This is a genomic window from Hymenobacter sediminis, assembly GCF_003231285.1.
Classification (GTDB): Bacteria; Bacteroidota; Bacteroidia; order Cytophagales; family Hymenobacteraceae; genus Hymenobacter; species Hymenobacter sediminis.
Map to the genome: position 1 here is coordinate 1 of NZ_QKNS01000004.1, position 57,031 is coordinate 57,031.

At 56.2% G+C, this 57,031-nt stretch carries 53 protein-coding genes and 2 tRNA genes; 38 read left to right on the forward strand and 17 right to left on the reverse strand.

Going from position 1 to position 57,031, the window contains the following annotated elements; translation table 11 throughout:
- The 14 genes from DNI29_RS24475 to DNI29_RS11610 all read left to right on the forward strand — a co-directional run.
- On the forward strand, positions 1–2,947 hold a 2,947-nt coding region (locus DNI29_RS24475), incomplete at its 5' end, for a coiled-coil domain-containing protein (protein ID WP_162303589.1).
- Entirely contained in the window at positions 2,944–3,192 is a 249-nt protein-coding gene (locus DNI29_RS11550) for a hypothetical protein (RefSeq protein WP_110978277.1), read from the forward strand. The genes DNI29_RS24475 and DNI29_RS11550, both read left to right, overlap by 4 nt.
- Positions 3,193–3,277: 85 nt before the next feature.
- Positions 3,278–4,486 carry a ClpP family protease gene (locus DNI29_RS11555; protein WP_110978278.1) on the forward strand — a complete coding sequence of 403 codons (1,209 nt, stop codon included), beginning with the start codon at positions 3,278–3,280 and terminating at the stop codon, positions 4,484–4,486.
- A 41-nt stretch (positions 4,487–4,527) separates the two neighbouring features.
- On the forward strand, positions 4,528–5,634 hold the full coding sequence (locus DNI29_RS11560) for a hypothetical protein (protein WP_110978279.1): 1,107 nt from the start codon (positions 4,528–4,530) through the stop codon (positions 5,632–5,634).
- Between the two features lie 139 nt (positions 5,635–5,773).
- Entirely contained in the window at positions 5,774–6,277 is a 504-nt protein-coding gene (locus tag DNI29_RS11565) for a hypothetical protein (protein WP_110978280.1), read from the forward strand.
- A 221-nt stretch (positions 6,278–6,498) separates the two neighbouring features.
- A complete protein-coding gene (locus DNI29_RS11570; protein WP_123823219.1) occupies positions 6,499–6,957 on the forward strand; it encodes a hypothetical protein in 459 nt (152 codons plus the stop codon).
- 81 nt (positions 6,958–7,038) lie between these two features.
- A complete protein-coding gene (locus DNI29_RS11575) occupies positions 7,039–8,307 on the forward strand; it encodes a hypothetical protein (RefSeq protein WP_110978282.1) in 1,269 nt (422 codons plus the stop codon).
- Entirely contained in the window at positions 8,288–8,809 is a 522-nt protein-coding gene (locus DNI29_RS11580) for a DUF6712 family protein (protein WP_110978283.1), read from the forward strand. Before DNI29_RS11575 ends, DNI29_RS11580 begins: the two co-directional genes overlap by 20 nt.
- A 60-nt stretch (positions 8,810–8,869) precedes the next feature.
- Positions 8,870–9,478 carry a hypothetical protein gene (locus DNI29_RS11585; RefSeq protein WP_123823220.1) on the forward strand — a complete coding sequence of 203 codons (609 nt, stop codon included), beginning with the start codon at positions 8,870–8,872 and terminating at the stop codon, positions 9,476–9,478.
- On the forward strand, positions 9,475–9,885 hold the full coding sequence (locus tag DNI29_RS11590) for an N-acetylmuramoyl-L-alanine amidase (RefSeq protein ID WP_110978285.1): 411 nt from the start codon (positions 9,475–9,477) through the stop codon (positions 9,883–9,885). Before DNI29_RS11585 ends, DNI29_RS11590 begins: the two co-directional genes overlap by 4 nt.
- A gap of 34 nt (positions 9,886–9,919) precedes the next feature.
- Positions 9,920–10,276 carry a hypothetical protein gene (locus DNI29_RS11595; protein ID WP_110978286.1) on the forward strand — a complete coding sequence of 119 codons (357 nt, stop codon included), beginning with the start codon at positions 9,920–9,922 and terminating at the stop codon, positions 10,274–10,276.
- A 2-nt stretch (positions 10,277–10,278) separates the two neighbouring features.
- Entirely contained in the window at positions 10,279–10,737 is a 459-nt protein-coding gene (locus tag DNI29_RS11600) for a hypothetical protein (protein ID WP_110978287.1), read from the forward strand.
- Entirely contained in the window at positions 10,737–11,369 is a 633-nt protein-coding gene (locus DNI29_RS11605; RefSeq protein WP_110978288.1) for a hypothetical protein, read from the forward strand. Before DNI29_RS11600 ends, DNI29_RS11605 begins: the two co-directional genes overlap by 1 nt.
- A 2-nt stretch (positions 11,370–11,371) precedes the next feature.
- On the forward strand, positions 11,372–11,728 hold the full coding sequence (locus tag DNI29_RS11610; protein WP_110978289.1) for a hypothetical protein: 357 nt from the start codon (positions 11,372–11,374) through the stop codon (positions 11,726–11,728).
- 653 nt (positions 11,729–12,381) lie between these two features.
- Here the strand turns inward: DNI29_RS11610 and DNI29_RS11620 are convergent.
- The 6 genes from DNI29_RS11620 to mltG form a co-directional block, all read right to left on the reverse strand.
- Positions 12,382–13,656, reverse strand: a complete 1,275-nt coding sequence (locus DNI29_RS11620) for a site-specific integrase (RefSeq protein WP_162303590.1) — start codon at positions 13,654–13,656, stop codon at positions 12,382–12,384.
- Positions 13,657–13,899: 243 nt separating this feature from the next.
- Positions 13,900–13,984, reverse strand: a tRNA-Ser gene (locus tag DNI29_RS11625).
- 77 nt (positions 13,985–14,061) lie between these two features.
- Positions 14,062–14,148 (reverse strand) — tRNA-Ser (locus tag DNI29_RS11630).
- 118 nt (positions 14,149–14,266) lie between these two features.
- Positions 14,267–15,235 (reverse strand): YihY/virulence factor BrkB family protein, encoded by a 969-nt coding sequence (locus DNI29_RS11635; protein WP_110978292.1) that lies wholly within the window; start codon positions 15,233–15,235, stop codon positions 14,267–14,269.
- Positions 15,236–15,312: 77 nt separating this feature from the next.
- Positions 15,313–15,798, reverse strand: coding sequence for an acyl-CoA thioesterase (locus tag DNI29_RS11640; RefSeq protein WP_110978293.1), 486 nt, complete (start codon positions 15,796–15,798; stop codon positions 15,313–15,315).
- Between the two features lie 81 nt (positions 15,799–15,879).
- Complete coding sequence (gene mltG / locus DNI29_RS11645; protein ID WP_110978710.1) at positions 15,880–16,959, reverse strand: endolytic transglycosylase MltG; 1,080 nt, start codon at positions 16,957–16,959, stop codon at positions 15,880–15,882.
- 556 nt (positions 16,960–17,515) lie between these two features.
- Here mltG and DNI29_RS11650 point away from each other — a divergent pair.
- A complete protein-coding gene (locus DNI29_RS11650) occupies positions 17,516–18,145 on the forward strand; it encodes an L-threonylcarbamoyladenylate synthase (RefSeq protein ID WP_110978294.1) in 630 nt (209 codons plus the stop codon).
- Positions 18,146–18,240: 95 nt separating this feature from the next.
- Here DNI29_RS11650 and DNI29_RS11655 read toward each other — a convergent pair whose 3' ends face one another.
- Positions 18,241–19,149: a lysophospholipid acyltransferase family protein gene (locus DNI29_RS11655; protein ID WP_238388072.1), complete on the reverse strand. Its 909-nt coding sequence runs from the start codon at positions 19,147–19,149 to the stop codon at positions 18,241–18,243.
- Positions 19,149–20,030: a hypothetical protein gene (locus DNI29_RS11660; RefSeq protein ID WP_123823221.1), complete on the reverse strand. Its 882-nt coding sequence runs from the start codon at positions 20,028–20,030 to the stop codon at positions 19,149–19,151. Before DNI29_RS11660 ends, DNI29_RS11655 begins: the two co-directional genes overlap by 1 nt.
- Positions 20,031–20,269: 239 nt before the next feature.
- Here DNI29_RS11660 and DNI29_RS11665 point away from each other — a divergent pair, with 239 nt between their 5' ends.
- From DNI29_RS11665 to DNI29_RS11695, 7 genes are all read left to right on the forward strand, one after another.
- Complete coding sequence (locus DNI29_RS11665; RefSeq protein ID WP_110978297.1) at positions 20,270–20,905, forward strand: WbqC family protein; 636 nt, start codon at positions 20,270–20,272, stop codon at positions 20,903–20,905.
- A 120-nt stretch (positions 20,906–21,025) separates the two neighbouring features.
- Positions 21,026–23,647: an ATP-dependent Clp protease ATP-binding subunit gene (locus tag DNI29_RS11670; RefSeq protein WP_110978298.1), complete on the forward strand. Its 2,622-nt coding sequence runs from the start codon at positions 21,026–21,028 to the stop codon at positions 23,645–23,647.
- 80 nt (positions 23,648–23,727) lie between these two features.
- Positions 23,728–24,123 (forward strand): hypothetical protein, encoded by a 396-nt coding sequence (locus DNI29_RS11675; protein WP_123823222.1) that lies wholly within the window; start codon positions 23,728–23,730, stop codon positions 24,121–24,123.
- Positions 24,124–24,240: 117 nt separating this feature from the next.
- Positions 24,241–25,809 carry an acyl-CoA carboxylase subunit beta gene (locus DNI29_RS11680; RefSeq protein ID WP_110978300.1) on the forward strand — a complete coding sequence of 523 codons (1,569 nt, stop codon included), beginning with the start codon at positions 24,241–24,243 and terminating at the stop codon, positions 25,807–25,809.
- Positions 25,810–25,826: 17 nt separating this feature from the next.
- Positions 25,827–26,141, forward strand: a complete 315-nt coding sequence (locus DNI29_RS11685; RefSeq protein WP_110978301.1) for a hypothetical protein — start codon at positions 25,827–25,829, stop codon at positions 26,139–26,141.
- 36 nt (positions 26,142–26,177) lie between these two features.
- Complete coding sequence (locus DNI29_RS11690) at positions 26,178–27,248, forward strand: M42 family metallopeptidase (protein WP_110978302.1); 1,071 nt, start codon at positions 26,178–26,180, stop codon at positions 27,246–27,248.
- Positions 27,249–27,382: 134 nt separating this feature from the next.
- On the forward strand, positions 27,383–28,165 hold the full coding sequence (locus DNI29_RS11695; RefSeq protein ID WP_110978711.1) for an ABC transporter substrate-binding protein: 783 nt from the start codon (positions 27,383–27,385) through the stop codon (positions 28,163–28,165).
- A 215-nt stretch (positions 28,166–28,380) separates the two neighbouring features.
- Here the strand turns inward: DNI29_RS11695 and DNI29_RS11700 are convergent, their stop codons facing one another.
- Together DNI29_RS11700 and aroB are read right to left on the reverse strand one after the other, a co-directional pair.
- A complete protein-coding gene (locus tag DNI29_RS11700) occupies positions 28,381–29,682 on the reverse strand; it encodes a 3-phosphoshikimate 1-carboxyvinyltransferase (RefSeq protein WP_317048756.1) in 1,302 nt (433 codons plus the stop codon).
- 90 nt (positions 29,683–29,772) lie between these two features.
- Positions 29,773–30,813, reverse strand: a complete 1,041-nt coding sequence (gene aroB, locus DNI29_RS11705) for a 3-dehydroquinate synthase (RefSeq protein WP_262510220.1) — start codon at positions 30,811–30,813, stop codon at positions 29,773–29,775.
- Between the two features lie 124 nt (positions 30,814–30,937).
- On the opposite strand from aroB, the gene DNI29_RS11710 reads away from it, so the two are divergent.
- The 7 genes from DNI29_RS11710 to lysS all read left to right on the forward strand — a co-directional run bounded on the left by DNI29_RS11710 (position 30,938) and on the right by lysS (position 39,850).
- Positions 30,938–31,393, forward strand: a complete 456-nt coding sequence (locus DNI29_RS11710; RefSeq protein WP_110978305.1) for a hypothetical protein — start codon at positions 30,938–30,940, stop codon at positions 31,391–31,393.
- Between the two features lie 194 nt (positions 31,394–31,587).
- Complete coding sequence (locus tag DNI29_RS11715) at positions 31,588–32,775, forward strand: proline dehydrogenase family protein (protein ID WP_110978306.1); 1,188 nt, start codon at positions 31,588–31,590, stop codon at positions 32,773–32,775.
- 126 nt (positions 32,776–32,901) lie between these two features.
- Positions 32,902–33,270 carry a hypothetical protein gene (locus DNI29_RS11720; RefSeq protein ID WP_110978307.1) on the forward strand — a complete coding sequence of 123 codons (369 nt, stop codon included), beginning with the start codon at positions 32,902–32,904 and terminating at the stop codon, positions 33,268–33,270.
- Between the two features lie 192 nt (positions 33,271–33,462).
- Positions 33,463–34,341, forward strand: coding sequence for a hypothetical protein (locus DNI29_RS25440; protein WP_438834628.1), 879 nt, complete (start codon positions 33,463–33,465; stop codon positions 34,339–34,341).
- A 317-nt stretch (positions 34,342–34,658) separates the two neighbouring features.
- Positions 34,659–36,806 carry a carboxy terminal-processing peptidase gene (locus DNI29_RS11730; protein ID WP_110978308.1) on the forward strand — a complete coding sequence of 716 codons (2,148 nt, stop codon included), beginning with the start codon at positions 34,659–34,661 and terminating at the stop codon, positions 36,804–36,806.
- A 228-nt stretch (positions 36,807–37,034) separates the two neighbouring features.
- Positions 37,035–38,072 (forward strand): hypothetical protein, encoded by a 1,038-nt coding sequence (locus DNI29_RS11735; protein WP_238388075.1) that lies wholly within the window; start codon positions 37,035–37,037, stop codon positions 38,070–38,072.
- A 215-nt stretch (positions 38,073–38,287) separates the two neighbouring features.
- Positions 38,288–39,850, forward strand: coding sequence for a lysine--tRNA ligase (lysS, locus tag DNI29_RS11740; protein ID WP_110978309.1), 1,563 nt, complete (start codon positions 38,288–38,290; stop codon positions 39,848–39,850).
- Positions 39,851–40,417: 567 nt separating this feature from the next.
- Here lysS and DNI29_RS11745 read toward each other — a convergent pair.
- Both DNI29_RS11745 and DNI29_RS25250 read right to left on the reverse strand, forming a co-directional pair.
- Positions 40,418–40,804 carry a YtxH domain-containing protein gene (locus tag DNI29_RS11745; RefSeq protein ID WP_162303591.1) on the reverse strand — a complete coding sequence of 129 codons (387 nt, stop codon included), beginning with the start codon at positions 40,802–40,804 and terminating at the stop codon, positions 40,418–40,420.
- 169 nt (positions 40,805–40,973) lie between these two features.
- On the reverse strand, positions 40,974–41,408 hold the full coding sequence (locus tag DNI29_RS25250; protein ID WP_110978311.1) for a CsbD family protein: 435 nt from the start codon (positions 41,406–41,408) through the stop codon (positions 40,974–40,976).
- A gap of 243 nt (positions 41,409–41,651) precedes the next feature.
- Between DNI29_RS25250 and DNI29_RS11755 the strand changes: the two genes are divergently transcribed.
- Both DNI29_RS11755 and DNI29_RS11760 read left to right on the forward strand, forming a co-directional pair.
- The gene (locus tag DNI29_RS11755) at positions 41,652–41,897 is read left to right on the forward strand and encodes a Kazal-type serine protease inhibitor family protein (RefSeq protein WP_110978312.1); all 246 of its coding nucleotides are present in this window, start codon (positions 41,652–41,654) and stop codon (positions 41,895–41,897) included.
- Between the two features lie 68 nt (positions 41,898–41,965).
- Positions 41,966–42,337, forward strand: coding sequence for a cupin domain-containing protein (locus tag DNI29_RS11760; RefSeq protein WP_110978313.1), 372 nt, complete (start codon positions 41,966–41,968; stop codon positions 42,335–42,337).
- A 61-nt stretch (positions 42,338–42,398) separates the two neighbouring features.
- Here the strand turns inward: DNI29_RS11760 and DNI29_RS11765 are convergent, their stop codons facing one another.
- The 3 genes from DNI29_RS11765 to DNI29_RS11775 all read right to left on the reverse strand — a co-directional run bounded on the left by DNI29_RS11765 (position 42,399) and on the right by DNI29_RS11775 (position 45,046).
- Entirely contained in the window at positions 42,399–43,151 is a 753-nt protein-coding gene (locus DNI29_RS11765) for a LytR/AlgR family response regulator transcription factor (protein ID WP_110978314.1), read from the reverse strand.
- Positions 43,132–44,190: a sensor histidine kinase gene (locus DNI29_RS11770; RefSeq protein WP_110978315.1), complete on the reverse strand. Its 1,059-nt coding sequence runs from the start codon at positions 44,188–44,190 to the stop codon at positions 43,132–43,134. Before DNI29_RS11770 ends, DNI29_RS11765 begins: the two co-directional genes overlap by 20 nt.
- Before the next feature lie 82 nt (positions 44,191–44,272).
- Complete coding sequence (locus DNI29_RS11775) at positions 44,273–45,046, reverse strand: hypothetical protein (protein WP_110978316.1); 774 nt, start codon at positions 45,044–45,046, stop codon at positions 44,273–44,275.
- Positions 45,047–45,238: 192 nt separating this feature from the next.
- Between DNI29_RS11775 and DNI29_RS11780 the strand changes: the two genes are divergently transcribed.
- Entirely contained in the window at positions 45,239–46,099 is an 861-nt protein-coding gene (locus DNI29_RS11780) for a dienelactone hydrolase family protein (RefSeq protein ID WP_110978317.1), read from the forward strand.
- 458 nt (positions 46,100–46,557) lie between these two features.
- A complete protein-coding gene (locus DNI29_RS11785) occupies positions 46,558–48,015 on the forward strand; it encodes a carbohydrate-binding protein (RefSeq protein ID WP_110978318.1) in 1,458 nt (485 codons plus the stop codon).
- 219 nt (positions 48,016–48,234) lie between these two features.
- On the opposite strand, the gene DNI29_RS11790 is transcribed toward DNI29_RS11785, so the two are convergent.
- Positions 48,235–49,812: a M28 family metallopeptidase gene (locus tag DNI29_RS11790; protein ID WP_110978319.1), complete on the reverse strand. Its 1,578-nt coding sequence runs from the start codon at positions 49,810–49,812 to the stop codon at positions 48,235–48,237.
- Between the two features lie 117 nt (positions 49,813–49,929).
- On the reverse strand, positions 49,930–52,176 hold the full coding sequence (locus tag DNI29_RS11795; protein ID WP_110978320.1) for a xanthine dehydrogenase family protein molybdopterin-binding subunit: 2,247 nt from the start codon (positions 52,174–52,176) through the stop codon (positions 49,930–49,932).
- A gap of 221 nt (positions 52,177–52,397) precedes the next feature.
- On the opposite strand from DNI29_RS11795, the gene DNI29_RS11800 reads away from it, so the two are divergent.
- The 5 genes from DNI29_RS11800 to DNI29_RS11820 all read left to right on the forward strand — a co-directional run bounded on the left by DNI29_RS11800 (position 52,398) and on the right by DNI29_RS11820 (position 57,019).
- The gene (locus DNI29_RS11800; protein ID WP_110978321.1) at positions 52,398–53,195 is read left to right on the forward strand and encodes an alpha/beta fold hydrolase; all 798 of its coding nucleotides are present in this window, start codon (positions 52,398–52,400) and stop codon (positions 53,193–53,195) included.
- A 167-nt stretch (positions 53,196–53,362) separates the two neighbouring features.
- The gene (locus DNI29_RS11805) at positions 53,363–54,340 is read left to right on the forward strand and encodes a proline iminopeptidase-family hydrolase (RefSeq protein ID WP_110978322.1); all 978 of its coding nucleotides are present in this window, start codon (positions 53,363–53,365) and stop codon (positions 54,338–54,340) included.
- A gap of 28 nt (positions 54,341–54,368) precedes the next feature.
- Positions 54,369–54,605, forward strand: coding sequence for a putative quinol monooxygenase (locus tag DNI29_RS11810; protein ID WP_202910438.1), 237 nt, complete (start codon positions 54,369–54,371; stop codon positions 54,603–54,605).
- A gap of 114 nt (positions 54,606–54,719) precedes the next feature.
- Entirely contained in the window at positions 54,720–55,136 is a 417-nt protein-coding gene (locus tag DNI29_RS11815) for a hypothetical protein (RefSeq protein ID WP_162303592.1), read from the forward strand.
- A gap of 71 nt (positions 55,137–55,207) precedes the next feature.
- On the forward strand, positions 55,208–57,019 hold the full coding sequence (locus DNI29_RS11820; protein ID WP_110978324.1) for an ABC transporter ATP-binding protein: 1,812 nt from the start codon (positions 55,208–55,210) through the stop codon (positions 57,017–57,019).
- Positions 57,020–57,031 lie beyond the last annotated feature (12 nt).

Genomic DNA, 57,031 nt, shown 5'->3' on the forward strand with positions numbered 1-57,031 from the left:
CGAGTACGGCGTTGCCGCGCAGGCCTTGAGCGAGAAGCTACGCGCCCAGACCAAAGAGCAGGCCCAGGCCAGCAAGACGCTGGAAAACCTGACCAAGGTGCAGAACGGGGCCACCGATAGCAACGACCAACTCCGTGCGGAGCTGGCCCTCGCTACGGCTGCCTACAATGCCCTCAGCAAGGAAGAGCGCGAAAACTCGGAGGCCGGCAAAGCCCTGCAGGCCCGCACGAAAGCACTGAGCCTGGAAATCGGCGCCAATGAGCAAGCCGTTAATGACCACCGCCGTTCAATGGGCAACTACAAAGGCGGCTTTCAGGAGCTGATTAAGGAGATGGTCAAGCTCCAGGCCCAGGAAAAGAATCTGGCCCAAGGCTCTGATGCCCTAGCTCAGAATCAACAGCGCCAAATCGGCTTCCAGATTGCCGCTCAGCGGGCAGCCGCGCAGGCCGGCCAGACGTTTGAGGAAGCCACCCAGGCTATTGAGAACTACGCCCGCAGCATTGCCCCAGCGGTAGAGCAGCTCACGGAGTTGGAAGCCCAGCAGGCCCGGCTAGTGGAGTCCGGCGATGAAACGTCGGAAACCTACCAGCGCATCGGCTTTCAGATTGCTGCCGCTAATAAGAGCCTGCAGGATGCCAAGCTGGCAACCGAGTCGGTAAACGAGAGCTTGAAGGATGCGGAGCCTGCAGCGCAATCCTTCACCAGCGCCTTACTGGAAGCGGCCGGCGAAAGTGATACACTCGGCGGTGCCGTGCAGCGGGCTACGGGTTTTCAGGAAAAATTCGTGCAGGTGCAGAACCTCGCCCGCCTGGCCATGGGGGCGAGTACGGGCGCGGCCAAGGTGTTGAAGGTAGCGCTTGCCGCTACGGGTATTGGCGTACTGCTGATTGCCATCGGCGCGCTGGTTACCTACTTCACCCAGACCGCCGAGGGCGGGCGCTTAGTCGAGCAGGTGTTTGCCCAGCTGGGGGCTACCGTGGATGTGATAACGGACCGCTTCGGCCGGCTTGGCAAAGCCATCGTGCAAGTCTTCGACGGAGATTTTTCGGGCGCTGCGGAAACAGCCAAGGCTAGTTTTCGGGGCGTTGGCGACGAAATCCAGCGGGAAACCAAGCTCGCCTTGGAGCTGAGCAAGGCCCGCCAGCAGTTGGAGCGCGACGAAATCAACAACATCGACACCAATAAGCGCCTACTCAACCAGGTGGAACGTCTGAAGAATATTCGGGACGATGAGACCAACTCGATTGCCAAGCGCATGCAGGCCAATGAGGACGCTTATAAAGTCGAACTGGAGCGGGAAAAGACCCTGGCGGACCTGGCCAAGCGTCGGGTAGATATTCTGCGGCAGGACATTGAGCGGCGGGGCGGCGAAGCCAAGGCCAGTAATGACCAGCTCAAAGAATTCAAGGAGGCCCAGAATGAGTATTTCGATATTCTGGAAGATGCCGCCGGCAAGCAAAATGAGCTCATCACCAACCGCGTGAGCTTGCAGCGCGAAGCCGAGGAGCAGCTACGCAAAATCCGTCAGGACTTCCTGAACCTGGAAATAGCCGAGATTGAGGCGCAGTTGCAGCGGGTTGTTGTAGGCAGCAATGCCGAACTGCAGCTCGAAAAAGACAAGCTGGAAAAACAACGCGCCCTGGCCTTATCAGAAGCTGACCTTACGGCCAATGCCAAGAAGGCTATCGAGGTTAAGTATCGTAGTGATATTGAGCAGCTCAATCGCGACCACCTGCAGAAGCTTCGGGAGCAGGCAGCCGAGGCCCAGCAGATCAGCATTGCCACCCAGCTGGCCCAGGCCCGAGAAGGCAGCCAGGAAGAGTTTTTGCTGAAGGCTCAGGCTATTCAGGCAGAGTTAGCCGCCCGCCTAGCCGCCATTGATACCCGGCAGAGTGCGGAAGATCAGGCCGCTCAGGCGGATAAAGCCCGCGCCGAGGCTATGAAGGCGCAGGCTGATTTAGAGTTAGCGCAGGCGCTGGCCAGCCTGGAAACCTACATGGCCCAGCAGCGCACCTTGACCAACCAGCAGTACGCCGATGGGCAGATCACCAAGGCTCAGCACGAAGCGGCATTGGCAGCTATCGAAAAGGCGGGGCAAGAGGCGCGCATCGTAACGCTGCAGGACTACGGAAAGAGCACTACAGCCGAAGAGGAAGCGCTGAGCCAGCAGAATATAGCTCGCACGGAACAGGAACTGGAGCGCAAGCGGGCTATTGCCGATCAGGAGCGGGAAATCCGGCTAGCCGTAGCCAGCACGGCCCAGGACGCGGCCGATCTGGTAATCGAGGCCCTGGGCGAAGAGACCACGGCCGGGCAGATTGCGCTGGCCATCAAAAAAACCGCGGCTGTCGCTGAAATTGCTATTAACCTGTCCAAGGAAATCTCTGCTATCAACTCCAATGCTGCGGCTAACCCCTTAAACATTCCAACTGGGGGCCTGGCCGGGGTGTCTCAGTCGGCTATTCTGACCGGTATTGCTATTGCAAAGGCGGCTTTTGCTACGGCTCGGGTGCTGGCTTTCGCTGATGGTGGCTTGGTGCTGGGTCCTGGTGGGCCAAAAGATGATCTGATTCCCGCTTACCTCTCCAACGGGGAAGCCGTGATGACCGCCAAGGCCGTGAGCATGTTCGGCCCGATGCTGAGCTGGATGAATGAGGCTGGCGGCGGCAAGTCCTTCGGCTATAAAGACCCGATGCCCGCTGCCACTATGGCCCGCTATGCCGAAGGCGGGGTAGTGCGCTACGATGCCAGCTACATGGCTGCTATGTCGGGCCGTGCTGGGGGTAGCCAGATTGATTATCAGGAGCTAGCCCGCACAGTAGCGCAGGAATTAGGCCCAGTGTTCTACGCAGCTAATAAGGCGTTGCCTGCCCCAGTGACCGTGCTCAGTGAACTGAAAGAGAAACAGGATAAAGTAGCGAGAAACCAAGCCCGCGCCGACCTATGAAAGTGATTGAGATAATGAACAAGCTGGATGAGGGCGGTCAATTGACTGCCCTCTATCAGGCCGGCATCATCAACCTGAAAGCCTTCAGCCAGCGGGATATCTACTTGCGGTGGCAAACGCTTCGGGCCTCGCTTCGCTACACTTCCGACAATGCGGGTGCTGTGCGGCGAGTAGCTGAAGAATTAGAGGTGAGCACGGATACGGTGTACCGGGCTATTGCGGGCATGGAAAAGCAGACTGCGTAGCAAAACACCACACAGTTAAGGCCTTGACGCAGGATGATGCGTCAAAAGTCCAAGCCTCGCGGAATCATCCTAGCACCTTCGTATCATGTCTGAAGCGAAGGTTCTTATTAGCGGCCCCATTGTCGGGGATTCCAGTGAAGCGGGCAACGCATGGCCCTACACCACGCTGGAAGATGTTATTTCTCAGCTGGAATGGCAGAAGCCCTACGACTCTGTTCGGGTTATCATCAACTCCGAGGGCGGGCGCCTGGATAAAGGCTTTGGCATCTACGACAAGCTCCGCAGCCTAGGGCCCGACATTACGGTAACTACGGAGGCCATTGGCCAATGCTCCAGCATTGCCACTATTGTTTTGCTGGCTGGCTCCGTGCGTCTGATTCACGAGCATACCGAGTGCCTGATTCACTTGCCCCGTGGTGGCTGTGAAGGCGCTACCCCAGCCCAGGCCCAGCAGTGGGCAGATGCGATGCTGGCAGCTCAGCAGAAGATGATTGATGTGAGCGTAGAGCGCACCGGTCAACCAGCCGATGTGATTGCCGCCCGCATGGCGGAGGAAAAGCTCGTTTCGCCTTCGGATATGGTAGCGCTGGGCTTTGCTACGCTACTGCTCAAGCCAGTTACCGCCCTGGCTACGCTGCCGATTACGGCGGCTGTTCCTGCTTCTTCTACTCACGACGATACGCCCAAGTGGGCGCAAAACCTCATGTCCAAATTCTCGACCCTTCTGGCTACGATGGGCCTGGCTGTTGCTGGGGCTGCTGCCAAACCTACTACAGCGCAAGCCACCACGGCTACCGATACCAGCGGCGCAATTACGGCCCTGGCTGTCGAGTCCGACAAAGGCCAGCTCACCATTGATACCGGCGACCGGGACACCTACCAGGTAGGCGACAAGGTAACGGGGGCGGATTCGCCTAACGACCCGATTGCCGATGGTGACTACGTGCTGACGGATGGCAACACCATTTCGGTAGCGGAGGAGCTCATTACGGCCATTGCGCCTACCGTTGATGCCGCAGCAGCGGCTACTGCCTCGGCCGATCAGGATGATGCTATGACGCAAGTGCTGAGCGCTATCACCAATCTGGCCAATGAAGTGAAGGGCATCAAGCAAACGCAGGCGACTACGGCCCGCCGCATCAACACCATTGCTGCTGCTACGGGCAGCGCTGCCGTGGTGGAGCATGATGATGTGCCGACTACTAGCAGCACGGGTAAGGTGCTGCCCACCAACCACGGCGCGGCTGCGGCACAAGCACGCGAAGCCCGCCAAAAAAAGAACGGTCGCCTGTAATCCAGGCCAGTTGAATTTCTACTCTTTTATTTTCTAAAACGATGGCTGATACCGTCCTGGATTACGCTTGGCTGACTGGCGCAGCTCCCCTCTACGGCCCGGAAGAATTCCGCGCTTTTATTCTCAAATACATTCAGGAAGACCCTGAACTCAGCGCCATCATGGTGATTGAGGATGGCATCAAAGCCGACATGGACGTAGTGTTCGTGGGCGACTTTGAGAAGGTTACCCACCTCGACCCCGGTTGTGGTGCCCAACCTTCCCGCGTACGCATTCCCTTCGAAAAGCTGAAGTGGCAGCCGAAAGCCATGCTGGCTTGGATTGCTGAATGTGCGCGTGACCTGGATGGCACATTCATGGCGTGGGGTATGGATGTGGGCTATAAGCGGGATGACCTGCAAAACGCCCTCATCAAGATCAAATCCGGCCGTTTGGTGCCCGGTGATGCGGATACCGAGCGCACGGTCAACTACTGGAATGAGTTTGTGCAAGACAAATTCATTTCGGCTATCAAGCGAGACATCTACCGCTTCGTGCTGCTGGGTGATACCACCATTTCGGCTGCCAAACTCACCCACGGCGCGGATGATGTGAAGAACTACAACGCCATTGATGGGGTGTTCAAGCAGCTGTTCAACGCTGGCGAAGAGAACCGTGCTTATACAATTGCCGCCAACCAGTCGGCTGATCAGGAACTGCCCGCCGGCGAATCTTACAAAATCTTCAAGGCCCTGCACAACGCAGCCGAAGGAGAGCTAGAGGACGCTACGGACCTGATTTACTTGTGCACCAGCTCGGTGGCCAAAAACTGGCAGGACTACCGCGAGTCGAATGACAAGGTGCAGGTAAGCTGGGAGCTGCAGGAAGGCCGCTTGGTAGCGCCCACCTTCCGCGATGTGCCTATTATCAAGGTAAAAGACCTGGATAAAATCCTGAAGCGTGACTTCAAGATTGCCGGTAAAATCGACCTGCCACACCGCGTTGTCCTGACTACCCGCCGCAACCTGCGGGCTGGCTTTGACAGCTACAATGCCGCTACCCAAGTGGATGCGTGGTATGACCGCAAGGACCGCGAAACCAACATGCGCGCTGAGTTCATGATGGACGCGAAGGTGATGAGTTCCGACCTCATCCTGGGTGCCTACTAAGCTATCCTAGACGAAAACGCCCTAGCCACTTAGGCTGGGGCCATTCTTCACCTCATTTCATAGGAGAAACATAGATATGGCAACCTGCCGTCAACTAAAAGGTGGTGCCGCTGCTCCCTGCGAGACAGGGACTTCGGGCATGAAAACCAAAACGGTCCTGATCCGCAAGGAAGATATTGCCGGGGTAGCGCGTCATGCCACCATCAAAAAGGCCATTACGCTTTCGCTGGTAGCCGGCAAGAAAGGCTTCCTGTTTCAGGGGCTGGGCAGCAGCAATGCGGCCCGTGCTGAGCTGGTACCGGGCAAGTACAAGCCCAGCTACAAACACGACTTCGACCTGGTAGCCTTCGACCCAGGGCCCGAGCAGGCCGAAACGATGGAAGATTTGGCCGCTGATCCGGAAGGCGTAGTATCCATCACCCAAGACAACAACGGCTACTACAAAGTACTGGGCCTGAACGCGGGCCTTCGTCCTTCGGCCCTGAAAACGGACAGCGAGGATGCTGACCTCGGCGGTGGCATTCCTGCTACGCTGACCTCCGAAAAGGAACTGGGCCTAGCAGATTACTTCATGGTGATGACAGATGGTGTTTATGATGCCGCTGCTACCAAAACAGCTTTCGAGGCGCTGTACTCGGCATGAGTGGGGTAGGTAACGAGTGGGGGGAACGGGCTCGTCTGGTAAAACAGGCGGGCCTATCCGCCACCCCAAAAGATGAAATAGCCGCCGTGCATGCGGCTCTCTACCCCTCGGCTGAGCCCGTCCGGACAGGCTGCTACAAGTGCCTTGCCGAAGCCTATCAGGCGATTCTGCGCTACCTGCGCACCTCAACAGATTCCCCAACCTCCTCACTTTCTGCTGTTATGTCCACTGCCAAAGTAGACCGCAAATACTCGTTTGTTAAGTCCGATCAGACCTACCGCCCGCACAACTCGCCGGTGGTGTTCAGCAACGATAACCTGACCGATGCCCGCGTGGCCATGATTCTGAAAGGCGACCCGGCTGCTGCCGTTCACTTCGGTATTTCCGAAGACGAAGGCCAGCAGTTCGTCACGGACCACGCCGCCGAAGTAGAGGCGCTGGCCGCTGCTCAGGCCAGCCAGAACCCGGCTAACACCACCACGCTGACCATTACCAGCACCAGCAACCCACTGGCTGACGAGAACAGCGACGAATACAAAGCCGAGTACGGCAAGCTTGATGCTTTGCACCGTCCTGAGCTGAATACGCTCTACGCCGATGAGGTGAAGGAAGGCGACGCCCAAAGCTTTGCCAACAAAGGCGAAATCATCAAAGCTATCCTGGCCTTCCGCGCCAAATAAGCAGCCTTTTTCTAGTGCCCGAAAAGGCCCGCACCGCGCTTCGGGGCGGGCCTTTTTGCTACCCCTTGCTTTCTCTCTCCCGTGTCCACTGCTACTTCTACCCCTCTTGCTCCCGTAGCCCAGGCCCAGCGTCAGGTAATTAAGGCCCAGGCATTGCGCCCGGACATTATCACCCTGAGCACGCCCACCGACTACCCGAAGTGGGGAGATGATAACCTGTATCCGCAGCGCCTGCTGGCCGCGTATGCGGGCTCGGGCACGGCAACGGTATGCGCCGAGCGCAAAGCCCAGTTTATTGAGGGCAACGGCTTCACCGACACCACTTTTTATAGGGCCGTAATTGACCGGGCGGGCGGCACGCTGGATGCGCTGCTGCAGCCCGTAGCCAACAACACGGCCTACCTAGAAGGCTGGGCCGTGCGCGTGAACATCAATGCCAACGGCTTCCCCTGCGAGGTGCTGCACCAGCCCAAAGAGCAGGTACGACCTTATTACCCGGACAGTGCTGGGGTAACCCGCTGGTGCGGGCTGGTACGCAACCCGGCAGCGGTGGCTAAGCGGGGTGCCACCTATGCTTCCCGTTCGGGCCTGCAGAAAGTGCCCGTATTCAACCCGCGCGAAACGCCCGAAAAACGGCTGGAGCGCATTGCCGCTTGGGAAAATGAGAAGGGGGAAGTAGTTGGACTGAAAGGCTACCCAGGTGAGGTTTACTACTGGTTCCAGAAGCGTACCGGAGCCTACCTGCACCCGCGCCCGCTCCTTGATGCTGTGCTCGATGACGTGTACTCGGAGCCAAACCTAAAGCGCAGCCGTGCCCGGGACCTGGATTCCGGCTATTCGGCTCAGGTAATGATTACCGAGTACGGCACGGCTACTCCTACCCAAGAGGTAATCGAAGCCAACGGTGCCAAATATGGGGTGTTTGTAGGTCCTGATGGGAGCCGCATTCTATTGCAGTATGCAGTCAGCAAGGAACTGAAGCCAGATGTAGACACGCTTACGGCCCCCGATGCCAGCAAGCGCTATGTGACGGATGAGGAGGCCATTAAGGGCAACATCCGCGAAGCCATGCAGATGCCGGGCGTACTGCTGGGCCGGGAAATAGCGGGCAAGCTCGGTAGCTGGCAGGAGTTTCAGGACGCCGTAGCCTACGTGCAGGCCTTCGTGGTGAACTCTGCTCAGCGTAGCATCGAGCGGGGCTTCGAAGCCATCTTCCGCACCTTCCAGCGCGCCGATGGCAGCTTTCCTTTTAAGGACCTCAAGGATTTCTCCATTCAAAACCTCACCCTTCAGCAGGCCGCGGCCTTGGCTGGAGTAGAAGCCCCCGCCGATGGAAACCCTGCTGTTTAGCCGCGAAGATTTCGCGCCCTATGTGCAACTGCCTGAACTAGATGAAGGCCGGCTGGAGCCGCACATGCTCGAAGCCCAGCGCCGCCTACGGCCCTTGCTCGGGGAACAGCTCTACATGGAAGTAGCCCGCCTACATAAAGCCAGTGAGTTGAGTGGTGATTACCTCGAACTCTACAGCAAGTCTCTGCCCGCGCTGGTGTATGCAGCCGCTGCCCAGTTCTGGCCTTTCTCCCAAACGACGGTTACCCGCTACGGCCTCCGCGAAAAGGAAAGCCAGCACTCTAAATCCGTTGACCCCCGCACGCTGGCAGCTCAGGCTGCTATCTACGATGGTCGGGCCCTAAGCTACGAAGTGGAGCTGCGCACCTGGCTGATTTCCAAGGCGGCCAGCTTCACAGGCTTCTATCCTGATCAGTCTCATTGCGGTAGCCACGCCGCCCCGGCCCGCACGGCTACCGTGGTAGTGCAGGCCATTGGCCGGCCCGCCTACCGCCCCCGCTAATCTGCCCCGACCTACACCTATTCGCTTGCTGCTATCTGTCCACTGCCCGCCGTGAAGTTTGTGCGCCATCCTCTTACCGAAACCTTTAAGCTACTCGGCTTCGACGGCCCGAGCGACTTAGTTGCCTCGGCCTATGGCCTGAAGGCGCTACCTCTTTTCGTGCTCAAAATCCAGGTGAGCGGCACGCTGCTGGCCGCTATTGTCGCTTTCAGCACGAAGTGGATCTGGAAACCACCGCTGGCCATGGTGTTGCTCATCGGGCTGGACATTCTCAATGCCTGGTATGGGTATCAGGCTGACGTAAAGCTGCGGGGAGCGGGCTTTAAGTGGGATGAGCTGCAGCGCACTTTCGGCAAGATTGTCGGCACGCTGCTGGTGCTCACACTGATTAAGAATCTGATCAACAGCTACGAGTACTATGCCTACGCCGCCGATGTGGTGTTTGCCTGGCTCTTCACCTACAAGGGCCGCAAGCTGGCGGCGAAGATGGTAGCGCTGAAAGTGGTAGAGGGCGGCTTACCGAAGCTGATAGCGGGGCTGGTAGCCAGCAAGTTCGGCCCCTACATCGTCGATTACATCCAGAAAAAGCCTGTCGAGGTGCCCACGCCGGGCCCTGCTGTAGAACCTGCGCCCACGCCCGAGGGCGCCCAAACCCCAGAAGCCGCATGAGGCAGATAACACACCTGGTTGTGCATTGCACGGCTACGCCCCAGACTGCTACGGTAGCGGGCATTCTCAATTACTGGAAAACGGAGCTGGGCTGGAAAAATCCCGGCTACCACATTCTGATTTCCCCAGATGGCCGCTCTACCCGCCTGCTGGCAGATGAGCTGGTAAGCAATGGGGTGGCGGGCCACAACGCCCGCTCCCTGCATGTGAGCTACATCGGTGGGGTAGATAGTCAGGGCCACGCGAAGGACACGCGCACCGCTGCCCAGAAAGCGGAGCTGCTGCGCATCCTCACCCGTTGGAGGCAGGCCCACCCTGGGGCTATCATCCAGGGCCACCGCAACTTCCCCGGCGTCACGAAGGCCTGTCCCTCTTTCGATGCCCGGGCCGAATACGCCCGCCTCTAACCCTGTCACCAATTCACCAACTCACCATACTACTATGCTTCCTTTCCTTTCTTCCGATGCCCGTAAGCTGGTGGTCGTATTTACCGTAGCTGCCCTCATCTTCTTTGTGTGGGGCTTCATTGCCAACGATTACAAATGGCAGTACTTCGGCGCCGCAGGCGTGCTGGTTGTGCTCAGCCTTATCATCATCGGCATCAACTACAAGGACCGCAATAAGCTCAAAAGCTTACTGCTGCCCTTGCTGCTGGGCTCGGCGCTGCTGGCCAGCTGCCAGCAAGTACGCTCGGCAGCGCAGCAAGCCACGGCTCAGGAAGAGGTTATCTTCCACGCGCCCCGCATGGTAACGGATTCGGCTGGCTGGACCCAGCCCGCACTAGTCAGCGCGCATTAGCTATGTTCTGGCTACTGGCAAACCTGTGGGCGCTCCTGGATGGAATCTGCGACGCCCTGCTCTACGGCCTGAAAGGGGCTGACTCCTTTAAATGGAATGAGCATGCTCCCCTGGTAACACGCCGCGCCCTGGTGCTGGCCTGCGCACTAGCCGCCGGCGCTGATGCCGTGCTGGTGGGCCCAGGTCAGGTAGGCCGCTTCCCGCTGTGGGTGCTCTGGCTGGGCTGCGAGATTGCCGCCGTGGTGCTCAGCTTCTCCCTCTTCCATAACGAGGCCTACAACTTCGGCCGGGTGTGGATTCGGGAGCAGACACTAGCCAAGGCCTGGGCTGCATTTGAATTCAACTACCAAAGCCCGACGACTTCCGCCCGCTGGGACTTCGACGGCACTACCCGCTGGGTACTGGCTGGGGTTGCCGTGCTGGTGCTGGTGAGCGGGTATGTACTCTTACTTCGACTGTGATGGATAGCAAGCCTTTTGCTCAACTTCTGAAATTTCTGTTCTGGTGTATCGTTGGCCTGGCTCTGCTGGTAGTGGTGCTGTTCGCTGCCATGCTGCTGAGCAGCTGCGCCGGCTCCAAGCCTCCGAAGCCAGTGGACACCATCGGCCTGCTGACTACTCGAGTAAAAACCGAAAACCCAGCTACAGATAGCGCAAAGCCAGTTTCGGGCATCAAGGCAGTAGCTCAGAAGGTCAAAAATGCGGTATCGAGTATTGGTGGCTCCGGCAAATTCAAGAACAAAGGCACCATCATTTACCAAGTAGGCCCAGGCAACACGGCAGCCAGCGCCACCAAGCCGGGCACCATGGCCACCGGCACCGAGGCCACGGCCACGAATGCCAAGAAAGCCGATGCCGTAGTGGTCGGCGACGGAAGCCAGGCCGCGAAGTCGAGCAAGGGACCTGCCGTAGCCGGCGAGGGTAACCAGATACCTATCACGAAGGAAAGCTGGCTACGGGCCGCGCTACCCTACGCCGCCGGCGGGCTGGGCCTAGTACTGCTCTACTCGCTGCTGCCCCTGGGGCTAACCGGCTCGGGATGGCTGTTGGCAGTACTGCGACGTGGGCGAAGCCGAGAACCAGAAACGGGCTAGTCATGATTTTAAAAGCCACGATTTCCGTCGTGGCTTTTTTGTTACTTGTCAATATGATAGACCCCGAAAACAGCGCAGAAGTTAGAGGCCGCAAAACGTTTGAGTTTGATGAAGGCATCTTAACCGTTGAGGTAATTGGACCACTACCCAACAGAGGGCATAAACCAGGCACCTTTGTGGCGCTAAGGCACAGGCTAACTGGCTTGCCTCCTATTGGTGGTAGAGTTGGGGTTATGACTGAAACGCACGATTATGATGATGTAGAATCGGCTATGATTCAACTGAGTCAATTTGGCGAGGCATCAGCTCAGCAAATGGTGGCAGAGCTTTTTAGCGCTTATCATCGGCGTTTCAATTAATTTGGCGACCTACACACCGTTGCCCCATAACCAGAAAGCCCCAGCAGCTCGCAACTGTTGGGGCTTTCGTCGAATGGGCAGTTAGTGATACCGTATCTGTCGTGCCTTATAATCTTCTATTAGGGCAATGACTTCCTCTAAGGTATGTAGGTCCTGGATATACTCTTGTAAGAGTTGCTGTTCATAAGCACAAGGCTCTATCCGAGTTCCCTGCGTAATAGCAAGTACCCACTTGACTTGCTGCGCACGCTGGTTTTCGGTCATCCAGCAAGGTCCGCATTCTAAATTGGGCAGGAGTCAGGATAAACACCCATATAGTATCAGAATACACCTAATTATTAGGTGCTATCGAAGACGCAGGCACATCAGAAATAGGCAGCCTGTAGCTATCTTGCCTGCCTCTTCATTGGAGACACCCCGCCAAGGGTGGGAGCCCAGTCCTTTGCCGGCTGGGCTTTTTTATTGTAAAAACACAAAGCCCCGACAGGTACACCTGCCGGGGCTTCTTATATCGTTTGAGTTGGATGTTTTATGCCCACCTTATTAAGCACTGGTACTCTGCCTTGCTCTTCTTTTAAGCAGCCACCGCGCCAACAGTAGCGGCTTCAGACTTTGTGCTTACTTCAAGTCTGGTTACCGAAGAGAGGTTTTCTTTATGAAACCAAACGCAGGCCTTCGCCGCCTTCGTTGCCGTTTTTCAGGTACTCCGTGAACTCCGTCAGGAAGGGGCGGGTACTTTGGGTAATGCCTAGCGTCCCCTCCCCTAGCACCTTGCTCATTTCGTTCGTGACGGTATCGGCCAGAACATGCGCGTAATGCTTTTCGGTGATGCTAATACTTCGGTGCCCTAGCACCCGGCTAACAATCGTCATGCTCACCCCATCCTGCAGCAGGATCATGCCCGCCGTTTTGCGCCCGACGTGCGTGGTAAGGTGCTTTTCCAGGTGCAGCATGTAGGCAATCTGCTTGAGCGTCCGGTTGAAAAACTGGTTGCTCGGCACTGGGAGCTGCTGCCCTCCATACTTGTGCAGGATTTCCAGCGCAGGTTTCAGCAGCGGAATCATAGCTGTGCTGCCTGACTTCTGACGGTTGAGCACCAGCATGAGTGAACCATCCGGGCGCGGGGCCAGATGCTCCGATGCGCGGAAGTTGTAGAGGTCCTGCCAGGCAAGGCCCGTAAAGCACTGGAACAAGAACAAGTCTGCCACCTTACGCATCGTGGTGTTATCAAACTTATAAAACCAGATGCGTACCAGTTCCAGCGGGGTCAGGAACACTAGCTGCTGCGGGGCATCGAACTTAAATTCAAAGCCCTCCATCGGGTTTGTTTCCAGCAGCTCTTTCCGGACGCACCATTTGAGCACGCTCTTAAAGGTCTGGGCAACCTTCATGGCATAGTTGCGCTTTCGCTTGTTGGCCCGTAGCCACTGAACAAACTGCTCTACTTTGCCGGCGCGTAACTCCTGGGGCCGCATCTCTTGCAGGCCCTGCTCGGTAAGCCACAGCTCTAGCAGATTCAGCCTCACCTTATCCGCATCCAAGGAAGCCTGCGAAAGTTGCCCCGCATCGCGTAGCTGCTGGCGCTCGGCAATGTAGAGGCCGAACACCGTGAGCAGGCTTTGCTTACGGGCCTGCGGCTTCTGGTAGCAGAGCACTACCTTTTCCGGAGTGATGTAGGTGCCTTCACGCTCCAGGATGTTGAAGGCTTCGCGCAGTCCGTCCCCTAACTGCTGGAGCTGTTGGTTCGCCACCTTGGCAGCATCCGAGCGGCCCCGCACCTTTTGGCCGTGGGCATCCCAGTCGGCCTTAAAGACCCTGACGGAGGTGGCGAAGTTGTGCTCGGCTTTGTCCACCGTGACTCGGCAATAGACAGTGCCAGGGCGGTCGAGCGCACGCGTGTTCTTTCGAAACCAGAACAGGACGTTCATATAATGTTGTAGCAACATAGGCATTATGCTAAAATGTTTAGCATATATAACGCCTAAGTGTGCTAAGTAGGTTAGGTGTAGTTACACGAAATCAGTGCGTGTAACCCCAAGATATTTTTGCTAGTGGCTGTGCCACCCCGGCTAAACGCCCTACTTTGCTCTATAACTACTTGACTATAAAAGCAAAGCCCCTCGGTTTTCACCGAAGGGCTGCTCATTTACTTGCTGTCTGCGGGCGCTTTGCAGAGGAGGAGGGATTCGAACCCCCGGAGGTTTAACCCTCAACGGTTTTCAAGACCGCCGCAATCGACCACTCTGCCACTCCTCTAAGGTTGGGCTTAGTGCGCCGAAGCAGAATACAGCAAGCAGTAAAAAGGCCTTTTCACGCATTGAAAAAGCCCGGTGCAGAGAGGGGGGGATTCGAACCCCCGATACCCTTGCAGGTATAACGGATTTCGAATCCGTCGCATTCGACCACTCTGCCACCTCTCTGTAAGGTCCCAACTGAGTGGATTGGGATGGCAAAAGTATTGATGAATACGCAATGCACAATAAAGCCGCCATGTTTTTTTCTGCGGTAGCCTCTTACAAGCTCATTTTCAAGTGGTAATTATTTACCGCGCGAGTTTACTACCGGCAGTTGGCGCTTAAGCCTGCCCGTTACGGCATCAATACTCACGTTCACTTCAAACCCTAGAATCAGGGTCATGCACACAAAATCAAGCCACACCATAAACCCCACCAGTGTACCAATAGAGCCATAAAAGTGGTTGTAGCTGTCGAAGATCTTGACGTAGAGAATGAACAGGAACGATACCAGAAAAATCAGGAGCGTGGCTACCACTGAGCCAGCCGACAGAAATGGCCACTTGTCGTGCACGGGAGGCACGTAGTAGTACACCAGGCAGGTAGTAAGCAGGAACAGGCCCAATACCGACCCGTACCGCAGCAAGGCAATCAGCTGGTTGGTTAGGTGCTCCGGCACAATTTCATGGTACACCAAGGAATCGATGATGTAGGTACCGAAGAAGATGCCCGCCACGGAGAACAGCAGTACCGAGGATAACACCACCGTGAGGAGGGTAGCAATTACCCGCTTACGCACGTAGGTGCGTTTTTTAAAGGAAGGGTATTTTTTTTCGAAGGCATCGAGCAGGGCCATGATACCGTTGGAACTGAGTACCAAGGCGGTAGCAAAACCAAACGAAAGTAACCCGCCGTGCGGAATGTTCACGATATCCTCAATGGTCCCGGAAACTGCTACGTACATCTCCCTAGGAATCAGGTCAGCGAGAAACTGTAGGATATCGACGTTGAGGTTGGGAACCGGGATATAGGGAATAAGCGTGAACAGAAAGATGATGGTAGGAAAAATGGCGATGGTCAGGTTGAAGGCCATGTAGCTAGCCCGCTTCGCAATACCATCGAGCTTAATTTCCTGTAGCAGCCGGTCGGCCACATCATACACGGAGGCCCGCCCACCATGAAAGCGCAGCTGCTTCAGAAACACGATGAACCGCCGGTAGCTGCGGCGGCGGCGCACATCGGGTAAATGATAACGGCGAACAGGAAGGCGCATAAGATGAATAACGAAGCAACTGAATAAAGCAGTAACCGAGCTGTAGCAGCCGCTGGTTCCGAGGGGACTACCCTGCCCTATTTCAGAAAGGCTGCGGGCGCAGGCGCATCTGCCGGGGCCTTGGGTGGCGTAAGCGGACCGGCCGTTTCGTCATCAGAAAAGTAGGGCGCCAACTTCGTCTGGATGGTTTGCGGTATGGCCACCGGGCGCCCCGTTGCCATACTGACGAATACCATGAGGGTATGACCTTCGGTGAGCAGCTCCTGCGCCTCGTTATAGATTTCGTACTCGAACAGCACCCGGGAGCCCTCGGCAGGCTGCTTCAGCAACAGGCGCACCGTCAGTAGGTCGTCGTAGCGGGCTGGGCGGCGGAAGCGGGTCCGGATTTCGCCAACGGGCATCCCTACCCCATCGGCCTCCAGATCCTTATACCGAATGCCCAACTGGCGGAACGCTTCGGTGCGGGCTACCTCGAAGTAGGCGGCGTAGTTGCCGTGGTACACGTAGCCCATTTGGTCGGTTTCGGCGTAGCGTACCCGGATTTGGGTGTCGTAAGAATACATATCGGTTCTGAGTTGTCGGTTACTGGTTGCCAGCCTGGTTCGAGTTGCCTTCAACTAACAACCAGCATCTCGCACCTGAATCTATTTCATGATACCAGCCCGGCTAAGGGCAGCCTGGTAGCGGCGGGCATTTACAAGGTGCTCCTGCTCGTTGCGGGCAAAAGCATGATAACCGCTGAAATCCTCTTTAGCGCAGAAGTAGAGGTAGTCGTGCTTTTCGGGGCTCAGCACGGCATCAATGCTGGTAATGCTGGGCAGGTTAATGGGGCCGGGTGGCAGACCGCCGTATTTGTAGGTGTTGTAAGGCGAATCCTTGGTCAAGTGAACATTGAGTACGCGCTTAATGCCAAAGTCGCCGTTGGCATACACTACGGTAGGGTCGGCCTGGAGCTTCATGCCGCGCTTGAGGCGGTTGAGGTACACGCCGGCTACCCGCGGCCGCTCATCGGCGTGCTGCTGCTGCTCGGCTTCCACAATGCTGGCCAGGGTGCTCACTTCGGCCCGACTGAGGTTTAACTGCTTGCGCTTGGCGTCGCGGGCCGGCGTCCAGAACTTCTCGTACTCCTTTTTCATGCGCTGCATGAGGTTGTCGGCCGAAGTGTTCCAGTATAGCTCGTAGGTGTTCGGGATGAACATGGTCAGCACACTGGTAGTATCGAAGCCCAGGCTTTTAGTGTAAGCAGGCGAGCGAAGCAGAGAATCCAGATTACGGGCCGGAATATCGACCTGTGTAGCCAGTTTATCCACTAGCTCCCGGCGTAGGCGCACGGTATTGAAAGTCAGTTGCAGCGGCGACTGGGACCCGCTTTTCAGCACATTTATCAACTCGCGGTTAGTATACCCGTCCTTCAGCTCGTAGTTGCCGGGCTTTACAGCGCCGGGCTTGTCGAACTTCATCACCCGCGCTACGAAGTGCAAGGAGAGCTTATCGACCACCTTTCCTGTTTTCTCAATGCGGCTGAGGGCCGTTTTCCAATCGGCGCCGCGCGGAATGAGCACGTAGGTTCGCTCTCCCTTCGTTTCAATATTGGGCGTGAAGAAAACCTGATAGAAATAGTAAGAGAACGTAACGAGAATCAGCCCAAAAATGCCGGTGATGTAAGCAAAGCGGTTGCGGCGGCGCGTGGCCTTGGCTTTGTAGTCGATGCGGGTCTTAGCCATGAAGCGAAAGAGGAAACAAACGGTAATAATGCCGGGCACCCTACCCCAGCAGCAGGTAGCAGGTAGCTTTAAAGTTCAAAAGTACGAGTTCTGCGCCTTCGCCTTTTCTTTCAGTTTGAGCAGCAGGTGTAAGTAGTGCCCTGAATTGCAGTAGTAGGGTATAAAAGCAGCCGTGAAACGTGAAAACAGTGTGTGGAGCCGGAGACTAGGCAGCTCGCATGCTCAGGGCCGAGTACCAGTACAACGTCAGCACGCAAGATTCCTTGACTGCGCTTGAGATGACGTTCTCTGTGCGCTTTCTTCTTTTTAGGAAAAGCTATTTTTCCTACCTCCTTGAACTTCACGACAACCAGCTCAGCATGCGGCGCCTACCTCCGCAACTATGCCCAACCTAGCCGCATTGGCTCTCTATGGCTTGGCGCTGCCGGGGGTTGCAGGCAACCCTACCTTCCTTTTTACCGAAAAGAGTGGCAGGTTTCTTTTCAGCCTTGTACCTTGACCGCCCCCGCCGCTTGCCGCCCGGGTGGCGCCTACTGCTCACTTAACCGCTTCCGCTATGTCTGCAACGTTGCTTCGTATTCACCCCGATAATCCGCCCCAGAACCGAATTGCGCAAGCCGCTGAAATCCTGCGCAAGGGGGGCGTTATTATTTACCCCACCGATACTATTTATGGCCTGGGCTGCGACATTCATAACGCACGGGCAGTGGAGAAGCTCTGCCGCATCAAGGGGATTCATCCGGAGAAAGCCAATCTGTCTTTTATCTGCTCCGACTTATCGCACATTACGGACTACGCCACGGGCATTACCACGCCGGTTTACAAAGTGCTGAAAAAAGCCTTGCCGGGGCCCTTTACCTTCGTCTTCGAAGCCAGCAATAAAGCGCCGCGCTACGGCGGGGTAAAGCGCCGGACGGTGGGCATTCGGGTGCCCGACAACCAGATTTGCACCTCCCTGGTGCGGGAACTAGGCAACCCCATCGTATCGACTTCTATTCGCGACGAGGACGAGATTCTGGAGTACAGCACCGACCCTGACCTGATTTTTGAGAAATACCGCCCGCTGGTAGACTTAGTGATTGATGGCGGCTTTGGCAACAACATCGCCAGCACCGTCGTCGATTGCACCAACGAAGACTTTGACATCGTGCGGCAAGGCGCCGGGGACATTGAGCAATATCTGTAGCTTACCCCTACCCCACTGAAAACAACAAACCCCTGATGTGTGCACGTCAGGGGTTTGTTGTTTTCAGTGGGGTAGGAAATATGTCAGTTAGTTTCTTATTGAAGCTGCCGCTTATGCTTCCAGCGGCGGTGCGACCATAGATAGTCGGAAGGGCTAGCCTGAATATCCCGCTCCAGCTGGCGGGCAAAAGCCTCGGTTAGCTGATGCTCAGCGGGAGGCAGCACGCTCTGCCCGTCGTGGAGTTCCGTGAACGTAATTTCATAGTACCCGCGCCGCACCCGGCGAATTCCGACGTACACCACCGCGCACTGAAACTGGGCGGCCAGCCGGTCGGCGCCGGTGTAGAACGGGGTATCTTGGTGCAGAAAGTTTGTCCAGTAGGGGTAGTCCTCGGGGCCGGCTGCTTGGTCGGAAAGCAGGCTGAGCGTGCGGCCCTGTCCTTTGTGCTTCACTAAGTCGCGCAAGGTGCTGAGCATGGGCACCAGGTGAGCCCCAAGCCGGCTCCGCAGCCGCAGCATAAAGCTCTCGAAGAAGGGGTTCATCAGAGGCTTGTACACGCCACCAGCCTTGCCAGGGTACTCCAGCGCCGCTGCCGACAGAATCCACTCCCAGTTGCCGGCGTGCGAGCCCAGAGTGAGCACCTGCTTGCCTTCCGGAAAAAACCGGCCCAGCACCTCCGGATTAGTGAACCGAACCCGCTTCCGTAGCGCCGCCGCCGATATAGTGCGCAGCTTCAGGATTTCTACAATAACCTGTGCGAAATGCCGGTAAAATCCCTTGCCAATGTGCCTGATTTCAGCTTCTGATTTATCCGGAAAGGAATTACGCAGATTTTCCAGCACTACCCTCTGGCGGTACCGCAACCCGTAAGCCATCAGCCCATACAGTCCCCCGGCAATGCCATACAGCACCGGCAGCGGCAGACTCGACAGGCCCACCAACAGCCACTCAAGCGGACGATAATACCACGGATATGTACGGGGGGTAGCAGCGGGGTAGCTCATTAGGGCATTACGGCGCCGACGGGCGCGTAGTCCGCCGGGGTGCGGCGTACGGAGGTCTTTTGGGTGGAAAGCACTTGATTTTTTGCGTTGCGGACTTCCAAAGTCAGGGTATAATCGCCAGCTGGCACGGTGGTCAGGTCCAGCTCGCCGGTCAGTACGGTGGGTTTGCCCGCACTCGGTTGTGCAGCTCCCTGCCCACTGGCGGCGTCTTTGGTGGCTTTAGCGGCCCGCAGCCGGTAGCGAACTATAAGTGGCTGCGCGGGGGTAGCGTTGTATAGCTCGGCGTAAAAGTACAGCTTCTCCATTCCGCGCCCATATAGCCCACCCGGCGTCCGCGTCAGGCTGAGTCCGTTGCGAATAAAGTTGTTGGCTTCCACGCTCGAGCGGCTGGCGGGCTTGCTGAGTAGCACTAAGTCGCTGAGGACGGCTTTTGTACCGCCAGATTCTATAGTCAGCGGTTTCTCCACAATATCGGTGGTAGCCGCGCGGTATTGGTCGCGCATTTGCCCGCGCAACACGTATTGCCCTTCGGGCAGCGTCAGGCGCTTCTGAAAGCTGATGGGATTCTTAATGGCCGCGGTAGTATCGCGCAGAACGGGGGGCCGCAGGGTCACGGTTTCTTGATACACCGCTGTGCCATCGGGGCGCACAGCTTCCAGCGTAACAGTAGCACCGGCCTGAAACATCTTCGGACCCCGCCGGTGGTAGGTCAGGTATTTGCCCGAAACCGTGGCGTACACTTCCACCACGCCTCCCTTCACGGCAACATCCGGATTGCGAAATGTGGCCACATCCAGTTGCAGTTGCCGCTGAGCAAGGGCCGAAGTCAACGGAATAAGTAGTCCACCAAGCAGGAAAAGAAATCGGAGTTGTCGAATCATCGTGTCAGATTGTCGGTAAAAGTGAATGCAAAACGGCAGATGCGTCAGTATCTGAATCCGAACAAACACCCCGCTCAGTCGCGTCGTTTCAAAAACACCATCCCACTTTCGTACAAGCTGTCCCCATCTTTGGAACCTGAAAAGGGCTCTTCCCGAAGCGGTAAAGATACTTTGCCGCCAATATGCCACGCAGTTATTTTCCGCTTTGCGCGTTTTTACTACCCCTTCTTCTGCCTCCAATGCCTTCTGTTTTATTTGAGTCACAATACAATCCGCCGGCTTCCTTTTTTGCCGAACTACTAGGGGCCGAATCGTTGTTGCTAGAAACACACGACAACTACCGCAAGCAAACCTACCGCAACCGTTGCCTGATCCTGACGGCCCAGGGCGTACAGCCTCTAACAGTGCCTGTTATTGATGGCAACCGTAGCGAAAAAGTTTTCACGTCGGCCATTGAAATTGATTACCGGCAGAACTGGGTGCACCGTCACTGGCGCACATTGCAAACCGCTTACGGAGGCACGCCGTATTTCGAATATTACGCCGACTATTTGCACGATATCTACGTACAAAAGCCACGGCTGCTTTTCGAGCTTAATCAGAGCCTGTTGCAGTTCCTGCTGCGTTGTCTGAAGCTCCGGTTACCTATTCAGCTTACCTCCGAATACCACCCGCCTACCTCCCCTCTTTTTCATAACCATTCCGTGCTGGATCGGCGCGACTGGCTGACACCAAAGGACCCGGCCCCCGCCGGACCTGACAGGACGTCGGTTCGGCCCTACCCCCAGACGTTTGGTAAAGATTTTGTACCGGGACTCAGCATCTTAGACCTGCTCTTTATGCAGGGCTCGGCCGCCGGCAGTTTTCTTACGTAGTGTACTTGCCGCCTCCGAACCTTAGCCCGCCTCCTTCTGTTTTCAGAGCACAGCGGCCCAACCCGCCAGCGCCTATTTTAGGGCTTGCGGGGTTCCGTTTTTCTTCACTACCTTATCTGCATGGAAGCTAAATTCTCAAATCGTGTCAAGGAGGTCATCTCCCTGAGCCGGGAGGAAGCCATCCGGCTTGGGCACGACTATATCGGTACCGAACACCTATTGCTGGGCATGATTCGCGAGGGGGAAGGCACGGCCATTGGTTTGCTCAAGAAACTGGGCGTATCGGTGGACGAGCTGAAGTACGCCCTCGAACAGGCTACCCGCAATACCGCTACCCAGGGCACCAGCATTACCGGCTCCATTCCCCTGACGAAGCAGACCGAGAAAGTCCTCAAGATTACCTACCTGGAAGCTAAAATCTTCAAGAGCGAAATCATTGGCACGGAGCATTTGCTGCTGTCGATTTTGCGCGATGAAGACAACATTTCGTCCCAAATCCTGAGCAAATTCAACGTGAACTACGAATCCGTACGTGATTCGCTGGACTACCACGGTAACACGGCGAACAACCCCACCAACGGCCCTGAGGCCGATGACGACGACAACGACCGCCTCTTTGGGGGCTCAGCAGGCCGCGGCGGTGCCGGGGCTGGCTCGGCTCCGCGCAAAGGCAACGAAAAGTCGAAAACTCCGGTGCTCGACAATTTCGGCCGCGACCTGACCAAGCTCGCCGAGGAAGACAAGCTCGACCCCATTGTAGGCCGCGAAAAGGAAATTGAGCGCGTAGCTCAGATTCTGTCGCGCCGCAAAAAGAACAACCCTATTCTGATTGGTGAGCCCGGCGTAGGTAAGACGGCTATTGCTGAAGGCTTGGCCCTGCGCATCATCCAGAAGAAGGTTTCGCGCGTGCTGTTTGGGAAGCGTGTGGTTACGCTTGACCTCGCCTCGCTGGTAGCTGGCACCAAATACCGTGGCCAGTTTGAGGAGCGCATGAAGGCCGTAATGAACGAGCTGGAGAAGTCGCCCGACGTTATCCTGTTCATTGACGAACTGCACACGATTGTAGGTGCTGGCGGAGCTTCTGGCTCGCTGGACGCTTCCAATATGTTCAAGCCAGCTCTGGCTCGCGGCGAAATCCAATGCATCGGTGCTACTACCCTCGACGAGTATCGCCAATACATTGAGAAGGACGGCGCCTTGGCTCGTCGTTTCCAGATGGTAATGGTGGACCCCACCACGCCAGAGGAAACCATCGAAATCCTGAACAACATCAAGGATAAGTATCAGGACCACCACCATGTGTACTACACCGACAAGGCTATTGAGGCCTGCGTAAAGCTGTCGGATCGTTACATGTCGGACCGCTTCCTACCGGACAAAGCCATCGACATTCTCGATGAAGCTGGTGCCCGCGTGCACATCAACAACATTGTGGTGCCGGAGGATATTCTTAAGCTCGAAGAGCAGATTGAGAACATCAAGACGGAGAAAAACCGCGTGGTGAAGTCGCAGAAATACGAGGAAGCCGCCAAGCTTCGCGACACGGAGAAGAAGCTGATTGATCAACTCGACCAAGCCAAAAAGGATTGGGAAGAGGAGACCAAGAAGAAGCGCTACACCGTGAAGGAAGAGAACGTGGCTGAGGTTATTGCCATGATGACCGGCATCCCTGTTTCGCGCGTGGCTCAGAACGAAAGCTCCAAGCTGCTGAAAATGGGTGAAGAGCTGAAAGGCAAGGTAATCGGCCAGGATAAGGCCATTGCCCAGCTTGTGAAAGCAATTCAACGCACCCGCGTAGGCCTGAAAGACCCGAAGAAGCCGATTGGTTCGTTCGTGTTCCTCGGCCCGACCGGTGTAGGTAAAACGGAGCTGGCCAAAGTACTGGCTACCTACCTCTTCGACAAAGAAGATTCGCTGGTGCGGATTGACATGTCGGAGTACATGGAGAAGTTCAGCATCTCGCGCCTGGTAGGCGCGCCTCCCGGCTACGTGGGCTACGAGGAAGGCGGTCAGCTGACGGAGAAAATCCGCCGCAAGCCTTATTCTGTAATTCTGCTCGACGAGATTGAGAAGGCGCACCCCGACGTGTACAACCTGTTGCTGCAGGTGCTTGACGATGGCATCCTGACCGACGGTCTGGGCCGTAAAGTGGACTTCCGCAATACCATTATCATCATGACCTCGAACATTGGGGCCCGTGACCTGCAGGACTTCGGTGCTGGCATCGGTTTCGGCACCAAGGCTCGCCAGGAAAACATGGATGAGATTACCAAGGGCACCATCACCAATGCCCTGCGTAAAACCTTCTCGCCAGAATTCCTCAACCGTCTGGACGACGTTATCGTGTTCAACTCTCTGGAGAAGCAGGATATTCACCGCATCATCGACATTTCGCTGTCGAAGCTGCTGGGCCGCATCCAGACGCTGGGCTACCGCGTGGAGCTGACCGAAGCCGCCAAGGACTTCGTGGCCGAGAAAGGCTACGACCCCAAATACGGTGCACGTCCGCTGAACCGGGCCATCCAGAAGTACATCGAAGACCCGATTGCCGAGGAAATCCTAAAGGCAGAAATTGCCCAAGGCGACGTTATCACGGCCGACTACACGGCTGGCGCTGAAGAGTTGACGTTCGCTGTAAGCAAGAGCGGTGAGCAACTCAACCTCGCCAGCGATGAGCGGCCAGAGGAAGCTCCCGAGCCCAACGATGACGAGCCAAATGACTCGAAGAAGAAAGGCGAGTAATCATCTGAAATAAATAAAAAGACCGGCCTCTTCGCAGAGGTCGGTCTTTTTATTTATACTAAACTCTTATCTGTTACATCTTGAATATGCATCTGGTATTTATTCCCTTTCTTACTATTCTATTGCTAAGTTCAAAATATCTACAAAGCTCTACGCCCAAATATCCTTACGATCCTAAGCTCATCACTGAGCAAAGCGAAATCAATTTTGCCATTACCGATAAGCGAGGCATACTATCAGCAGAAGGGACGGTTTACTTCATTTCTCCAACTGAGGAATCAACAATTGTTGCTTGTCGCGACAAAAAGTTTCTATGGAAAGTCAACGCGGCCAGCCAATGCGGCTCTGCTTCGGTGCATCAAGCTGTTCGCTACCTCAAACTCACTTCCACAAAATTGGAAGTCATTTATGGTAAGCATAGTTTCCTTACTATTAAACTCAGCACGGGACAGGTTACATGTCAAGGAAGCGACTGATTTGCCCTGTAAGCCATCATAAAGCCGCGCCAGAATTCTGGTGCGGCTTTTCTTTACGGGTACGTTACCTTTGGCTTCTGACCTAAGTAGCAAAACCGACTTCCTCAAGCCCACCCAATGTCTGATTCGCGCACTGAAGCCCAACTAAGCAAACTCGAAATCCTCGACCAGAAAAATCAGGAGGCCCTACTTGGCGGCGGCCAGGCCCGCATTGATGCACAGCACAAGAAAGGCAAGCTCACAGCCCGGGAGCGAATTGACCTGCTGCTCGATGAAGGCTCCTTTGAGGAAATTGGCAAGTTCGTGATGCACCGCTCCAAGGACTTTGGCCTGGACAAGGAGTACTACCTCGGCGATGGGGTAGTAACCGGCTATGGCACTGTGAACGGCCGGTTGGTATATGTCTTTTCCCAGGATTTCACGGTATTCGGCGGCTCGCTGAGCGAAACTCACGCCGAGAAAATCGTGAAGATTATGGACTTGGCCATGAAGAACGGCGCCCCAGTTATCGGTCTGAACGACTCGGGCGGGGCCCGCATTCAGGAGGGGGTAGTAAGCTTAGGTGGCTACGCCGATATCTTCTACAAGAACACCCTGGCTTCGGGGGTAGTACCGCAGCTGTCGGCCATTATGGGGCCGTGTGCCGGTGGTGCCGTGTACTCGCCGGCCATCACCGACTTTATCCTGATGGTGGAAGACACGAGCTACATGTTCGTGACTGGCCCGAACGTGGTGAAGACGGTAACCCACGAAAACGTAACCAGCGAAGAGCTGGGCGGTGCTAGCACCCACTCTACCAAAAGCGGCGTGACGCACTTCACGGCCCCGAACGAGGTAGCCTGCATCAATCAGCTGAAGTCGCTGCTGAGCTATATGCCCCAGAACTGCGAGGAAACGGCCCCGGCCCTACCCTACGAAGCGGGCTTGGATGAGTCGCGGGCGGTGCTGGACACTATCATTCCCGAAAACCCCAACCAGCCCTACGACATCCGGGAGGTAATTGAGGGCATCATTGATGCCGATTCCTTCATGGAAGTGCACCAGAACTTCGCCGAAAACATTGTGGTAGGGTTTGCTCGCCTGGGCGGCCGGAGCATTGGCATTGTGGGCAACCAGCCCGCTGTGCTGGCCGGCGTACTCGACATCAACGCCTCCACCAAAGCCGCCCGCTTCGTGCGCTTCTGCGACTCGTTCAACATTCCGTTGCTCGTGCTGGAAGATGTGCCCGGTTTCCTACCCGGCACCGACCAGGAGTGGCGCGGCATCATCACCAACGGGGCCAAGCTGCTCTACGCCTTCTGCGAAGCCACCGTACCGCGCATCACCGTTATTACGCGCAAGGCATACGGCGGAGCCTACGACGTGATGAACTCCAAGCACATTGGGGCTGATATGAACTACGCCTGGCCTACCGCCGAAATTGCGGTGATGGGGGCTAAGGGCGCGGCCGAAATCATTTTCAAGCGGGAAATAGCGGCGGCCGAAGACCCCGAAGCCAAGCTCCAGGAAAAGGTAGATGAATACCAGCAGAAATTTGCTACCCCCTACCGCGCCGCCCACCGTGGCTTCGTAGACGAAGTGATTTTGCCGTCGCAAACACGGCAGAAGCTCATCCGGGCGTTTAAAATGTTGGAAAACAAAGTAGATACCCTACCCCGTAAGAAGCACGGAAACATTCCGTTGTAACCTTAGCGGCCCCTAGTATGGACGTATTTTCAGCCAGCAATATTCTTCCCGCTATTCTGCTGATGGCGGTGGGTGCGCTTATCGTGTACTTAGCACGGTCCGTGCAGCGGGGCAACGTTGAAATTTTGGCTGGATATGATGCGGCTCGCGTAACCGATAAAGCGGGGCTGGCATCTTGGGCCGGACGGAGTTTGCTTGTGCTTGGCTACTGGCAAATGGCCGCTGGTCTGGTGAGCTTTGGTAATGTCTCTATTGGAGGCACCATCTTTTTTCTGGCAACAATAATCTTGGTAGGACGGACCGTGATAGGTGCCCAACGGTTCCAACGCTAACCTTGTCTTTTCTCCTTTCCGTAGCTTCTGACTTTTATGCGTCAAGAATCATTCGACTTTCTTCAGAAATACCTGAATAATCCCTCTCCTACTGGCTTCGAGAAAGAAGGCCAGCAGCTGTGGCTGGAATATATTAAGCCCTACATCGACGAGTATTTCGTGGATACCTATGGCACCGTGGTAGGCGTTATCAACCCGGAGGCTAAATACAAAGTGGTGATTGAGGCCCACGCCGACGAAATCAGCTACTTCGTGAACTACATCACCAAGGAAGGCTACCTCTACCTGCGCAAAAACGGCGGCTCCGACCCCTTGGTAGCCCCCAGCAAGCGCGTGAACATCCACACCAAGAAGGGCATTGTGAAGGCGGTGTTCGGCTGGCCCGCCATTCATGTGCGTAAGGCCGATCAGGACAAAGCCCCGACTATTGAAACCGTATTCCTCGACTGCGGCGCCTCAAGCCGGGAAGAAGTAGAGGAAATGGGCATTCATGTAGGCTCGGTGGTAACCTTCGAGGACGAATTCTCGGTGCTCAACAACCGGTTCTATGTGGGCCGGGCCCTCGATAACCGCGTGGGTGGCTTCATGATTGCTGAGGTAGCGCGCATGCTGAAAGAAAACGGCAAGCAGTTGCCTTTCGGCCTCTACATTGTGAATGCAGTGCAGGAAGAAATTGGTTTGCGTGGGGCCGAAATGATTGCCCACCGCATTCAGCCCGACGTGGCCATTGTGACGGACGTAATTCACGACACGCAGGCCCCGATGTATGAGAAGAAAACCTCCGGCGATCTGCACTGCGGCAAAGGCCCCGTCATTACTTACGGTCCGGCCGTGCAGAACAACCTGCGGGAGCTTATTATTGAAACGGCCCAAACCGCAGAAATTCCGTTCCAGCGCGCTGCTGCTACCCGCGCCACCGGCACCGACACCGACGCCTTCGCTTATTCAAGCGCTGGTGTAGCTTCGGCCCTGATTTCCCTACCCCTCAAGTACATGCATACCACCGTAGAAACGGTGCACAAGGACGACGTAGAGAACGTAACCCGCCTCATTTACGAAACCCTACTGCGTATTGAGGACGGCCACGATTTTCGCTATTTCAGTTAAGCAATAGCGAAACAGCTGCAAAAAGTGAGGCTTCAGGCTGGGTAACCCTCAGTTTGTGGCCTCACTTTTTTCTTTCCTACTCTCCTCTCACCGACTTAAACCCTGGCCGCATGCCCTTAGTACCACCGCCACAAATGCCACTCACTGTAACCGACCAGATGAACCGGCGCGTGGCTGTACCGTTTCCGCCGCGCCGGATTGTGTCGTTGGTACCTTCGCAAACAGAGCTTTTGTTTGACCTGGGGTTGGGCGAACGGGTAGTAGGCGTCACGAAATTCTGCATTCACCCGGCTGAGGCCCGAAAATCGGCTGCGGTTATCGGCGGGACCAAGAATTTTCACTTCGAGCAGATAGATGAGCTGCGCCCCGACCTTATTATTGGCAACAAGGAGGAGAATTATCAGGATGGAATTGAACAGCTAGCCACCCGCTACCCTGTATGGATGAGCGACATCCTGACGCTGTCCGACTCCGTGGATATGATTCGGCGTTTAGGCCTGATTACCGGTCGCAAGGAAGCGGCGGAGCAGGTCGGTCGGGAAATCCTGGCTTCCTTCGCCGCCCTACCCCCTGTTGCTGCCCCAATCCCGACAGCTTACTTTATCTGGCGCAAGCCCTACCTAGTGGCCGCCAGCGGAACCTTCATCGACGATATGCTGGAGCGTGCGGGCTTCCGAAACGTGTTTGGTCACCTCAGCCGCTACCCTGAAATAACACCCGAACTGCTCCGGTCCGCTGCCCCCCAGCAAATTTTACTATCGTCCGAGCCATACCCCTTTGGCGAAAAGCATGTGGCGGAGTTTCAGGAAATATGCCCCGAAGCCCGGATTCGTATGGTGGATGGGGAGTTGTTCAGCTGGTACGGCAGCCGGCTGCGGTACTCTGCGGCCTATTTTCGGGAGCTTATAGCTGAGTAGAGCCGCGCCGGCTCATCAGCCTGAACAAGAACAGACGAAGTCTACCCTGAAGATCCCCTGAGCAGCAGGGCATTCATACTATCGAGGATTGAGTAAAGAGGCCTATGACCCTCAAGAACCGTCGCTACCCCCGGGTCTATTCCAAACTCTCGTTCATCATAAAAGTAAGAAGCCACTTTCTGCATCAGAAAGTGGCTTCTTACTTTTATGATAACTTAGTACACCGGAGCTGGCACGGGGTCAGTTTGAAAACCCGCCTGCTCTAGTTCCTTCCAGAATTGGGGGTAGGACTTGCGCACTACCTGAGGAGCCTCTACCGTCAGGGGGCCTCGCAGGGCCAGGGGGGCAAAGGCCATAGCCATGCGGTGGTCGTGGTAGGTAGCCACAGTCTGGCCTTCTACCCGAAAATCTTCTGCAGACACCCGGAATCGGCCCTCACCTTCATCGGTCAGAGCCCCGCCGAACTTGGCCAACTCTAGCTGCAGTGCCGCAATTCGGTCGGTTTCCTTGATGCGCAGGCTTTCCAAGCCGGTCATTTCCGTTGGGATGCCGAGGGCCGCTGCTACCACAGCCACGGTTTGCGCTAAGTCAGGACAATCGGTAAAATCCTGGGTCAGCGACGTGGCCGGCTCCACCTGCGTGAGGCGCACAGCTTCATCGGCCAGAAACTCAGTTTTCACGCCCAGCTTTTCCATAATGCTCACAATAGCCTGGTCGCCCTGCCAGGAATAGCGGCGCAGCGTGGGTAGGGTGAGCGAGGAGCCTGCTGGAGCCAAGGCAACCATGGCGTACCAGTAGCTGGCCGCCGACCAGTCGCCTTCTACGGTATAGTTGGTGGGTTGGTAGGCCTGCGGCCGCACTTCCAGCACCTCGCCCAGGTCGCGGCATTGCGCCCCGAAGTGCTGCATCAGGGCCTGCGTCATTCGGATATAGGGCCGGGAGCCTACCTTGCCCGTCAGCCAGATGCGCAGACCGTGTGGTAGTGTAGGCCCAATCATAAGCAAAGCCGAAATGTACTGGCTGCTGATATCCCCGCGCACGGTCAGCTCGGTGAAATCTGCATCTTCCTCGGTAGCAGGCTGTGGGGTGCGGCCTTGCAGCCGGAGCGGGGGGTAGCCCTCCTGGCCGGTGTACTCAATGCGGGCTCCCAGCTGGCGTAGGGCATCTACCAAGACTCCGATGGGACGCTCTAGCATACGGGCTGTACCAGTCAGCTCGGTTTGCCGGCCCGTCATGGCCAGGTAGGCAGTCAGGAAGCGCATCACGGTTCCGGCATCTTCGGCATCGAAAGTGGGCGCGGTGGGGTCTTGCAGCAGGCGCTGCATCAGGCGCGTGTCGTTGGCATCGGAGAGGTTACTGACTTCGCCGCCTTCCGCCAATGCTCTGATGATCAGGGCGCGGTTACTTTCACTTTTCGAGGCTGGCACCTGTGCTTTACCCCGAAGCGGGCCGCCCGCCCAGGTAAGGGTTATGGAAGAGTTAATGATGATGGCAAGAGTTGTAAGCGGAAGCTCCAGCTTCGCACTTCATGAAACATGGCTAGTGGCTAATTTCTTACACGTTGATTCAGCCACCAGAAACGAAGCTGGAGCTTCGAGAGCTATTATCTACAACCGATGGTAGTACCGCAAAGAAGCGGCAATTTCCTCCAGAGTAACAGGCTGGTTATACACTCCACGGCCAATGCCTTCGAGCAGGGTACAGTTGATGGTAGAGCCAGAGTTTTTCTTGTCCTGCTGCGCATATTCTGCAATGGCTTCGGTTTCCAGCGTCACGAACTGCACTTTCTCAAATATCGAGAACAGGAAGGTTTCTATCTGATCCAGCTCGGTGTCGCTTAGCAATCCTTTGTGGTGGCTTAACCACGCCTCGCAGATCATGCCAGCCGCTACGGCCTCACCGTGCAGAATCTCACGGCCCGGCTGGGTGAGCAGATAGCTTTCCAGGGCATGGCCCACCGTGTGACCAAAGTTTAGGAGCTTGCGCAGGCCGCTTTCCAGCGGATCCTGCCGCACAATCTGCTGCTTCAGGCCCACTGACTCCTGAATTGTGGAAGTCCAGTCGTCTAGCATAATGCCTATTGAGCGGTTCCGCGCAAATGCAGCTGCGTCGGCAATCAGCCAGTGCTTTACCACTTCGGCGTAGCCAGCTTTCAGCTGGCGTGGGTCCAGGGTTTGCAGGAAGCGGGGCTCAATGCACACGGCTAAAGGCTCCTGAAATACCCCAATCTGGTTTTTAAAGCCCAGAAAATCGACGCCGGTTTTACCGCCCACGCTGGCATCTACCTGCGCCAGCAGGGTAGTAGGCACCTGCACAAACGGAATTCCACGCTTATAAAGCGCCGCGCAAAAGCCTCCCAAGTCCGTCACTACCCCGCCGCCTACGTTCACCAGCAGGGCGTGCCGGTCGGCCTGGGCCTCAGTCAGCGCAGTCCAGACGGTTTCACAGGTCGCCAGTGTTTTATACTCCTCCCCAGCCGGAATTTCAATGGGAGTATACCCTTCAGGCAAGTGCTTTTCAAGTAAGGGCCGACAGTAGCGGGCCGTGTTGATGTCAAACAACACAAACACCCGGCTGATAGCGGGCCGACGGACTATTTCCGCCAAGGCAGCTAATGCGCTGGACCCTATGAACAGGTTTTCGTTCAAAATAATATCGTTTTAAAAAAACTTCACTGTCAGTAAAGAGAAATCGAACAAAAATAGCTTGCTTTGATGCAACTATTCAGCCTGAGTTCTGCTCATACAAGTGCAACTTACTTTCTATTAAGTTATGGCGTATTTTACTCGTAGTGTAATTACTGTAGCATTAGCAGGCGGCGGGCTGGCCTTAGGCAGCTGTAGCCGCGACTCAGTGCCTACTGTGGAAGAAAAATTGGTAGGCCGTTGGGAGTGGCAGCAGACCGAAACCAACAACCACAAGTCTCTGACCCCGGAGAACACCGGCCACCGCGTACTGGTAGAATTTGACCGCCGGGGTCGCGCCCGCTTTTACCAAGATGGCCAGTTGGTAAGCGCCGCCGCGTTTTCGGTACGTCGGGTTATGAATGGCTTTGGTCGCTCTTCGCAGCACGTTATTATTTACCGCGGCTACCAGAACAACCAGTACTATTCTATTTCAGGCAATCGGCTGCACCTGCAGGATGCCAGCGGCAAAATATCGGGGCATACTTATATAAGAGCGGCGCCGGAAGTATCCGTACAGGTGCAGGGGAGTAAGGCGTTCTAACAGGAGGGGTTTGGGCTAGCAGCAGGGGTAGGCAGCTGCCACGGGCTAGCTAAGCGAGGCGCTACAAACCTCAGGATTGAGGGCTGCGGAGCGGGTAGGTAGGTAATCAAGCAACTATCCAATTCCGAACGGTGTTTACCGGCTATCTTTGCCGCTGTGACCACCCAGTTGCCACTTATCTCTACCACCCTCCAATGCCTGTAACGCAAGCTCCACCCGTTTCCTTCGACGATACTGCCGTTGCCTTCGCCTCCAAATCGGATGGCGAGTTGCGTAAGATGTACGCTTTGTTTGCAGCCATGAACAACAACTCGCTGGTGAAAACCGGCGGCGGGCTGATGAAGGCAGCATTAAAATGGCATCTGCCGGGCACAAAATTTCTGATCAAGAAATCTATTTTCGAGCAGTTCTGTGGGGGTGAGTCTATTCAGGAATGCCTGCCTGTGATTCAGGAGTTGGGCCGCTACCACATCGGTACCATTCTAGACTACTCGGTTGAGGGAGAAGGCGACGATAAGAGCTTCGATGCTACCACCACTGAGTTGCTAGCTACCATCGACCTGGCGCACCGCTCCCAGAACATTCCATTCTCTGTGTTCAAGGTTACGGGGGTAGGCGACGCCGCTATTCTGGAAAAGATTCAGCAGGGTACTCCCTTATCTCCTGCCGAGCAGGCCAGCTTTGAGCGGACCAAAAAACGGATTAATGCCATTTGCGCCCGGGCTCATCAGTACGGAGTGCGCGTGTTTGTAGATGCTGAGGAAAGCTGGTTTCAGGAAACCATTGATCAGCTTACCTACGAAATGATGCAGCGCTACAACCGGGAGTCGGCCATTGTCTGGAATACTTACCAGCTTTACCGCCACGACCGGCTTGATGCCCTGAAAAAAGCGCACGCTGATGCTGTACGTGGAGGCTATTTCCTGGGCGGAAAACTGGTGCGGGGAGCCTATATGGAGAAGGAAGGCCGCGTAGCTGCTCAGCATGGCCGTACTACCCCCATCAACCCCAGCAAACAGGCAACCGATGACCTGTACAACGAAACCCTGCGCTATTGCATTGAGCATATTGACCGCATCAGCATTTGCGCCGGCACGCACAACGAAGCCAGCTCCCTCCTCCTTACCGAGCTGATGCAGGAACGCGGTCTGCAACCCAACGACCAGCGTGTGTGGTTCGCACAGCTTTATGGCATGAGCGACAACCTGAGCTATAACCTAGCTCACGCCGGCTATAATACAGCTAAGTACGTACCCTATGGCCCCGTGGAAGCTGTGATGCCCTACCTGCTCCGGCGCGCCGATGAGAATACGGCTATTGCGGGCCAGAGCAGCCGCGAGTTTCTGCTGATTCAAAAAGAAATGAACCGCCGGAAAGCCTAAGTTCTATTCCTATATAGTTGAACGGCACAGTTTTGGTTAGCGCCCACCCGCTGCCTGGGTTTTTGCCCGGTGCAGCGGGTGTTTTTTTTGCTACATTCCGCTTTCACTTTCCCCCGATTCCCGCCCATGACCGGCCGAGTACGCAGCCATTTGATTCGTTTTGCCCGCACCCAGGTAGGCACTACCAGCTACTTAAATCTGGTCCAAGAAGCCGAACTGGGACTTAACCTGGACATTTCTCATGAGAAAGCCCGCCTCAACGAAATTCTGGCGGAGATTTCCGAAACGGAGTTTCGTGATGGCCGCCCTGTTTTGAGCTGCCTAGTAAAAGTAGAAGGCTCTAAAGGCCAAGGCGACAATTTTTATAAGCTCTGTGAGCGGCTGGGTTTAGGTGAGTGGCGTACCCTGAAGCAACAAGAAGACTTTTTGAAAACCATGCGCCGCGAGTGCCGGGAATTTTGGAAAGACGCTGGCAACTTTGAAAAATTTGCTTGAGCTATAATTGCCCTTAAGGGGCCGTTGAAGCCTTTTTTGACTGGCGAGAGAAGAGGAAAGCCGAATTATTTCTGCAACCCCGCTTGACCTGCTACCGTTAAGCATCTCGAAACCGAATGTTGGATTATTCTTTTCATTTATAGTCCACTTCGGAGTACTCTCTCCTTTCCAATTAACTTCAACTCCACCCTTATGAACACCAACGAATCAAACAACCCGACTAACACTGGTACTGGTTCAGGCGCTAACTATGGTACTGGCTCGGCTGGCTCTGGCTACGGTGCCGGCACTGGCAGCACCAACTCTAGCGGCAACATGGGTAACGCCAACACCGGTGATTCTGCTAACCAAGGTGGCCTGGGTTCGTCTTCGTCCTCTTCTTATGGCTCGTCTAGCACTTCGGGTGCTGACACCAATCCTCATCATGACTACAGCGCTACGCAAAAAGGTGCCTCTGTAGCCGGTTCGGCTGGTGCTACGGTAGGTGCTGGCGTTGATGCCGTGCAGAACGCCGCTGGCGACGCTGCTCGCGCTGTGACGGGTAGCAACACTACTTACGGTTCCTCTACCTACGGTTCGTTCCGTGACCGTGACAGCGCTGAGCGTGCATACCAGTCGCTCTCGACGCGTGGTTATAGCAAAGATGACGTGAACGTGCTGATGTCGGACGACACCCGCAAAACTCACTTTGGCGACCACACCCCCGACACTGAGCTTGGCGACAAAGCCATGGAAGGTGCTGGCGTAGGCTCGGCTATCGGTGGCACGGCTGGTGCTATCATCGGTGCCATTGCCGCCATTGGTACGTCGGTAGCTCTGCCAGGCCTGGGCTTGGTAATTGCTGGCCCAATTGCTGCTGCACTGGCCGGTGCTGGTGCCGGTGGTCTGACGGGTGGCCTAGTAGGCGCCTTGGTAGGCTCGGGCATTCCGGAAGAGCACGCTGCTGAATATGAAAGCGACGTGAAAAACGGTAACATCGTAATGGGTGTGCGTCCTCGCAACGAGGAAGACGCTCGTTATTTCGAAGAAGAATTCCGTCGTCACAGCGGCGACAAAGTACGTCGCTACTAATCTGGCAACAGGTTTGCAATAAAAAAGCTCTTCCTGCCTTCGGGCAGGAAGAGCTTTTTTGCTTTTCAGAAGCCGAAGCTGTGGCGCATTCCCAATTCCGTGCTTACTTGCTAATCTGCATATATTCGGCGGGCACTAGGTTTCGCGGATGCAACCTCTCCGGACTCTTTTCCACCTTTAGAATGATATTGAAGACCCCGCATGGGCACTTATTTCCTTACCCCCGACGTTTTCCTTAAAACCGCCGGCATTGCCTGTGCGTAGCCTTTAGCAGGCTCCTTTCTTCCGACTTTTCTTCATTTCATCCCCGTTAGTTCATGTCTTCCCCCCGACTCAAGATAGGCCTTTATGCCTCGGTGTTGCTGGCGGTGTTCGTATTGGCTTCCTATAAGCTGTACCGGCGCAACGATGGCCGTCCCCCTCAAAAGGATGAAGTTCTCATTAAAGCCATGCTCCAGGGCTTAAGCCAGGCTCACTACCAGCCCGAGCGCATTGATGACGCCTTCTCCAAACGTGTTTTTGATCTGTACTTAAAGCGCCTGGACGGTAGCAAGAAGTTTTTGTTGCAGTCCGACGTAGAGCAACTGCGCAAGTACCAGAACGACATCGATAACCAGGTGCAGCGCGGCACGCACGAGTTTCTGGACCTGAGCACCCAGCTGATGGCTCAGCGCGTGAAGGATATTCAGGGTCTGTACCGAGACATCCTGTCGAAGCCTTTCGATTTTACCACCGATGAAACCTTCGAGACAGAGTCGGACAAGGTGACATTTGCTGCCAACGCTGCCGCACAGCGCGAAGAGTGGCGCAAGTTTCTGAAATACCAGACGATGGTGCGCGTATCGGAGATGATGGACGAGCAGGCGAAGAAGAAGGACAAGCCTTTGGCTTCTACTTCTGCTACCCCTTCCCCAGCTACCACCTCGGAGCCTACCCGCACTCCAGCTCAGATGGAAGCCGAAGCCCGCAAGCGGGTGCAGAAATACTTTGATGACTACTTCAAAGACCTGCAGCAAAACGATGCCAATGACCGGTTGGCTATGTATGCCAACACCATTGCTAACACCTACGACCCTCACACTGAGTACTTCGCTCCGCGTGATAAGGAAACCTTTGATATTGCCATGACCGGCCGCTTCGAAGGCATTGGTGCTTCGCTGCAGGAAAAGGACGGTCAGATCAAGGTAGCCGACATTATTCCGGGTAGCGCCTCCTACCGCCAAGGCGAGCTGAAAGCCGGTGACCTGATTTTGCGAGTAGCTCAGGGCACGGCCGAACCAGTATCAGTAGAAGGCATGCGCTTGGATAAAGTAGTAGCACTCATCAAGGGCAAGAAAGGCACGGAAGTACGCCTGACGGTGAAAAAACCTGATGCCAGCACCAAAATCATTTCCATCATCCGGGATGTGGTAGTGATTGAGGAAACCTACGCGCAGTCGGCCACTATCAACGAAAATGGCACCAAGCTGGGCTACATCAAGCTGCCTAACTTCTACGCCGACTTCAATGACAACGGTGGCCGTAGCTCGGCTGCTGACGTGAAGAAAGAACTGGAAAAGCTGAAAGCTGAAAACGTGCAGGGCGTTGTGCTCGACCTGCGCTTCAACGGCGGCGGTTCTTTGCAGGACGCCGTGGAAATGGCTGGTCTGTTCGTGGATAGCGGCCCCGTAGTACAGGTACGTAACCCCCAGGGTGCTCCTACCATCCTCAACGACCGTGACCCGCGTGTGCAGTACGGCGGTCCGCTGGTTGTGCTGGTAAACAAGTACAGTGCCTCGGCTTCTGAAATTCTGGCTGCTGCTATTCAGGACTACAAGCGTGGGGTAGTAATGGGCTCGGCCAGCACTTATGGCAAGGGTACCGTGCAGCGCATTTTTGACCTCGATGACGCCATGCCAGCCGAGTTCAACAGCATCAAGCCTTTCGGTTCGCTGAAGCTGACGACCTCAAAGTTCTACCGCATCAACGGTGGCTCGACGCAGTTCAAAGGCGTTATTCCGGACATCATTCTGCCCGATGCTTACAGCTACCTCGACCAAGGCGAGAAAGAAACTGACTACCCCCTGAAGTGGGATGAAATCACGCCGGCCCGCTACCGCGCCTGGAATGCGGCACCGCCTATCGACAAGCTGCGCCAGGCTAGCCAGGCTCGCGTGAATGCCAGCGCCAGCTTCAAGCAGCTCTCTGACATGGTGGCCCGAATGGTGAAGCGCAAGGATGACACGAAAGTGTCGCTGAAGCTGGCCAACTACCGTGCTGAACAGGAGCAGGCTAAGCTGGAGTCAGATAAGTATGAGACCATCCAGAATGCGGCTCATCCTATTGCTATTGCTCCCCTGACCTTCGATCTGCGCCAGTTGGGTGCCGATACCATTAAGGTGAACCGTGCTTCCCGTTTCGTGAAGCCCTTGAAAAAGGACATCACCCTGCGTGAAGCTGTAGCCGTGCTGAAAGACCAGATTTAATTTCAGTAATAGCTCAATAAAAAGCCCCTGCACACTAGCTGTGCAGGGGCTTTTTTGGCTTTTCATCAATCCATCATGAATCATTAGCAAATCGACCCTAAAAAATTTATTTGCTACAGTTATTTATTCACATATAAACGTCTGTAAATCATGCATTTGATTTTATATATTCGTGTCAATATTTTTAGCAAATAAGAACTCAAAACATGCTATATTGGTTTATAAAGCATGACAACGATGAACATGGAAACGACCATTATTCCGCTCGTTACGGAAGAGCAGAAGCAGGCTGAGGAAATCTGGCGCAAATCCATTCCGGCCCAGGTGTTCCTTAACTACTTCTTCGCAATCAACTACCACATTCAGGAAGCTGACGACGCCATGGGCGGTCTGCAGCACCTGCCTTTCTTCCGGGCTCACCAAGCTGAGCTGACTGACGCCGACGTGCAAGCTATTACTAAGCTGCTGCACGCTAGCTGGAGCACTGAGTACGCCCTGCGCGCCACTGCCGAGCTGGGCGATGAAGACTACTTGCGCAATGCTCTGCACTGGACCTTCCCGCAGGCCTATCATACCATCATGGCTGGGTTGCAGGCTTTCCTGTACACGGCCGGCGTCCGCAGCAACAACCCTTCCCTGATTCGCCGGGAGGTAGGGCGTCTGGTGGTGCGCAATGCCTACCCTCGCCCCATATCCTTCTATGCGGCCGGTGCCTACGGCGACTTCAGCATTCACCGCCTACCCCTGGCTGGCTACAAAGCCGGGCTGCACATTGCCAGCAAGGAGATTGACGCTCAGGCTCAGATCGGGCAGTTCCTGCGCACTACCCGCAAGCTGAAGGCCCAAGCCACCCGCCAGCAAGTGCAAGCCAACCCGAACACAGCGCTGCGCAGTCAGAAGACGGGCAAGGTGCTGGATAAGTGGACGGCTGCTCACTGGCAGCAGATTACCTGGCGCCTCGGCTACACCACTATCTTCGACCTGTTGGGCCGCCTGCGCATCTCCCAGACAAGCCGCGAGATTGAGCGCTTCGTGGAGGCTGAGATTGACTTCAAGCTATTCCACCAGTCCTTGCTCAACATTGTGAGCTACCTCAACGGCATCCACGAAACCTACGTGGCCAAGGCTATGGGGCTGGAGCGCTACCAGCAACTGGTGGCTGAGCTGCCGAAGCACTTGCAGAACTCATTTGTGCAGGAGCGCCTACAAACCCGCGTTGAGCCCCAGCTCCGCGACAACGAGCCGACCATGCGCATGGCGGCCTAAGGTACCCCGAGCTTTTTTTAGTAGTCCGACTGCATATACACGTAAGCGCTGGCCCCCTGGGCCGGCGCTTTTTGTTTGTGCTGAGCTTACCACCACTACATTTTGGGCAACTATCCAACTCTTCGGTGGTTTATGCAAATAAGTGTTGGAGCCGCGCTATTTTTGCAGCTTGACTTTACTAGCCCCGCGTGGGCTTTCTTTTTAGACCTTGTACCATGCAGCACCTCAGCGAACAGGAGATAATCCGTCGTGGCAAATTGGAAGAGCTCCAGAAGCTCGGCATTGAGCCCTACCCCTCCGAGCTGTTCGACGTGAACTTCTACGCCCAGGAGATTCTCGAGAACTACCACCCCGAGCTCAACAACTTTCAGGATGTCAGCCTGGCCGGCCGCCTGATGTCGATTCGGGTGAAGGGCAAGGCCTCGTTCGCGGAGCTGCAGGACGCTTCGGGCCGCATTCAGCTTTACATCAACCGCGACGAAATCTGCCCCGGTGAAGACAAGGAGCTGTATAACACGGTATTCAAGAAGCTCGTGGACCTCGGCGACTTTGTGGGCGTGAAGGGCCATGTGTTTAAGACGATGGTAGGCGAAACCTCCATCCACGTAACCGGCTTCACGCTGCTAAGCAAGAGCCTGCGCCCCCTGCCCGTGGTAAAAGAGCGGGTAGATGAAGCCACCGGCGAGAAAATCACCTACGACGCCTTCACCGACCCTGAGCAGCGTTACCGCCAGCGCTACGTGGACCTGGTAGTAAACCCGCACGTGCGCGACGCTTTCGTGAAGCGGACCCAACTGGTGCAGGCTATGCGCAACTACCTCAATGACAAAGGCTACCTGGAGGTGGAAACGCCCATCCTGCAGCCTTTGTACGGTGGCGCGGCGGCCCGTCCGTTCAAAACCCACCACAACACGCTGGACATGACGCTCTACCTGCGCATTGCCAACGAGCTGTACCTGAAGCGCCTCATCGTGGGTGGTTTCGACGGGGTGTATGAATTCTCGAAGGACTTCCGTAACGAAGGCATGAGCCGGTTCCACAACCCGGAGTTCACCCAAATGGAGCTGTACGTAGCCTACAAGGACTACTACTGGATGATGGACTTGGTGGAGGAAATGGTGGAGCGCGTGGCCCTCACGCTGCACGGCAAAACCGAAGTGCAGGTGGGTGAAAACCTCATCAACTTCCAGCGCCCCTGGAAGCGCTTTACCATGGCCGAAGCCATTGAGCACTACACGGGCTTCAACATTGATGGCAAGAGCGAGGAAGAGCTGCGTGCTGCCGCCAAGGACCTGAAAGTGGCCCTCGACCCGAGCATGGGCAAAGCCAAAATCATTGATGAAATCTTCGGGGAGCATGTGGAGCCTAAGCTGATTCAGCCCACGTTCATCACTGATTACCCCGTGGAAATGTCGCCGCTGGCCAAGAAGCACCGTAGCAAGCCGGGCTTGGTGGAACGCTTTGAGGCAATCTGCAACGGTAAGGAAATCTGCAACGCCTTCTCGGAACTGAACGACCCCATCGACCAGCGCCAGCGCTTCGAAGACCAACTGGAACTGGGCAAGCGCGGCGACACCGAGGCCATGGTACTCGACGAGGACTTCCTGCGCGCCCTGGAGTACGGCATGCCGCCTACGGCCGGTCTGGGCATTGGCATTGATCGCCTGAGCATGATTATGACCAACTCGAACTCCATTCAGGACGTGCTCTTCTTCCCGCAAATGAAGCCGGAGTACACCAAGTCGGAAAACGCGCCGAAGCCCGAGGCGGAAGCGTAGTTCCCTACCCCCCTAAACGTCAGAAAGCCTCCCGCTAATAAGCAGCGGGAGGCTTTCTTTTGTAACTGACTAATTCTGTCCGTTGAACAGCCTTTGCCTGAAGAAGCTTGCGATGGGCCTGTACGATTTTACTACCAAGGTTTGTTAACCATTCCTTTGTAGAAGCTCTACAGCCGGCAATTTTACGACAGGTGCGTATCCAACTTCTTGTAAGTCGGTTATGATATCTTTAACGGGGAAGCTCAACCAAGGTTACACGGCCGCGAAAAAAATCAGAAAAAAGTAGCCGCTAGTGCTACCCGCTTAAAAAACAGAAAGCCTCCCGCTAAATAAATGCGAGAGGCTTTCCTTTTAATACAATTAGCTTACCCTTCCGAATGGGTTTACAGAAGAAGCTTGCGATGGACGTCGTTCGATTTTACTAACGGGTTGTTTGACCAGATCCTGTTAGAAGCTCAACGAGTCGGCAATTTTACTTGCTGTACTATCTCCAATCTTCTTTTAAGCCGATTGTATATTCTTTAACGGGGTGCCGAAGGGAAGGTTACGTTTGCCCGAAAAAAATTATCAGGATTTATAACCGGGGTAGTGCCGGGAGTCGCCCCCTACCCCATCGTAGTCCGAATCGGCGTCGCTGGAGGTAGATACTTCATAGGCGGAGTCGCTGAGAGAGTTTAAGAGGCTGTCGGCAGCGGTGCGGTCGGTGCGTAGCTGATCGGAAGCGGGTTCTTCCTCTTTTAAGGAGCTTAGGCCCATTTTTCCTTGCTTGAGCAGCTTGCTTAGCTCGTCGCCCCACTTAGAGGCCGACTTTTTGAGATTGGCCCGGGTAGCATCGCCGGTTTCGGGGGCCAGTAGCAGCCCGGCTACCGCTCCGGCCGTAGCCCCAACCAGCAGGGATAAAATTACTTTGCCTTTCGTGTCTTGCATGAGGCGGAACAAGTTTAAGGTGAGCATACTAGCTTCCGGCGGCATACCGGCCTACTGGTACAACGCGAAAAGTATAGAGTAGGTTAAATATTGTTTTTAGGCAGGTTCAGCCAGCTGCCGGGGGTAGGGAGCCAAACAAGAAAGCCCGTGGTAGCTGAGCTACCACGGGCTTTCAAGACTTGGAAGCCGGAGTGGCTTACAGTTCGTTCAGCAGTTTTACAACTTCCTGCTTGGCTTTGCCCAGCTTGTTTTGCAGGCGGCCAACCAGCTCGTCGCCCTGGCCTTCAGCGTACTCCAGGTCTTCGTCGGTCAGTTGAGCATACTGTTGCTTCAGTTTGCCTTTGGCTTCATCCCAGTTGCCTTTCAGCTTCAGTTTAGAGCCAGCACCGGTGATGCCCATGTCTTCGAGCTTCTCGATATAGCCTTTGAATTTGGCATCGAGGTCTTCACCGTATTTCGAGAGCTGCTCGCCTAGCTGGCCGCTATATTTAGTGGCGGCGCTGCCCAGCTTGCTGCGGGTAGCCGTGCCTTTGTCGGGGGCCATCAGCAAGCCAGCAATGATACCAGCACCGGCACCAGCCAATGCAGCGAGGAGAATTTTACCCGAGTTGTCTTCTTCGTGGTAGGACATGATTCGTAGGGGAGAGAAATGAAAAATAGGGTTCGAAAGCAAATCCGGCGTTCCTCGGTTGGAGGCAGGCCAACATCATAACTCAGCGGGCCACTGTACAGGATATGGGCATCTATACGGCGTGGAGTGGTCGAGGTTTTGCCCCAATATAAAAATTAGCTAAGTAAAATATTAGGTCAGCTCTATTTAATAGCGTCTAACGACAGTCCTTTACCTTTAGCCCCACACACCTCTCTTTTACTTATGCGAAAAATCCTTGTTTTCGGTGCTTTTCTGCTTTCCACGGTCGCCTGTCAGCGCACCCCGGCCTCCACGGCTCAATCTTCCTGCATCGACGAAAGCAAAATCAAGAAAGACGCTATGTGCACGATGGACTACAAGCCGGTATGCGGCTGCGACGGCAAAACCTACGGCAACGCCTGCCAGGCCAGTAACGCCGGTGTCACCAGCTTCACGGAGGGCGAGTGCGCCCAAAAAACTAGCAACTAGCCCCTACCCCCATCCAACCCGGCGAAGCCCTGCGCTAAGGCTTTGCCTATACTTTGTTTTTCCTCATTATGTCTGAAAAGCGCTATTTCCGCCAGCAAAACCCGTTTATCGTTCCGACTACGGATGGTAAGCTGATTGAAGAGCACATTGGTTTGGCCAGCACCGGCACGGGCCAGTACAGTGTGGCGCACATGGTAGCGCCGCCGCAGTGGAGCGAGCCTCACCAGCGCCCCGAGTTTGATGAGGTAACCATAGTGGTGCGGGGCCGCAAGCGGTTTGAAATAGACGGCGAGGTAGTAGAACTCGGTGCCGGCGAATCCTTGCTGATTAAGGCCGGGGCCCGGGTGCGCTACTCCAACCCCTTTGACCAGGAATGTGAGTATTGGTCGGTCTGCGTGCCAGCGTTCAGCCCGGCTACGGTGAACCGGGAAGAAGAGTAGCGGCCTTTCACCCCAATAACAACTCAACTGCCGCGGTGGCTGCAAGGAAAGCACTTGCCTGCTATCCTTGCAGCCACTTGCGCAGCTCGGGGGTGCGGTGCGAGCTGCTGGTAAGGGTAGCTGCCGCTGGGGCTTTCAGGTGTACTACCAGCGTATCGTTGAAGTAGGGCTCCAGGCGCTCAATGGCACTAAGCTGCACTATTTCGGTGCGGTTGAGGCGGAAAAACTGGGTAGGGTCGAGCAGGGCTTCCAGCTGGCTCAGGGTTTCGTTGAGCACGAAGGCCCGGCCTTGCCCGTCCACGGCGTGCGTGACGCCGTTGCGGAGCTGAAAATATGCTAGGTCGGCTACCTCAAGCAGGTACAGTCCCGCGCGGCTCTTGCTGACCAGCCGGGTTTTGTAGCGCGGGGCCGGGGCTACGTGCGCCGCTAGTTGCTGCAAAGCCGCTCCCTGAAACGACTGTCGGAGGCGCTCAAATTTCTGCAGAGCCGCCGCGAACTGCGCGTACTGTACCGGTTTGAGCACGTAGGCAATGCCGTTCTGCTCAAAGGCCTGCACCAGAAACGTATCGTAGGCCGTGATGAAGATGACCGGACTCGTAACCGACACTTGCCCGAACAGCGCAAACACGTTGCCGTCGAGCAGCTCAATGTCAGATAGAATCAGGTCGGGGGCGGGGTGTTGGCGCAGATAAGTGGCGGCCTCGCTCACCTGTTGGCATTCGGCCACGATGGTAGCGGCAGGATGGTACTGCTGCACAAACCGACGCAACTGAGCGGCGGCGGGCTCCTCGTCCTCAATCAGCAGAATGCGCATGGGCAGGTATGGGTAGGGGTGCTACCAGGGGCAGCGTCACGGTAAAAGATTCGTCGGTGGCGGTTACACGCACGGGCGCAGCAGCCAGCAGCGCCACGCGGGCCTGCAGGCCCGCCAACCCACTGCCCGCACCAGGGGCAGGGTGCGGACGGGGACGCCTGTCGTTGCGTACCTCTATTTCAGTGGGCAGAACTCGTAAGCTGATGTGCAAAGGCTGGCTGCGGCTAGCCAAATTGTGCTTCACAGCATTCGTGAGCAGCTCTTGCAGTACCCCAGGCGGTAGTAGCAAGTTGTGGAGCTGCTCGGGGGTAGCCTGTACTTCTTCCTCAAACTGATAGGCCGCGCCAAACCGGCAGCGCAGCAGCTCACAGTAGCCACGGGCAAAAGTCAGTTCTTCCGCTACAGGTACTACCTCCTGTTCGCGGGTGCGCACCAGGTAGCGGTACACGTCGGCCAAGTGCCCTATGTAGGCATGAGCGGCCTCATTGCCAGGCTCAATAAGAGCAGCTAGGATGTTAAGATTGTTAAATAAGAAATGTGGATCGACGTGCTGCTGCAGGGCCTGCAGCTTGGCCCGGGCAGCTTCCTTTTCGAGGCGCTCCAGCTCTAGGCGCACTTGGCCGGCGTGCTGCTGGTACAGGAAGGGCAGGTAAATGCTGCCCACCAGCAGGTATAGGAACACATCAGAAGAAAAGCCCCGCGCCACCGCGTACCAGCTGCCGTAGTCGCCCTGGCCCACGCCCGAAAGCACTAGCGCAGCCTGTAGTAACTGCTTGAGCAGGATAAACAGCAGTGCCCCGCGCCAAAGCAAACCAAAGTAGTAGCCAGCCCGGCCACTAGCTCGGCCCTGTTGCGTAGCGCGAGCGTGCAGACGGTCGAGGAGGTACACAACCAGCAAGGCTTCCAGAAACGTCCAGAACGGCGCGTCGGGAAACAAGTAGAATTCTTCTGGCCGCACGGCCATGGTCAGGCGCGTGTAGAGGGCCAGCAGCACCGACAGGCCGAGCACGAATACGTAAAACCAGGGCTTCTTGCGCATTATAAGCGGGAAGTTACTAGGTGAGGCCCGATGCCTTTCCTCCTGGTAGGTATCGGACCTCAACGCTGGGTATATATCTACTCTACAGGCCGGCCGCTTTTAGATCTTTGCCCTGCTCATCGAGGAAGCGAAGCACAGGCTGGTTGTTTTTATCGACGCCAATGGTGAGGCGGGTGCGGCCTTGGGCGTCCTTAAAGTCGAGGGTGGACTGTTCGGTGTTGGCGACCAGCATCACGCGGGTTTCGCCGCGCTGGTCGGCCATAATCATCGCCGACGACCGGCCGGCGGTAGTGCCCACGTACAGGCGCCGCATCAGTCCCAGCTTCCCTTCCTTCACGGCCTGCTGCCTCTGCTCGGGGGTAGCACTTTTATACTTCTCCTCCAGAGCCGTTATGGATTCGGTGGGGGCATCACTAAATGTGAGGCCGGCCTTGTAGCCCCCGCCCTGCTCCTGGTAGTTCAAGGCAATAACCTGGTCCTGCCCAAACCGGTCGAAAGACAAATGACCACCGGCCGACACGTTGCCGTTGGCGTCTTTTTCGCCCCCGAAGATCAGGCCGCCGCATTCCTCTCCTTTGTCGTTGTAGAAGAGCATGCCGGGGTGCGGGCGCTTATAGTCCAGGTGCTTGCCGTCGATGGTGACGCCCTGCGGGAAGCGCGCCTTGTTGCTCATCAGCATTTTCACGGTGCCGTCGCGCTCCACCAGGTTCAGACGCTCCACCGATATTTCGCCGAAGCGCACCGGCTTATCGGGCTTGCCGAAGGCGCAGAGCAGCACGACCAGGGGCAGAATGGTAGTGACCAAGGCATAGGCTTTGAGAAACTTCACGTCGCGGGCGAGGTTGCGAGTATCCATGGGGGTAGTAACTGAGGTGAGAAGATGCCCAAAACTGCTGCTTGCCCCGGCCGGAAACAGGCGAATTCGCGGGAGTGCCGGAAAAAGCAGCGGAATGCCGGAAAAGCTGGCGGGAGTGCCGGGCCGCCTACCCCCACAAGAAGCATCAAACCCTTACCTTGCTGCTCTACCTTCACTCCCACTCTACCGGCTATGGATCAGCGCATCATCAACCTGTTCGACGAGTACACCCACGCCCCGCTTACCCGCAAGGAGTTTCTGGACCGGCTGGTGAAGCTGGCCGGTGGCACGGCCCTGGCCGCAGCCGCCCTGGCCGTGTTGGAGCCCGGCTACGCCCAGGCCGCCACCATCCCCACCGACGATGAGGACCTAGTGACAGAGGAGACTACCTGGCCCGGCGAAGCCGGCGTGACCATGAAGGGCTACTTGGTGCACCCGAAAGGCAAAAAGAAGCGCGGCGCCGTAGTGGTCATCCACGAAAACCGGGGCCTGACGCCCCACATCAAGGACGTAACGCGCCGCGTGGCCAAGGCTGGTTACCTGGCTTTGGGTGTTGATGCCCTGTCGGTATTTGGCGGCACCCCGGCCAATGAGGACGAAGGCCGCGCGCTCATCGGCAAGCTCGATAAGCAGCAAAACCTGAATAACTATCTGGCGGCCCTGCGCTACCTCCGCCAGCGCCCCGACTCCAATGGCAAAACCGGCTGCGTGGGCTTCTGCTGGGGCGGTGCCATGGCCAACAGCCTTGCTACCCATGATCCGCAGCTGAATGCCGCCGTGGCCTACTACGGCACCCAACCGCCCGCCGAGGAAGTGCCCAACATCAAAGCCGCCCTGCTGCTGCACTACGCCGCCCTCGATGAGCGGGTAAACGCCGGCATGCCCGCCTACGAAGCCGCCCTGAAAGCAGCCGGCATTAAGTATGAGCAGTACGTGTACCCCAACGTAAACCACGCCTTCAACAACGACTCCTCTCCCGCCCGCTACAACGCCGAGGCCGCCCAGCTGGCCTGGAGCCGCACCCTCAAGTTGTTCAAGGAGAAGCTAGGATAAATCCTGAAGGTCCTCGCCAAAACATTCATTCCAGAACAGCTCACTGCCTCCATGTAGTGGGCTGTTTTGTGGTAAAGGTATTGCCAAAGGAAAAGCCTTGCCGCTGATGCAAGCTGGCCGAAGAATGGTAGAAAACTTTGGCATTTGGATATTTTCCGATTGTTTTTTAGCCGTTCCTGAGATTGGAGTTTGTCAGGCAGGTAGCGCGATAAAGCGTGAGCAAAGGGGCAGGAAGCAATGTGCTGTAAGTGTATAAGCTCGACTACACGAGTGGTTTGGGGCTGATTTTCGAGCCTTGCATTATGCAGGTTTACCCTAATACCTTGGGGTAGTGCTCCGCGCTTTAGGATGCTGAGTGAAGCTGTATTAAATAGCTTTTGTTAGCTCCTCACCTTCTGAAGTCACTGCGCTGATTTCCTCCCCGCTGCTCTTCTTTCCACCAACTCCCACACAACCAAATGAAACACCGGTTTACCTCCCTTCTGGGAGCGGCTGCACTATGCGTGCTTGGCTCCGCTTCCTCCCACGCCCAAACCTATCAGCAAGTATGGGCCGATGAATTCACCAATGGCATCAGCTCCAGCTGGGTATTTGAAACCGGCGGGGGCGGCTGGGGCAACAACGAGAAGCAGTACTACCAGCGCGCCAATGCCAGCGTCGTGAATGGCATTCTGCAGATTACGGCTCGCAAAGAGAACGTAGGCGGCATGCCCTACACCTCCTCGCGCATGAAAACCCAGGGCCTGAAGGAGTTTAAGTACGGCAAAATTGAGGCCCGCATGAAGCTGCCCCTAGGCCAGGGCTTGTGGCCGGCCTTCTGGATGCTGGGCAGCAACATCAACACTGTCAGCTGGCCGGCCTGCGGCGAAATTGACGTGATGGAGCACATCAACGCCGAGAACAAGGTGTACGGCACCGTGCACTGGGACAGCAACGGCCACGCCGAGTACGGCGGCAACATCATTACAACTCCTCAGGACTACCACGTATATGCCGTGGAGTGGGAGCCTACCTACATCCGCTGGTTTGTAGACGGGGTGCAGTACCACGAAATCAACATTGCGAATGGCACGGGCAGCACCGAGGAGTTTCAGCGCCCCTTTTTCCTGCTGCTAAACCTGGCGGTGGCCGGCAACTGGCCGGGCCAGACGGTAGATGAAAGCAAGATACCGGCTACCATGTACGTCGATTACGTGCGGGTTTACCAGAAAAGCGGCACCACTACCCCACCCACGGGCTCCAGCACGACAATCCAGGCCGAGAGCTACAGCTCCATGAACGGGGTGCAGCTGGAAACCACCTCCGATGCGGGCGGCGGCCAGAATGTGGCCTACATTGATGCCGGCGACTGGATGGCGTACAGCAACATCAACTTCCCAACTTCGGGCACTTACACTCTTGAGTACCGGGTAGCTAGTCCCAGCGGTGGCACGCTGTCGTCGGACCTGAACGCGGGCTCCGTTCAGCTGGGCAACACCACTATTCCTGCCACGGGCGGCTGGCAGAACTGGACGACGGTTTCCCGGACCGTGAATGTGAATGCAGGCACCTACAACTTTGGAGTGTTTGCCCAAACCGGCGGCTGGAACCTCAACTGGATTCGGATTACGAAGGCAGGTAGCGCCCGCCCGGCAGCGGTTTTGGCTACCACGGCAGGTAGTGAGGAAGCTAAGAGCCTGAGCGTGTACCCCAACCCTTACTCAGCTGGCTCACCTCTTACTATCCAGCTCCCAAGCCAGGAACTGTCGCCGGCCCAGGTGCAGATTCTGGACGCGCAGGGCAAGCAAGTATGGCAAACCACGGCCTTCGGCTCAGAGGTGAAGGTAGGGAAAGACCTCCCACTACGGAGCGGCATGTACCTGATTCAGGTAACCAACGCCGCCGGTACTTCCGTCCAGAAATTGATGGTGCGGTAGAAGTGATTTTGGTGAATGAGTGAAGTAGCTTGGCAGGGCGCGTAGTGCACCACACCGACCCTGCCAGGCTACTTCCCTTTTCTCTGACAACCCTGATAAACCAACAAGCCCTTACTTCCGGCGCGGAGGTAAGGGCTTGTATTATTTCAGAGGGTAGGGCTAGGAAAATGACACCTGCATTGCCAGGGCACTTTACTTACCCATTCAGCAACTCACTGCCTACATCCGCTGCTCGGGCTTGGCGGCGGGTAGGGGTTTGCGGGGCAGCTTGGCGTCGCGCATGGCGGCCTGGTACACGAAGGAAGCCACTACCACGGAGGCCTGCTTCATGTCGTCGGCGGGCAGACGCTCGTAGGTGTCCATGTTGGTGTGGTGGGTGCGGGTACCGTAGTCGAGCGGATCCTGAATGAACTGAAAACCGGGCAGGCCCACGGCGTCAAACGAGAGGTGATCGGTGCCGCCGGTGTTGCGCAGGGTAACGGTGGTAGCACCCATATCGGCGAGGGGCTTGAGCCACTCCTGGAAAATAGGAGCCGCAGCCTCGTTCCCCTGAGCATAAATGCCACGAATTTTACCGGCACCGTTATCTAAATTGAAGTAAGCAGCCAGCTTTTCGTGTTCGGGCAGCAGCTTCATGGTAGCAGGGTCGGCGAAGTGATTTTTTACGTAACCGCGCGAGCCAAACAGGCCCTGCTCTTCCTCGCCCCACAAGGCAATCCGGATGGTGCGGCGGGGTTGCACGCCGGCCGCCTTCAGGATGCGCACGGCTTCCATCATCACGGCGCAGCCAGCGGCGTTGTCGGTGGCGCCGGTAGCAGCGTGCCAAGAGTCGATGTGGGCACCTAGCATCACAATTTCGCTTTTCAGCTTTTTGTCGGTGCCCGGAATTTCAGCTACCACGTTGTAGCCCTTCAGATCCTGGGTCTGAAAGCGAGTGCGGGTTTCCAGCTCAATTTCCACCGGAATGCCGGCTTCGGCCAGACGAATCAGGCGCAGCTGATCTTCGGGGGCCATTTCCAGCTCGGGCAATACCGGTTTGGCATCGGCGGCGTAGGGGGCGCCATTGCTGGTGAAGAAGGTACCATCGGAGCCGCCGCGGCTGCTCAGGATAGCGGCCGCACCTTCACTCAGAATCATTTCTGACATTTTGGTGCGCAACGCCAACATAGCGCGGCGCTGGGCCATGCGCTGCTCCATTTCGGCACTGGCCGGGTTGGCAGCGGCAGCAGGAGCTTCGGGCTTGAAAGCCGCCATTTTCTGCAGTTCCTCGTCGGTGTAGCGCTTGGCGTCGGCCTCGAAGGAGGTTTTCGGAGCCGTTACGTCGAGCAGCACAATTTTGTCGCGTAGCTGGCCTTTGTATTTATCCAGTTCCGCCTCGGTGGTGGCCTTCACTACCACTACCTGCTTCTTGAGGGTACCGTTGGTGCTGGGCGTCCAGGCCTTGGGAGCCCCGATGAGCGTGTGGTAATAAGGCGCCGTCATGGCGATGTACGACTTGTCGATATCCCAGCCGCGGCCGAAGGTACCCCAGGGCTCAATGGTTGCTTTCGTGAGGCCCCAGCTGGTAAGTTGCTTCTGGGTCCACTGGTTGGCACGGTTCAGCCCCTCGGAATTGGCCAGGCGCGGGCCGCACACGTCGGTCAGGTAAAAAGCCGTTTCCATCACCTTGGAGCGGTTCAGGCCTTCATCCTTGATTTTAGCCAGCGTGGCCTGATCAGCCTTGGTACCCTGCTGGGCTACGGAAGGCGCGGCTACCGCGAGGCCACCGGCCAGCGCCAAAAGTCGAAATGCGTTCATTTAGGAAGGTTGGTTGTAGAGAAGATAGTTTCGGAAGATAAAGAACCGAAACCAGTCGCAACGTTGCGCCGCCTATCCCTAGGCCGTCTTTTCTTTCTCCCGAACCCTACCCTCCTCCTAGCCCTGAACCTCCTGCCGGGCAGCCAACACTTTGTCTGGCGTGATGGGCAGCTCCCGGATGCGCTTGCCGGTGGCATGGTACACGGCGTTAGCAATGGCGGCGGTCAGCCCAATAAGACCTATTTCGCCCATACCCTTGGCACCCATAGGGTCGAGGTGAGAGTCGGGCTCATCAATGAAGATGACTTCTACCTCCGGCATATCGGCATTAACGGGGATGTGGTATTCAGCCAGCTGGTTGTTCACGAAGCGGCCGAAGCGGTGGTCCATGCGGGCCTCTTCCATCAGGGCCATGCCGATGCCCCAGGTGACGCAACCATACACTTGGCTGCGGGCCGTTTTGGGGTTGAGCACCTTGCCCACATCCAGGGCCGACACGACCCGACTCACGCGCACCACTCCGGTGGCCTCATTCACCCGCACCTCCACGAAGTTCGCGCAGAATGATTTACCAGAGTATTGGTCCTGCTCCGGCCCCTTGTCTACTTCGCGGGTCAGGTCAAGGCCCATCAGGTTATGTTCCCGCAGAATCTGGGGGTAGGAAAGTTGGCGCCGGGGATGCCGCGCTTGCCGGACCACCCCATTTTCTGCAACTACATCCGTCAGCTTCAGCTTGTGGCGGGCCCAGTCGGGGGTGCGCAGGGCCAGGTCGAGGAGCTGCTGTTGCAGGGCGGTACACACAGCGTGCACTGCCGAGCCTACCGAGGCCGCCGTGTGGGAGCCAAACTGTCCTGGCGCGGGTGGAAAGGCCGAGTCGCCGAGTTCAAACCGAATATTCTGCACCGGTACGCCGCTGGTTTGGGCGGCAATCTGGGTCATGATGGTGTAGGTACCAGGGCCGGCATCGGCGGTGGCACTTTGCACTACAAGGCGGCCATCGGCAAACAATTGGGCACGGGCAGCGGCTTTGGCCCGCTCGGCTTTATAGATACCCATGGCCATGCCCCACCCTACCATCCACTCGCCTTGCCGGGTGGCACGGGGCTGCGGGGGCCGCTTACCCCACCCGAATTGCTCGGCCCCACGCTCATAGCAGGCTCGCAGTTGGTTACTCGACCAGGGCTTGTCGTCTTTGGGGTCGGTTTCGGCGAAGTTCCGGCGGCGCAACTCCAAGGGGTCTAGGCGCAAGGCGTAGGCCAGCTCATCCATCGCCGACTCCAGGGCAAAGGAACCGCTCGACTCGCCAGGGCCGCGCGTCCAGGCGGGTGTGCTTACATCCAGCGGCACCAGTTGGTAGCGAGTGTTCAGGTTAGGGCAGCGGTAAGCCGATTTGGTGGGGTCCACGATGCGCTCCGTAAACTCCTCGTGCCGGGAAGTCTGCCCAAAGGCTTCATGAGTGATGCCTGTCAGCTTTCCATCAGGGGTAGCCCCTACCCCTACCCGCTGGGCCGAGTAAGGCCGGTAGCCTACCAGGTTAAACATCTGCTGGCGCCGCAACGCCACTTTCACCGGCCTACCCACCAGTTTCGCGCCCAGAATAGCTGCTACCTCCTGGGGCCAGATGCGCGAGGCGCCACCAAAAGCCCCGCCTACATACGGAGAGTGCACCTGCACCCCGTTCTCGGGTAGCTGAAACATGCGCCGCAGGTCTTGCTTGGCCAGGGCCGGGGCCTGGGTTTTGTTATATACGATAAGCCGGGGGCCAACCCAGTGGGCAATGGCGGCATGGGGCTCTAAGGGGTTGTGCACCTGCACTGCGGTATGGTACTCCTGCTCCACGCGCACCGGCGCCTGCTGATAGGCATTCGGTTGCCCGCGCTGGTAGTCCTCTGCTTTCTTGGGCTTCTGGCCCCGGTGGCGGTGAGCCAGCAGGTCAGTTTCGGGCGTGGTGGCTTCGTACTGCACCCGCACCAGCGTGGCAGCGTGCTGGGCATGCTCCAGAGTGTCGGCAATAGCCAGGGCTACCGGCTGGTTGCTGAAGTGAATCTGGTCGTCGTGAAATACGCGGTGCTCCTGGCCTTCCAGGCGGGGGTTATTATTGGCTTTGGCGTCTTGGTAGGCGGGCACGCCGGGTGAGTTGCGGTAGGTAAGTACGGCCAGCACGCCGGGCGCTTTTTCGGCGGCCGCGGTATCAAGGCTCTTAATTCGGCCCCTGGCAATAGTGCTGGTTACCAACACGCCGTGTACCACACCCGGTACATTGTGCTCGGCGGCGTAGCGGGCCTGGCCCGTCACTTTGGCCCGGCCATCTACCCTACTGAGCGGCGTGCCGGGTGCCGCTTCCATAAATGCTTGCTCTTCCATACCGTACACCAATCAAGCTTCGCTTGTCTGAAACCAATGTTTACTACGGATGCGCTGTGGAAAGGCTACCCCTCGCCTCTGGCTTAACCTCACGTGAATTACATCAATGCGCTGGCAGCTAACCCCTTACACTCATAACTTATTCCTATTTTGACAATTATTTGACTTATTCTATGGTTATGCTTATATAATACCCTTTCTCTATTCTTACATACTCCATTATGGTCAATGTGCTGAAGCGTAACAACGTCCGGGTACTAGGACAAGGCGCTCAGACGCTGCTTTTCGTGAATGGCTTCGGGTGCGACCAAAGCATCTGGCGTTACATTCTGCCGGCATTTTCTACCCAGTACCAGTTAGTGCTCTTCGACCATGTGGGCGCAGGCCTCTCAGACACGACAGCGTATGATCTGGAAAAGTACGCTTCTCTGGAGGGCTATGCCCAAGATGTGCTTGACATCTGCCACTCCCTCAACCTGCAGCAACCTATCTTGATTGGGCACTCTGTGGGTGCTACCATTGGCATGCTGGCAGCCATCCGGGAGCCGCAAACGTTCCAACGACTGCTGTTACTGTGCCCCTCGCCGTGCTATTTAAACGAGGCTGACTACTACGGCGGCTTTGAGCGCGACGATGTAGTGCGCATGCTGGCCTTTATGGAGCAGGATTATGTAGGCTGGGCCGATATGTTTGCTTCGGTTGTTATGGGCAACCCCGACCGACCTTCCTTAACGGCTGAGCTCACGCATAGCTTTTGCCAGAACGACCCCGTTATTGCCAAGCAATTTGCCCGGGTTACGTTTCTCTCTGACAACCGCCAAGACATTGCTCAACTGCGCGTGCCCTGCCTGCTGATTCAGTGTGCCCAGGACTATGTGGCCCCGCGCGAGGTAGGCGAATTCCTGCAAGCAGTCATTCCTGGCTCTACACTCGTGACGCTGCCAGTATCAGGCCATTGCCCCCACGTTAGTGCCCCCACGGAAACCCTGCAGGCCATGGAAGATTTTATGGCAGCCTAAGCTTCCTACCCCCTTCATAATCAGCAAACCCTCTTATAGAGCAGCCTACTCCTGGCAGGCTGCATTTTATTTGCTATACGCGCCGCCTGGTACTTGCAAACTTTGTGCATCTTCAGCCAGTCAGGCAGCTAACTAGCTGGCTCTCTATAGTCCTTTATCAACAATCTATGCCGTTTCGCTACCTATTCCTTGGCGGTTTCTTTCTGCTGCTGCCTTTCCTAACCCCTGCCCAAACGCCAGCCCCTGATAGCAGCTACACGGCTAAGCTACAGGCTCCGGGCGTGAAAATGATAACCATTGATGGGAAGTATAAAGTCTGGACTCAGAAGGTGGGGCAGGGTAACATTAAGCTGCTGCTGTTACACGGCGGCCCTGGCAACACCCACGAGTACTTCGAGAACTTCCCGGAATATTTAGCCAAAGAAGGCGTCGAAATCTATTATTACGACCAGCTCAACTCCTACCACTCCGACAAAACGGACGACAAAAGCGTCTGGAATATTAATCGGTTTATAGAGGAAGTAGAGCAGGTGCGCCAAGGACTGGGGCTAGATAACTTTTATCTGCTGGGGCACTCCTGGGGTGGTATGCTGGCCTTGGAGTACGCCGCCAAATATCCACAGCACCTGAAAGGCCTTATTACCTCCGATATTGGCTACAAGGCCACCGTGTTCAACAAGCACCGCTTCAGCCAGTACGCCGATATCATTCGGCGTCGGTCGGCCAAGGAGGGCAAAGTCATAGCCGGTCTCGACACTATGGGCCTCAAAGCCCTGTCACAGTACATCACGCCGGAGGTTATGACGGAGTTTCGGCAACTGCACATGATGCGCCTGCCTAAGGAGCCCGCCACGTTTACCCGCAGCCAGGCCCACATCACGCGCACGTACGCCGGCTACTTTATGCCCTTCATGCTGGCCTGGGACTTCTCTGATCGGCTGGCATCCATCAAACCGCCTACCCTAGTTATCGGCTCCCAGTACGACTTCATCCCCACTGCCGACATCGACTATATGCAGCGGCAGATTCCGAACTGCCAGAAGTACATCTGCCCCGAAGGCTCGCACTACGCCATGTGGGACGACCCGCAGCATTACTTTCCCGCTCTCATTAAGTTTCTGCGCAAAACAGAGCGAAAAGGGTAATTTGTAGTAGTGCAAATCTACCCCGGCCATGACCGTCGAATACGTTCGCTACCGCATTGACCCTGAGCAGCAACCCTCTTCTGTGGAAGCCATTCATCAGGTCAATCAGCTACCGGCTATTGCGCCCGACTGTCTTAACTACCAACTGGCTCACTGCGAGGAAGAACCTACCCTATTCATCTGGCGCATTGAGTGGGCCTCTGTGGAGCAGCACCTAAACGGCTTCCGCAAGAGCCCGGAGTTTAGGCTTTTTTTCAGTTGGTAAAGCCGTTTTACCAAAGCACTCAGGAAATGAACCATTACGCGGCAGTGGGGTAAGGCCGGTCAGGCAGGACTGCCCCCGTACACAGTCCATTTCGTTCCGAAACTTTAAGCTAGCATGCACAAGAATCATCCTGACATGCACATACTTGATGAGACCGATGTGTACATATTAGGCCACGTCTTTGAGGATGCTTATCTGATTAGAAAACGTAACGGCGAATATGTTTTCGAGGATGACTTTTACGGCGACCCACGATGTGGTTGCATCGATCCTGCTAATGAATGGGCAGTAATAGCTGGGGAACACATTTCTCTGTGGCACGCTAAAAAAGGACTTACTAAGTTCTCATCTTCGGAGCACCGATGGGCTCAAGACTTACGATTAAAAGATAATCTAATCGAGTTACTTATTGATCCTTGGGGAAGCCAAGCAGCTATTTGGGAGCTAAATCCAGTTACAGCTGTAATTCAGAAGCGCAGAGACTTTTTTGACTATCTGGGCAAGGATTACGCAGAGTTGATTGATTGGTAAGCTCCTGCCATCAATAACCCCTACCCCCTTACGCTCGTCTAACCGGCTACCGCTCACCTAGCCTATGTTGCATGAGTCTTTGGGAGATTATAAAACGCCTTTTCCCGTACGTAAGGCCCTACCGAGGGCTGGTTATTGCCACCCTGCTGCTCACGCTGGTGGGCTCATTGGCCGCCCAGGTAAACCCGTTTGTGCTGCGCTACACCGTGGACACAGTGCAGGGCCTGCTCAACGGCAATGCTACGCTGGCGGCTGGCATGCCCATGCTGCTGCTAGTAAGTGGGCTGCTGCTGGGCAAGGAAATTATCAACACGTTTATTCAGTTCGGGCAGAAGTTCTACGGCGAGAAAATCCGCATCAACGTATCCAGCACGCTTATTCAGGATGCCGTGCATAAGGTGCTGGGTTATCAGCTGGGTTTCTACGCCGATAATGGCAACCAGACCGGCAAGCTCCAGACCCGCATCGACCGGGGCGTGGAAAGCCTGATGAAGCTGGTACAGAACTTCTTTATTGACATTCTGCCGCTCTTTGCTAATTCCATTGTGGCCCTGGTGGTCATGTTCACGGCCAACGTGTATGTAGGGCTAGTGGCTGTGGCCGTGCTGCCGGTGTACTTCTGGCTGAGCTACCGCCAGGCCGATAAGCTTAATGGCACCCGCCGGGCCCTGCGTGGCCTGCGCGAGGCCCGCAGCCAGGGCCTGGTCAACCTCATCGATTCGGCGGTGGTTATCAAAAGCTTCGTGCGCGAAGACTACGAGGAGCAGAAGCAGGCCAAAACACAGCAAAACCTGCAGGAAGCCCAGCTCCAGACGCGCAAAACCAACTTCCTCTACGACGGCCTCAAGACCTTCACCGAGCAGATAGGGGTAGTACTGATCATCATCCTGACAGCCTATTTAGTACTCGATAGGCAAATCAGCATCGGAGCCATCATGTTCCACATTCTGCTGTTCAACAACGTGTCGGCGCCCATCCGGCAGCTGCACCGCATCTACGACGAAATGAACGACGCCCTCACCTATTCTGAAGGTTTCTTCGACATTCTGGATGCGAAAAACGCCACCGAGCCGACAGGCCCGCTCAAGCCTGAGGACCTGCAGGGCACCTTCGATATCTGCAACGTGGACTTCACTTACCCAAGCGGCACCCAAGCCCTGCACGATGTATGTTTAACCATTGAGGCGGGCAAAACTACCGCGCTGGTGGGCCTGAGCGGGGCCGGCAAGAGCACCATCATCAACCTGCTCTGCAAATTTTACGCCCCCGACCATGGCAAAATGCTGCTCGATGGCAAGCCCCTGGCCGACTATGATACCCATGCCCTGCGCCAGCAGATTGGCCTAGTGCTCCAGAAAAACCACATTTTCAAAGGCACCATTGAGGAAAACATCCGCTATGGACTGATGAACGCCACCTTCGAGCAGATTCAGGCCGCGGCCAAACAAGCCTACCTGCACGAGCAGATTATGGAGCTACCCAGGGGGTACCAGTCCGATGCCCAGCAGCTTTCGGGTGGGCAGCAGCAGCGCATTGCCATTGCCCGCCTGTTCCTAAAAAACCCACCCATCATCTTCCTCGACGAGCCTACCGCCTCCCTCGACGCCATTGCCACTGAGCAAATCAAAAACTCCCTCGACGCCATCAAGCAGGGCCGCACGGTAGTTATCATCTCTCACTCCCTGGCGCAGATTGTCGACTCCGACGTCATCTACGTGATGAAGCAGGGCCGCATGGTCGAAAGCGGCACCCACGAGCAGCTCTACGACCTACGCGGCACCTACCGTGAAATCTTCGACGCCTCAGCCCGCAGCCTCAACATCGAGAAGCTGGCCCGGGTGCTGGTGGATGACGGGGACGAGGTAGAGGATACGGCAGCGTGAGGTAGCTTGGTT

Excerpts from the sequence above, each read along its gene's own strand:
- DNI29_RS11820 (WP_110978324.1), top strand. The coding sequence starts at position 55,208 with ATGAGTCTTTGGGAGATTATAAAACGCCTTTTCCCGTACGTAAGGCCC.
- DNI29_RS11790 (WP_110978319.1), bottom strand. The coding sequence starts at position 49,812 with ATGAACGCATTTCGACTTTTGGCGCTGGCCGGTGGCCTCGCGGTAGCC.
- DNI29_RS11580 (WP_110978283.1), top strand. The coding sequence starts at position 8,288 with ATGGAAACCCTGCTGTTTAGCCGCGAAGATTTCGCGCCCTATGTGCAA.
- DNI29_RS11565 (WP_110978280.1), top strand. The coding sequence starts at position 5,774 with ATGAAAACCAAAACGGTCCTGATCCGCAAGGAAGATATTGCCGGGGTA.
- DNI29_RS11620 (WP_162303590.1), bottom strand. The coding sequence starts at position 13,656 with ATGAACGTCCTGTTCTGGTTTCGAAAGAACACGCGTGCGCTCGACCGC.
- DNI29_RS11770 (WP_110978315.1), bottom strand. The coding sequence starts at position 44,190 with ATGCGCAAGAAGCCCTGGTTTTACGTATTCGTGCTCGGCCTGTCGGTG.
- DNI29_RS11695 (WP_110978711.1), top strand. The coding sequence starts at position 27,383 with ATGCCACTCACTGTAACCGACCAGATGAACCGGCGCGTGGCTGTACCG.
- DNI29_RS11745 (WP_162303591.1), bottom strand. The coding sequence starts at position 40,804 with ATGCTCACCTTAAACTTGTTCCGCCTCATGCAAGACACGAAAGGCAAA.
- DNI29_RS11555 (WP_110978278.1), top strand. The coding sequence starts at position 3,278 with ATGTCTGAAGCGAAGGTTCTTATTAGCGGCCCCATTGTCGGGGATTCC.
- DNI29_RS11650 (WP_110978294.1), top strand. The coding sequence starts at position 17,516 with ATGTCTGCAACGTTGCTTCGTATTCACCCCGATAATCCGCCCCAGAAC.
- DNI29_RS11550 (WP_110978277.1), top strand. The coding sequence starts at position 2,944 with ATGAAAGTGATTGAGATAATGAACAAGCTGGATGAGGGCGGTCAATTG.
- DNI29_RS11785 (WP_110978318.1), top strand. The coding sequence starts at position 46,558 with ATGAAACACCGGTTTACCTCCCTTCTGGGAGCGGCTGCACTATGCGTG.
- DNI29_RS11610 (WP_110978289.1), top strand. The coding sequence starts at position 11,372 with ATGATTTTAAAAGCCACGATTTCCGTCGTGGCTTTTTTGTTACTTGTC.
- DNI29_RS11590 (WP_110978285.1), top strand. The coding sequence starts at position 9,475 with ATGAGGCAGATAACACACCTGGTTGTGCATTGCACGGCTACGCCCCAG.
- DNI29_RS11755 (WP_110978312.1), top strand. The coding sequence starts at position 41,652 with ATGCGAAAAATCCTTGTTTTCGGTGCTTTTCTGCTTTCCACGGTCGCC.
- DNI29_RS11805 (WP_110978322.1), top strand. The coding sequence starts at position 53,363 with ATGCCGTTTCGCTACCTATTCCTTGGCGGTTTCTTTCTGCTGCTGCCT.
- DNI29_RS11560 (WP_110978279.1), top strand. The coding sequence starts at position 4,528 with ATGGCTGATACCGTCCTGGATTACGCTTGGCTGACTGGCGCAGCTCCC.
- DNI29_RS11795 (WP_110978320.1), bottom strand. The coding sequence starts at position 52,176 with ATGGAAGAGCAAGCATTTATGGAAGCGGCACCCGGCACGCCGCTCAGT.
- DNI29_RS11730 (WP_110978308.1), top strand. The coding sequence starts at position 34,659 with ATGTCTTCCCCCCGACTCAAGATAGGCCTTTATGCCTCGGTGTTGCTG.
- DNI29_RS11570 (WP_123823219.1), top strand. The coding sequence starts at position 6,499 with ATGTCCACTGCCAAAGTAGACCGCAAATACTCGTTTGTTAAGTCCGAT.
- DNI29_RS11760 (WP_110978313.1), top strand. The coding sequence starts at position 41,966 with ATGTCTGAAAAGCGCTATTTCCGCCAGCAAAACCCGTTTATCGTTCCG.
- DNI29_RS11815 (WP_162303592.1), top strand. The coding sequence starts at position 54,720 with ATGCACAAGAATCATCCTGACATGCACATACTTGATGAGACCGATGTG.
- DNI29_RS11600 (WP_110978287.1), top strand. The coding sequence starts at position 10,279 with ATGTTCTGGCTACTGGCAAACCTGTGGGCGCTCCTGGATGGAATCTGC.
- mltG (WP_110978710.1), bottom strand. The coding sequence starts at position 16,959 with ATGGCTAAGACCCGCATCGACTACAAAGCCAAGGCCACGCGCCGCCGC.
- DNI29_RS11720 (WP_110978307.1), top strand. The coding sequence starts at position 32,902 with ATGACCGGCCGAGTACGCAGCCATTTGATTCGTTTTGCCCGCACCCAG.
- DNI29_RS11775 (WP_110978316.1), bottom strand. The coding sequence starts at position 45,046 with ATGGATACTCGCAACCTCGCCCGCGACGTGAAGTTTCTCAAAGCCTAT.
- DNI29_RS11680 (WP_110978300.1), top strand. The coding sequence starts at position 24,241 with ATGTCTGATTCGCGCACTGAAGCCCAACTAAGCAAACTCGAAATCCTC.
- DNI29_RS11635 (WP_110978292.1), bottom strand. The coding sequence starts at position 15,235 with ATGCGCCTTCCTGTTCGCCGTTATCATTTACCCGATGTGCGCCGCCGC.
- DNI29_RS11605 (WP_110978288.1), top strand. The coding sequence starts at position 10,737 with ATGGATAGCAAGCCTTTTGCTCAACTTCTGAAATTTCTGTTCTGGTGT.
- DNI29_RS11765 (WP_110978314.1), bottom strand. The coding sequence starts at position 43,151 with ATGCGCATTCTGCTGATTGAGGACGAGGAGCCCGCCGCCGCTCAGTTG.
- DNI29_RS11660 (WP_123823221.1), bottom strand. The coding sequence starts at position 20,030 with ATGATTCGACAACTCCGATTTCTTTTCCTGCTTGGTGGACTACTTATT.
- DNI29_RS11710 (WP_110978305.1), top strand. The coding sequence starts at position 30,938 with ATGGCGTATTTTACTCGTAGTGTAATTACTGTAGCATTAGCAGGCGGC.
- DNI29_RS11690 (WP_110978302.1), top strand. The coding sequence starts at position 26,178 with ATGCGTCAAGAATCATTCGACTTTCTTCAGAAATACCTGAATAATCCC.
- DNI29_RS11800 (WP_110978321.1), top strand. The coding sequence starts at position 52,398 with ATGGTCAATGTGCTGAAGCGTAACAACGTCCGGGTACTAGGACAAGGC.
- DNI29_RS11670 (WP_110978298.1), top strand. The coding sequence starts at position 21,026 with ATGGAAGCTAAATTCTCAAATCGTGTCAAGGAGGTCATCTCCCTGAGC.
- DNI29_RS11640 (WP_110978293.1), bottom strand. The coding sequence starts at position 15,798 with ATGTATTCTTACGACACCCAAATCCGGGTACGCTACGCCGAAACCGAC.
- DNI29_RS11595 (WP_110978286.1), top strand. The coding sequence starts at position 9,920 with ATGCTTCCTTTCCTTTCTTCCGATGCCCGTAAGCTGGTGGTCGTATTT.
- DNI29_RS11715 (WP_110978306.1), top strand. The coding sequence starts at position 31,588 with ATGCCTGTAACGCAAGCTCCACCCGTTTCCTTCGACGATACTGCCGTT.
- lysS (WP_110978309.1), top strand. The coding sequence starts at position 38,288 with ATGCAGCACCTCAGCGAACAGGAGATAATCCGTCGTGGCAAATTGGAA.
- DNI29_RS11685 (WP_110978301.1), top strand. The coding sequence starts at position 25,827 with ATGGACGTATTTTCAGCCAGCAATATTCTTCCCGCTATTCTGCTGATG.
- DNI29_RS25440 (WP_438834628.1), top strand. The coding sequence starts at position 33,463 with ATGAACACCAACGAATCAAACAACCCGACTAACACTGGTACTGGTTCA.
- DNI29_RS11665 (WP_110978297.1), top strand. The coding sequence starts at position 20,270 with ATGCCTTCTGTTTTATTTGAGTCACAATACAATCCGCCGGCTTCCTTT.
- DNI29_RS25250 (WP_110978311.1), bottom strand. The coding sequence starts at position 41,408 with ATGTCCTACCACGAAGAAGACAACTCGGGTAAAATTCTCCTCGCTGCA.
- DNI29_RS11655 (WP_238388072.1), bottom strand. The coding sequence starts at position 19,149 with ATGAGCTACCCCGCTGCTACCCCCCGTACATATCCGTGGTATTATCGT.
- DNI29_RS11810 (WP_202910438.1), top strand. The coding sequence starts at position 54,369 with ATGACCGTCGAATACGTTCGCTACCGCATTGACCCTGAGCAGCAACCC.
- DNI29_RS11780 (WP_110978317.1), top strand. The coding sequence starts at position 45,239 with ATGGATCAGCGCATCATCAACCTGTTCGACGAGTACACCCACGCCCCG.
- DNI29_RS11735 (WP_238388075.1), top strand. The coding sequence starts at position 37,035 with ATGACAACGATGAACATGGAAACGACCATTATTCCGCTCGTTACGGAA.